At 41.0% G+C, this 57,671-nt stretch carries 50 protein-coding genes (2 of these 50 cut by a window edge); 6 read left to right on the top strand and 44 right to left on the bottom strand.

Annotation, left to right across the window (positions count from 1 at the left end; translation table 11 throughout):
- The 33 genes from QVC79_RS00740 to QVC79_RS00580 all read right to left on the bottom strand — a co-directional run.
- Positions 1 to 214, bottom strand: partial view of a 3TM-type holin gene (locus QVC79_RS00740; protein WP_087419109.1) — the 5' portion only. Its footprint begins 158 nt before the window's first position; the window shows 214 of its 372 coding nt (coding positions 1–214); the start codon lies at positions 212 to 214; its stop codon lies off the left edge, out of view.
- A gap of 289 nt (positions 215 to 503) precedes the next feature.
- Positions 504 to 1,772, bottom strand: a complete 1,269-nt coding sequence (locus QVC79_RS00735) for an ATP-binding protein (protein ID WP_124317396.1) — start codon at positions 1,770 to 1,772, stop codon at positions 504 to 506.
- Between the two features lie 184 nt (positions 1,773 to 1,956).
- Positions 1,957 to 2,340, bottom strand: coding sequence for a HepT-like ribonuclease domain-containing protein (locus tag QVC79_RS00730; RefSeq protein WP_270595619.1), 384 nt, complete (start codon positions 2,338 to 2,340; stop codon positions 1,957 to 1,959).
- Positions 2,333 to 2,626, bottom strand: a complete 294-nt coding sequence (locus QVC79_RS00725; protein ID WP_087419111.1) for a nucleotidyltransferase family protein — start codon at positions 2,624 to 2,626, stop codon at positions 2,333 to 2,335. Before QVC79_RS00725 ends, QVC79_RS00730 begins: the two co-directional genes overlap by 8 nt.
- 112 nt (positions 2,627 to 2,738) lie before the next feature.
- Positions 2,739 to 3,131: a LytR/AlgR family response regulator transcription factor gene (locus QVC79_RS00720; protein WP_118304589.1), complete on the bottom strand. Its 393-nt coding sequence runs from the start codon at positions 3,129 to 3,131 to the stop codon at positions 2,739 to 2,741.
- 157 nt (positions 3,132 to 3,288) lie between these two features.
- Positions 3,289 to 4,494: a capsular polysaccharide biosynthesis protein CapF gene (locus QVC79_RS00715; RefSeq protein WP_124317395.1), complete on the bottom strand. Its 1,206-nt coding sequence runs from the start codon at positions 4,492 to 4,494 to the stop codon at positions 3,289 to 3,291.
- Between the two features lies 1 nt (position 4,495).
- On the bottom strand, positions 4,496 to 5,656 hold the full coding sequence (gene wecB / locus QVC79_RS00710; protein WP_124317394.1) for a non-hydrolyzing UDP-N-acetylglucosamine 2-epimerase: 1,161 nt from the start codon (positions 5,654 to 5,656) through the stop codon (positions 4,496 to 4,498).
- Between the two features lies 1 nt (position 5,657).
- A complete protein-coding gene (locus QVC79_RS00705) occupies positions 5,658 to 6,701 on the bottom strand; it encodes a polysaccharide biosynthesis protein (RefSeq protein ID WP_124317393.1) in 1,044 nt (347 codons plus the stop codon).
- A gap of 88 nt (positions 6,702 to 6,789) precedes the next feature.
- Positions 6,790 to 8,031, bottom strand: a complete 1,242-nt coding sequence (locus QVC79_RS00700; RefSeq protein WP_124317392.1) for a DegT/DnrJ/EryC1/StrS family aminotransferase — start codon at positions 8,029 to 8,031, stop codon at positions 6,790 to 6,792.
- Positions 8,032 to 8,036: 5 nt separating this feature from the next.
- Positions 8,037 to 9,113 (bottom strand): ATP-binding protein, encoded by a 1,077-nt coding sequence (locus QVC79_RS00695; RefSeq protein ID WP_124317391.1) that lies wholly within the window; start codon positions 9,111 to 9,113, stop codon positions 8,037 to 8,039.
- Between the two features lie 5 nt (positions 9,114 to 9,118).
- Positions 9,119 to 10,333, bottom strand: a complete 1,215-nt coding sequence (locus tag QVC79_RS00690) for a glycosyltransferase family 4 protein (protein WP_151411991.1) — start codon at positions 10,331 to 10,333, stop codon at positions 9,119 to 9,121.
- Positions 10,330 to 11,370, bottom strand: a complete 1,041-nt coding sequence (locus QVC79_RS00685) for a CapA family protein (RefSeq protein ID WP_151411998.1) — start codon at positions 11,368 to 11,370, stop codon at positions 10,330 to 10,332. Before QVC79_RS00685 ends, QVC79_RS00690 begins: the two co-directional genes overlap by 4 nt.
- Positions 11,371 to 11,382: 12 nt before the next feature.
- Positions 11,383 to 12,702 carry a phenylacetate--CoA ligase family protein gene (locus QVC79_RS00680; RefSeq protein ID WP_151412006.1) on the bottom strand — a complete coding sequence of 440 codons (1,320 nt, stop codon included), beginning with the start codon at positions 12,700 to 12,702 and terminating at the stop codon, positions 11,383 to 11,385.
- Positions 12,703 to 12,707: 5 nt separating this feature from the next.
- Positions 12,708 to 13,829, bottom strand: a complete 1,122-nt coding sequence (locus QVC79_RS00675; RefSeq protein WP_124318400.1) for an ATP-grasp domain-containing protein — start codon at positions 13,827 to 13,829, stop codon at positions 12,708 to 12,710.
- A 16-nt stretch (positions 13,830 to 13,845) separates the two neighbouring features.
- Positions 13,846 to 14,535 (bottom strand): sugar transferase, encoded by a 690-nt coding sequence (locus tag QVC79_RS00670; RefSeq protein WP_151412020.1) that lies wholly within the window; start codon positions 14,533 to 14,535, stop codon positions 13,846 to 13,848.
- Between the two features lie 46 nt (positions 14,536 to 14,581).
- Entirely contained in the window at positions 14,582 to 15,718 is a 1,137-nt protein-coding gene (locus tag QVC79_RS00665; RefSeq protein WP_124318426.1) for a glycosyltransferase, read from the bottom strand.
- A gap of 3 nt (positions 15,719 to 15,721) precedes the next feature.
- On the bottom strand, positions 15,722 to 17,002 hold the full coding sequence (locus tag QVC79_RS00660) for a lipopolysaccharide biosynthesis protein (RefSeq protein WP_151412027.1): 1,281 nt from the start codon (positions 17,000 to 17,002) through the stop codon (positions 15,722 to 15,724).
- 2 nt (positions 17,003 to 17,004) lie between these two features.
- Entirely contained in the window at positions 17,005 to 17,562 is a 558-nt protein-coding gene (locus QVC79_RS00655) for an acyltransferase (protein ID WP_151412034.1), read from the bottom strand.
- Positions 17,563 to 17,566: 4 nt separating this feature from the next.
- The gene (locus tag QVC79_RS00650) at positions 17,567 to 18,910 is read right to left on the bottom strand and encodes an O-antigen polymerase (protein ID WP_270595623.1); all 1,344 of its coding nucleotides are present in this window, start codon (positions 18,908 to 18,910) and stop codon (positions 17,567 to 17,569) included.
- An 88-nt stretch (positions 18,911 to 18,998) separates the two neighbouring features.
- Positions 18,999 to 20,318, bottom strand: a complete 1,320-nt coding sequence (locus QVC79_RS00645) for a nucleotide sugar dehydrogenase (protein WP_124317400.1) — start codon at positions 20,316 to 20,318, stop codon at positions 18,999 to 19,001.
- Positions 20,319 to 20,371: 53 nt separating this feature from the next.
- Entirely contained in the window at positions 20,372 to 21,046 is a 675-nt protein-coding gene (locus tag QVC79_RS00640; protein ID WP_124317399.1) for a tyrosine-protein phosphatase, read from the bottom strand.
- A 17-nt stretch (positions 21,047 to 21,063) separates the two neighbouring features.
- Positions 21,064 to 22,026, bottom strand: a complete 963-nt coding sequence (locus QVC79_RS00635; RefSeq protein ID WP_287642418.1) for a polysaccharide biosynthesis tyrosine autokinase — start codon at positions 22,024 to 22,026, stop codon at positions 21,064 to 21,066.
- A gap of 6 nt (positions 22,027 to 22,032) precedes the next feature.
- The gene (locus QVC79_RS00630; protein ID WP_287642417.1) at positions 22,033 to 23,355 is read right to left on the bottom strand and encodes a GumC family protein; all 1,323 of its coding nucleotides are present in this window, start codon (positions 23,353 to 23,355) and stop codon (positions 22,033 to 22,035) included.
- A gap of 17 nt (positions 23,356 to 23,372) precedes the next feature.
- Positions 23,373 to 24,143 (bottom strand): polysaccharide biosynthesis/export family protein, encoded by a 771-nt coding sequence (locus QVC79_RS00625; protein ID WP_124317402.1) that lies wholly within the window; start codon positions 24,141 to 24,143, stop codon positions 23,373 to 23,375.
- 22 nt (positions 24,144 to 24,165) lie between these two features.
- Positions 24,166 to 26,091, bottom strand: a complete 1,926-nt coding sequence (locus QVC79_RS00620) for a polysaccharide biosynthesis protein (RefSeq protein WP_124317397.1) — start codon at positions 26,089 to 26,091, stop codon at positions 24,166 to 24,168.
- Positions 26,092 to 26,231: 140 nt separating this feature from the next.
- Positions 26,232 to 26,990, bottom strand: a complete 759-nt coding sequence (locus QVC79_RS00615) for a hypothetical protein (RefSeq protein ID WP_229782939.1) — start codon at positions 26,988 to 26,990, stop codon at positions 26,232 to 26,234.
- Positions 26,991 to 26,996: 6 nt separating this feature from the next.
- Entirely contained in the window at positions 26,997 to 27,518 is a 522-nt protein-coding gene (locus QVC79_RS00610) for a UpxY family transcription antiterminator (protein WP_118304612.1), read from the bottom strand.
- 625 nt (positions 27,519 to 28,143) lie between these two features.
- Positions 28,144 to 29,088: a FimB/Mfa2 family fimbrial subunit gene (locus QVC79_RS00605; RefSeq protein ID WP_270595625.1), complete on the bottom strand. Its 945-nt coding sequence runs from the start codon at positions 29,086 to 29,088 to the stop codon at positions 28,144 to 28,146.
- Positions 29,089 to 29,119: 31 nt separating this feature from the next.
- Entirely contained in the window at positions 29,120 to 30,622 is a 1,503-nt protein-coding gene (locus QVC79_RS00600; protein WP_124315908.1) for an Mfa1 family fimbria major subunit, read from the bottom strand.
- 16 nt (positions 30,623 to 30,638) lie between these two features.
- Positions 30,639 to 32,042 carry a DUF3868 domain-containing protein gene (locus tag QVC79_RS00595; RefSeq protein ID WP_270595627.1) on the bottom strand — a complete coding sequence of 468 codons (1,404 nt, stop codon included), beginning with the start codon at positions 32,040 to 32,042 and terminating at the stop codon, positions 30,639 to 30,641.
- A gap of 6 nt (positions 32,043 to 32,048) precedes the next feature.
- A complete protein-coding gene (locus tag QVC79_RS00590) occupies positions 32,049 to 32,621 on the bottom strand; it encodes a DUF3575 domain-containing protein (protein ID WP_124315906.1) in 573 nt (190 codons plus the stop codon).
- 11 nt (positions 32,622 to 32,632) lie between these two features.
- Entirely contained in the window at positions 32,633 to 33,658 is a 1,026-nt protein-coding gene (locus QVC79_RS00585) for a DUF3868 domain-containing protein (RefSeq protein ID WP_124315905.1), read from the bottom strand.
- 12 nt (positions 33,659 to 33,670) lie between these two features.
- Entirely contained in the window at positions 33,671 to 34,234 is a 564-nt protein-coding gene (locus QVC79_RS00580; protein ID WP_270595628.1) for a DUF3575 domain-containing protein, read from the bottom strand.
- A 697-nt stretch (positions 34,235 to 34,931) separates the two neighbouring features.
- On the opposite strand from QVC79_RS00580, the gene QVC79_RS00575 reads away from it, so the two are divergent.
- Positions 34,932 to 35,651 (top strand): pirin family protein, encoded by a 720-nt coding sequence (locus tag QVC79_RS00575; RefSeq protein WP_270595629.1) that lies wholly within the window; start codon positions 34,932 to 34,934, stop codon positions 35,649 to 35,651.
- Positions 35,652 to 35,750: 99 nt separating this feature from the next.
- Here the strand turns inward: QVC79_RS00575 and QVC79_RS00570 are convergent, their stop codons facing one another.
- The gene (locus QVC79_RS00570; protein WP_270595630.1) at positions 35,751 to 37,214 is read right to left on the bottom strand and encodes a sodium:solute symporter; all 1,464 of its coding nucleotides are present in this window, start codon (positions 37,212 to 37,214) and stop codon (positions 35,751 to 35,753) included.
- A gap of 121 nt (positions 37,215 to 37,335) precedes the next feature.
- On the opposite strand from QVC79_RS00570, the gene QVC79_RS00565 reads away from it, so the two are divergent.
- Complete coding sequence (locus QVC79_RS00565) at positions 37,336 to 40,302, top strand: N-6 DNA methylase (protein WP_270595631.1); 2,967 nt, start codon at positions 37,336 to 37,338, stop codon at positions 40,300 to 40,302.
- Complete coding sequence (locus QVC79_RS00560; RefSeq protein WP_270595632.1) at positions 40,286 to 40,957, top strand: hypothetical protein; 672 nt, start codon at positions 40,286 to 40,288, stop codon at positions 40,955 to 40,957. The genes QVC79_RS00565 and QVC79_RS00560 overlap by 17 nt, the downstream gene beginning before the upstream one ends.
- 1 nt (position 40,958) lies before the next feature.
- Here QVC79_RS00560 and QVC79_RS00555 read toward each other — a convergent pair whose 3' ends face one another.
- The 6 genes from QVC79_RS00555 to QVC79_RS00530 form a co-directional block, all read right to left on the bottom strand.
- Positions 40,959 to 41,282, bottom strand: a complete 324-nt coding sequence (locus QVC79_RS00555; protein ID WP_124315900.1) for a DUF2149 domain-containing protein — start codon at positions 41,280 to 41,282, stop codon at positions 40,959 to 40,961.
- A complete protein-coding gene (locus QVC79_RS00550) occupies positions 41,279 to 41,881 on the bottom strand; it encodes a MotA/TolQ/ExbB proton channel family protein (protein ID WP_124315899.1) in 603 nt (200 codons plus the stop codon). Before QVC79_RS00550 ends, QVC79_RS00555 begins: the two co-directional genes overlap by 4 nt.
- Complete coding sequence (gene hmuT, locus QVC79_RS00545) at positions 41,881 to 42,579, bottom strand: HmuT family protein (protein ID WP_124315898.1); 699 nt, start codon at positions 42,577 to 42,579, stop codon at positions 41,881 to 41,883. Before hmuT ends, QVC79_RS00550 begins: the two co-directional genes overlap by 1 nt.
- Positions 42,580 to 42,581: 2 nt before the next feature.
- Positions 42,582 to 46,961, bottom strand: a complete 4,380-nt coding sequence (locus QVC79_RS00540) for a cobaltochelatase subunit CobN (protein ID WP_373289729.1) — start codon at positions 46,959 to 46,961, stop codon at positions 42,582 to 42,584.
- Positions 46,962 to 46,977: 16 nt separating this feature from the next.
- Positions 46,978 to 49,215, bottom strand: coding sequence for a TonB-dependent receptor (locus tag QVC79_RS00535; RefSeq protein ID WP_124315896.1), 2,238 nt, complete (start codon positions 49,213 to 49,215; stop codon positions 46,978 to 46,980).
- Positions 49,216 to 49,289: 74 nt separating this feature from the next.
- Entirely contained in the window at positions 49,290 to 50,327 is a 1,038-nt protein-coding gene (locus QVC79_RS00530) for an HmuY family protein (RefSeq protein WP_270595633.1), read from the bottom strand.
- A 250-nt stretch (positions 50,328 to 50,577) separates the two neighbouring features.
- Between QVC79_RS00530 and leuS the strand changes: the two genes are divergently transcribed.
- Positions 50,578 to 53,349 (top strand): leucine--tRNA ligase, encoded by a 2,772-nt coding sequence (gene leuS, locus QVC79_RS00525; protein ID WP_124315894.1) that lies wholly within the window; start codon positions 50,578 to 50,580, stop codon positions 53,347 to 53,349.
- A gap of 39 nt (positions 53,350 to 53,388) precedes the next feature.
- On the opposite strand, the gene QVC79_RS00520 is transcribed toward leuS, so the two are convergent.
- Genes QVC79_RS00520 through QVC79_RS00510 form a run of 3 tightly spaced genes read right to left on the bottom strand, consistent with a single transcriptional unit; the run spans position 53,389 to position 55,934 of the window.
- Positions 53,389 to 53,760: a YbaN family protein gene (locus QVC79_RS00520; RefSeq protein ID WP_124315893.1), complete on the bottom strand. Its 372-nt coding sequence runs from the start codon at positions 53,758 to 53,760 to the stop codon at positions 53,389 to 53,391.
- Positions 53,761 to 53,766: 6 nt separating this feature from the next.
- Positions 53,767 to 54,720, bottom strand: a complete 954-nt coding sequence (locus QVC79_RS00515) for a tRNA-dihydrouridine synthase family protein (protein WP_270595634.1) — start codon at positions 54,718 to 54,720, stop codon at positions 53,767 to 53,769.
- Positions 54,721 to 54,722: 2 nt separating this feature from the next.
- Positions 54,723 to 55,934, bottom strand: coding sequence for an ATP-binding protein (locus QVC79_RS00510; RefSeq protein ID WP_270595635.1), 1,212 nt, complete (start codon positions 55,932 to 55,934; stop codon positions 54,723 to 54,725).
- 177 nt (positions 55,935 to 56,111) lie between these two features.
- Here QVC79_RS00510 and QVC79_RS00505 point away from each other — a divergent pair, with 177 nt between their 5' ends.
- Together QVC79_RS00505 and QVC79_RS00500 are read left to right on the top strand one after the other, a co-directional pair.
- On the top strand, positions 56,112 to 56,318 hold the full coding sequence (locus tag QVC79_RS00505) for a hypothetical protein (protein WP_027200712.1): 207 nt from the start codon (positions 56,112 to 56,114) through the stop codon (positions 56,316 to 56,318).
- A 17-nt stretch (positions 56,319 to 56,335) separates the two neighbouring features.
- Complete coding sequence (locus QVC79_RS00500) at positions 56,336 to 56,860, top strand: TlpA family protein disulfide reductase (protein ID WP_270544379.1); 525 nt, start codon at positions 56,336 to 56,338, stop codon at positions 56,858 to 56,860.
- A 10-nt stretch (positions 56,861 to 56,870) separates the two neighbouring features.
- On the opposite strand, the gene QVC79_RS00495 is transcribed toward QVC79_RS00500, so the two are convergent.
- A protein-coding gene (locus QVC79_RS00495) for a DNA/RNA non-specific endonuclease (protein WP_270595636.1) crosses the window boundary here: on the bottom strand, positions 56,871 to 57,671 show its 3' portion. 102 nt of this gene lie beyond the right edge of the window; the window shows 801 of its 903 coding nt (coding positions 103–903); the start codon falls outside the window, past its right edge — the gene reads right to left on this strand; the stop codon is at positions 56,871 to 56,873.

Raw genomic sequence — 57,671 nt, 5'->3', positions numbered from 1 at the left:
ACGCCAGCATCACGATAGGGCGCCAAGACCTCTGCAACCAATTTCCCCGGGCTTCTTCCCCCACCGCCGCCGACTGTTCCCGCACCAGCTCACTCTTGTAACGATACACCAAAGATTGAATCTCTTCCTGAATCTTCTGCTTTTCTTTCGAAGAAACCGACAACCGGTTCACGATGTCACCGATCTCCCTAATCACGTTCTGTAATACACCCATAATCTTTTGTTTTTAAATTTGATATACCAAAAGTACACCCCAGAACGCCCGTTACCAACCATTATATCCGAACACACTCATTTATCATCCGAATGACAGGAAAATTCATCCGAACAGACTTTTTCTTCTTCCCCCCCATGAGATGGGTAACCTCCCTACCCCCCACCTTACACAGAAATAAGAACCGCTTGATAATCAGCTCTCCCCCTGTGCAAGGGGGAGTTGGAGGAGGTAGTTTGTAGATACCGAATAAGACTTTTTAGACAGCCCCTTGTTTGCAAGTAATTGATTACAATATTTTATCAAGCTCCCATGCTTTGATATGCCTGATACCTTCATTCAAAGGCATAGTTATTTCATCAAGAGAAATTACGACTTTTTCAAAATTATCGTCAATAGCTTTGAGTGCAGAATATTCCCTTTCGACCGTAGCTTCATCTGTAAGCATATAGGTGCTTTGTAAGTATATCGTGCGATCTGCCTTTTGAGCGATGAAATCGACCTCTTTATTTCTGAGAGATCCGACATAAACATTATACCCGGTTCTTTTAAGTTCCAAGTAGACAAGATTTTCCGCTAAATATCCATAGCCGTAACCGTATCCCGGATAGAGATAGTTCTTGTATGCCAAGTCATTAATGTAATATTTGGCATTCCCCGACATAATATCTTTTCCTTTAATGTTATAACGGTCACACTTATGAATAAGAAAAGCGTCTTCGATATATCCGATGTAATTCGAAACGGCATCATAACTTGTCTTGCGTCCCTGACTTTTGAAAAAATTGACTATGTTGGCAATTGATACGAGATTGGAGGCATTGTTTACCAGAAACGCAAAGATATCCTCAAGTAACTTCGCATCTCGTACATTGTATCGCTGAATAATATCACGTAATAAAACAGTATCTTTTATTGCCGAGACATAATTACGTTTGAGTTCAGGTTTGTTCAGCATAAACAATTCAGGGAGTCCTCCGCTACTCATATAATCCGAATAACTTTGTCTGCCGCACTGTTGTTGCGTGATACCTAAATATTCTTGGTAACTGAATGGAAACACCTCCAATGATATATATCTACCTGAAAGTAAAGTTGCTAATTCTCCGGAAAGCATCTTTGAGTTAGATCCGCTGATAAACAGCTCATAGCTTTCTGAGTAATCCTGGGAATAAGAGTTGACTACTTTTTCCCAACCATCGATCATCTGAATCTCATCAATGAATATATAAATCTTTCCCACCGGATTCAACTCCTTTTTATACGCCTTTATCACTTCGTCCAAATCCTTGTAGTTTTTTAGAAATTCAAGATCTGTAAACTCTTTGTTGATAAAGAGAATGTTGTTCGGATTTATTCCACTATCAATAAGCTCTCCGGCTATTTGTCGCAGAATATAACTTTTTCCGGAACGCCGTTGTCCAACAAGCACTCGAATAAGTTTACTGCCGATATATCCGGCAATGTTATCCACGTACGTACTTCGTTTGTATCCTAAATCTATAGAATCTGAACCCCAGAAGTTATACCTCCTTAATAATGCAATTTTTTCGTTCATAACATAAATATTTGCACGAATATACTCATTTTCGTTTATAAACGAAAATAATGCACACCTTTATTTATTCTTACCCATACCAACAAAAATAAACCGATATAACTTCGATGTACCCGTCTAAACATCTCCCCCGGCAAAATCTACTATTTTTTCAGAAAAACACCTCAAATTTTAGTCACTCTCTTTACATTCTAGATAACTCCACATCACCTTGCACCTGAAGAAGCACATCCCGCAACAACGGCAAATCATCATGTATCGTTTGAAAAACAATTTCCGCATCTATCTCGAAATAATGATGAACAATGATGTCTCGCATCGCCATAACTCCTTTCCAATCCACGGAAGGGTAATTTTTCAGCAAATCTTTATTTGTCAAACGATCTAATTTCTTCACACTTTCCCCTATCGCTATTAACTTCATACAAACACTATCCAACAGGATCATCCCAGATTCCGAAAGCAAAAAATCATTTAATATCTGAACATCTTTCGTTCGCCTTAAAACAACATCGATAGTCTCTATGATTTGTCCGATTTCAGACAACACAAGTCGCTTATCACACATAAATACCCTCCTTCTCTATTCGTTCTCGCAAAAAAGCGTTCATGTGATCCCGTAAACGCACAATGTCAACCCGACATCCGAACAATTGTTCCAAAGTATTTTTCAAGCTTCCAAGACGAAACAATCCCATTGGGGGACACTCTACATACACATCCACGTCACTCTCCTCTGTTTGCTCTCCTCGTGCAACAGAACCGAAAATCCCGATACGGGATATTGCATAATGTCCCGCTTCCTTGTTTTTAAACTCCTTCAACAACTCTATGTACTCTTTTGTGGATTTCATACACGTGTTCCTTTCTTGATTACTACCAACAAAAATAAAAAAATAAACCAACAATACAAAGCGTAATGGGATAAGGTCACCCCACAAGAATGATTAACAAATTTCCTTCCCCTTACATCTCCTTATCCTCTCGCCCCTTTTTCACCCGTCCTAAATCCCAGAAATTAAAACACCCGAAGACCGCCGCTCGGTAAGGTGGACTGACTGGAAGCACGCTCTTGCCGATACAGATCGCTTTCCCGATAAAGCCATCCACTTCGCAAAGGTTCACGATATAACTCCGGTGTACCCGCCGGAACATATCCACGGGCAAAAAAGGCTCCAACATCAAGAGAGGGTAAGCAATCGACAACCGGGGCTTATCCCGACGGTGAATATAACAATAACATCCCGAAGCCTCCACGTACAATATCTCCGAGTAAAAACACCTTTCCCTACGTTCACCCTGACGCACAAAAAAACAGTCTCGCATGAGACCTTTTGTCTGATCATTCGTTTCTTTCATAACGATTATTTTTATATCCCGCAAGATGACCTTTCAACAAAAAATGCCTCACGACAAAACTGTCCGAAAACAAAAAAGGGTATAACGAAAGCGTAAAACCACTTTCGTTATACCCTTTTTAAGAATAATACTATCTCTATCGTCTTTTCAAACCAGATTATTTAATAACCGGATCCCAATAGGTATCCGGATGCGTAGGATCAAAAATTTCATTTGCCCACATCACTGTTACCAAATTTTCTGTTTCCGAAAGATTAATGATATTATGAGTGTAACCCGGAAGCATATGTACTGCCTGAATTTTATCTCCCGAGACCTCGAACTCGAACACATCGTCAGTTCCCTCCTTACGTTCTTGGATCAGTCCATGTCCTGCAACAACAATGAAAAACTCCCACTTGGAATGATGCCAATGTTGCCCTTTCGTTATTCCCGGCTTGGAAATATTGACACTAACTTGACCACACTTTGCAGTATGTAAAAGTTCCGTGAAAGACCCGCGGGCATCAATATTCATTTTAAACGGAAAAGCCACCTTAGATTCCGGCAAATAGCTTAGAAATGTCGAGTATAATTTCTTTACAAAAGAACCGGCAGGAATCTCCGGCATCATCAACGTCAAAGGTTGATCGGCAAATTCATGCAACCTATCTACAATCTCACCGAGAGTCACCTTATGAGTAATAGGGCAGTAACAATAAGTTCCCGTAACAGAAGGCACCACATCCAAGCCGTTAAACTCGCAACGATGTACCTTCCCCTTCAAGGCAGAAATCATCTCCGCCACAAGATCATCAATATAAAGTAATTCCAGTTCAACCGTTGGATCATTCACTTGAATGGGCAAATCATTCGCGATATTATTACAAAATGTCGCTACAGCGGAATTGTAGTTCGGACGACACCACTTTCCAAACAAATTGGGGAAACGATAGACCAACACTTCAGCCCCCGTATCTGTTGCATAATCAAGAAACAAATCTTCTCCAGCCTTTTTCGAACGTCCGTACTCGGAATCACCAAAACGTCCGGTCAATGAAGCCTGTTGGGAAGACGAAAGCATCACCGGACACACGTTCCCATGCCTTTTGAGAGCATCAAGCAACGTGGAAGCAAAACCGAAATTCCCTTCCATAAACTCTTTTTGATTTTGCGGACGATTGACTCCCGCCAAATTAAAGACAAAGTCACACTCCTTGCACCACTCGTCCAACTCCTCTGAAGTAGAATCTACATCATATTCAAAAACTTCGTCAACAACAAGATCTCCCCAACAACGAGATTTCCCGTCCTTGATATTTCTTAATTCGGCACAAAGATTCTTACCTACGAATCCTTTTGCACCTGTAACAAGTATTTTCATGCTAAAACTTTCTCCAAACCATCTTGTTAACAATACCGGTATAAGACTGAATGATTTTCACTACTTTCGTGGAAACATTCTCGTCCACGTAATTTGGAACAGGAATACCATGGTCTCCGTTTTCGTTCATATCAACAGCACATTCTACAGCCTGTAACAAAGAAGCGGAATCAATCCCAGCGATAAAAAAACAAGCTTTGTCTATAGCCTCCGGACGCTCGGTAGAAGTTCGAATACAAACTGCCGGGAACGGGTGTCCCACTGAAATAAAGAAAGAACTTTCCTCGGGCAATGTCCCACTATCAGAAACGACGGCATAAGCATTCATTTGCAAACAATTATAATCGTGAAATCCCAAGGGTTCATGCCGAATCACACGACGATCAAGTTGAAAACCGGAAACTTCCAACCGTTTACGACTCCTTGGGTGACAACTATAAAGAATTGGCATATCGTATTTTTCTGCCATCATGTTTATAGCCGTGAAAAGAGAAAGAAAATTTTTCTCCGTGTCAATATTTTCTTCACGGTGAGCCGAGAGAAGGATATACCTCCCTTTCTCCAATCCGAGACGTTCATGAATATCGGAAGCCTCTATTTCTGCCAAATTCTGATGCAACACCTCCGCCATCGGAGAACCCGTCACGTAAGTACGCTCCTTGGGCAGCCCACATTCCGCAAGATACCTGCGAGCATGTTCACTATAAGCCATGTTAACATCGGAAATAATATCAACAATCCGGCGATTTGTCTCTTCCGGCAAGCATTCATCCTTGCAACGATTACCCGCTTCCATGTGAAAAATCGGAATATGCAAACGTTTCGCACTAATCACACTAAGACAAGAATTCGTATCCCCAAGCACGAGAACCGCATCCGGCCGGGTTGCCACCATCAACTTGTAACTTTTATCGATAATATTACCCATTGTCTCTCCCAAATCCGCCCCCACAGCATCCATATACACGTCAAGATCGGCCAATTTCAAATCTTTGAAAAAAATCCCGTTAAGATTATAATCATAATTCTGCCCGGTATGAGCCAGCAAACAATCAAAATACAGCCTGCACTTATTAATCACGGCAGCAAGACGAATAATTTCCGGTCTTGTTCCCACGATGATAAGTAACTTCAATTTACCGTTATTCTTAAATTCTGCCATATTATTTCTTTTTTGCTAGTTCTTCTTGAATATACTCTAATGCTGCAATTTTCACTTTAGTTTCTTCCAAGCTCAACCGATAGGCGTTATCGGAATTAAATTCCTCGATCGTAACGTGCTCAACATCTCCCTCTGTAAAAAACTTGTCGTAATTCAAATCCCGGTTGTCCGCCGGAACTCGATAAAAATTCCCCATGTCCACCGCCTTAGCACATTCTTCCTTTGTGAGAAGCGTCTCGTACATTTTCTCCCCGTGGCGAATACCAATTACCTTAATATCCTCTTTCTTCCCTCCGAAAAGCTCACAAACAGCTTCCGCCTGAACCTGTACCGTACAAGCCGGTGCTTTCTGCACGAGAATATCTCCATTTGCTCCATGCTCAAAAGCAAAAAGAACAAGATCAACCGCTTCATCCAGACTCATGATAAAACGAGTCATCGATGGCTCCGTGAGAGTAATGGGAAGTCCTGCTCGAATTTGTTCGATCCAAAGCGGGATAACGGAACCGCGGGAACACATCACGTTACCGTAACGCGTACAACAAATTTTTGTTTTATCAGGATTACACAAGCGACTTTTGGCTACAGCCACCTTTTCCTCGATGGCTTTGGTGATCCCCATTGCATTTATCGGGTATGCAGCTTTATCCGTGGAAAGACAGATAACGCTCTTCACCCCACTCTCGATTGCCGCAGTCAACACGTTATCCGTACCGACCACGTTCGTACGAACAGCTTCCATCGGGAAAAACTCACACGAAGGAACCTGTTTCAAGGCCGCCGCATGAAAAATATAATCTGTACCCGGCATTGCAGCGCGCACGCTCTCCAACGAGCGAACATCTCCAATATAAAATTTAATTTTATGCGCTACCTCTGGAAACTTTGCCTGGTATTCGTGCCTCATATCATCCTGTTTCTTTTCATCCCGGGAGAAAATACGAATCTCTCCAATATCAGTACGAAGGAATCTTTTCAACACGGCATTACCAAAACTACCGGTACCACCGGTAATCAATAAAACTTTGTCTTTAAAAATGGACATGATAATATTTTATTATTAATATTTTATCTAAAAAATTTTCTTATGCCACAAATTCTTTCTCCCTTTTCCAACAACCTGAGTTATTCTATTAATCAATACTCTCCTTGATTTTCTCTACAATATACTCCACATCACTATCAGAAACATAAGGACCACTTGGAAGACAAAGTCCCCTCTTAAATAAACTTTCACTTATTCCATTCGTGTAAGATACTGCTGTTTTATAAACCGGTTGTTTGTGCATCGGTTTCCACAAAGGACGACTTTCAACATTTACGCTATCAAGCATTCTACGCATAGCTTCAACATTCGGATTTGGCTCACAATCTGTATGTAAAGTTGAAGCAATATGTGTTACACCAGCTGCTCCCCCAACAACCCCTTGAATCATATTCTTATAAGCATCTTTTTCTCCTTTCACTTGTAACTTTGGATCAAGAATAATAGTACAAAGCCAAAAATTACTATCATAACGAGGAGATGGGTTTTCATGCAAAGCAATGCCGTCCACATCTTTAAACAATTCCCGATAAAGAGATTGAATATGTTTATGATGAGCAATATGATCTGCAGCCACAAACATCTGCCCGCGACCAATTCCAGCACAAATATTACTCATGCGATAATTATAACCTATTTTTTCATGCTGATAATAAGGGTATGATTCACGTGCCTGTGTCGCATAAAACATAATTTCACGTTTATCCTCATCATTAGCACAAATTAAAGCACCTCCTCCACTGGTCGTTATCATTTTATTACCATTAAATGATAAAACTCCATATCTCCCATAGGTACTAAGCATACGGCCATCAAACTTAGAGCCAAATCCCTCTGCGGCATCTTCAATTACAGGAATATCATAACGATTCGCTATTTCCATGATTCGTTCACAATCATATGGCATACCATAAAGAGCTACAGGAATTATGGCTTTAGGTTTACGTCCTGTTTGAACTATACGGTCTTTAATAGCTATTTCCAATAACACAGGATCCATATTCCACGTATCTAATTCAGAATCCACGAAAACGGGAGAAGCTCCAAGATAAGTAATTGGGTGACTAGAAGCACAAAACGTAAACGACTGCACAATCACCTCGTCACCTTGTCCTACCTTACAAGCCAATAATGCTAAATGTAAAGCTGCAGTACCTGCTGAAAGGGCTACCACCCGCCTATCTCCTCCTATGAATCTCTCAAGATCTGCCTCAAAGCCATTAACATTAGGACCAAGAGGTACAACCCAGTTCGTATCAAACGCTTCTTTTATAAATTTCTGCTCTTCACCACTCATGTGTGCCAAACAGAGATAAATACGTTTTTCCATTTTATCTATATTTGAAAAGGATAATTGAAGACTTCTTCACTCTCTAAAACAATGGGTTCTACATCTACATCACGCAAAAAAACATATGGTTTTTCATAATGATAATAAGGAACTCTCTCAACCCTATCACAATTTCCATCTTCCATAATCTTAATTGTATCTTCAATAAGATTGAAACCTACATGAGCCATAACCCCAGTATATGCCATATGTCGAATATTCACTTCCGTAACTTTCATATTACCATCCTTGTCTTCCTTTAAATCAAAAGAAAGAATACCATGTGCAGATACTCCAAGTTTCTTTTCTAAATACTTAACACAATCATCACAAAACTTATTAATATGATCTTCATTAAGGAAACGTCCGAAATGAGTATTACCTGTAACATGGGAAGGTGCCGTATTGGCCATCACATATTCTACACATTCTAGAGCGGCACCCTTTATATATTCTCCGTTATAATAAAGCATCTCGTTAGCAAGATGACGCCCTGTAAGGAATTCACTTACCGTAAACTCTTGAATTTTAGAGTTGATAAACAACCAACTTTTATAACTACTAATATCATCGAGACGAAGAGACCCTAATCCTCCTGTTCCGTTAGTTGCACGAATCCAACAGGGAAAACCAATAACCTTTTCTACATCTTCATAGCGCGGATTATCCTGTGTAACCTTGATAGTCTTAGGAATGAATTTCGTCCCCTCAAGAAGTTCCGCCATGATAGCCTTATCTTTCAACGAAACAGAAAGCAATTTACACCCCATAAACACGGGACATGGAAATCTACCATTCTTCTCATAATAGTCTCCCCACTCAACAATTTCACTCTCAGGTTGTACAAAAGCGTAATCAATATTCTTTTCTTTAACAAGTTTCTCTATCCAAGGGAAGTATTCTAAGGTATTACAACGAGGACAGATAAAATATTCGTCCAAAAGTCCTTCCATGAAAAAACCGACAGCTTTTTTCTCTATATCACAACCGATGATTTTATAATCAGGATGGTTTTCACGAATAATACCGGCAAGAGAACGAGGTGTTAACCCACCGATACCTGTAACAAGAATTGTTTTCATATTTTTTAACTTTTAAAATGATTCATAATAATACGGTAGCCATTTTCCACAGAATAATTTTCTTTTAGAAACGTCCACCCCTTACGTCCCATCGCTTCCCTATCAGCATGAATAAAATTATCTACAATAATGGCAAATCCCTCAATATCATTACTATTGCAACAAAATCCGAAACCATTATTTTTAGCAATTATACCAATATCTGTATTTGAATCTGTTGCAAGTAAAACAGGTATTCCTGAAGCTAAATAATTCAATAGTCTCGAAGGATAATTCGGAATTGTAAAACGATGATCGAGGAATATCATGCCAACATCACTTTGGTCAGCAATATCTTGATATTCTTCTTTAGGCATATAAGCTAACAACTTTGCATTGAATAAATTTTGTGTTTTAATAAAAGTTTTTAACTTATTATATTCAGAACCCTGTCCAATTATAAGGAAAAATACTTTTTTATTGTCCTTCTCTTTTTCCAAACAACGCATCAAAAAATCAATGCCTTGAGGTCTTCCAAGATTTCCTCCATATAAAAAGAGAAGCGCTCCTTCAGGAATGCCGTATCGATGTTTTATCTTTGAATTAATTTTTTTAAATTCTGGTATTTTCGAAGGAATTGCTAAACAATTGGGACAAACTTCAATTTTATCTAGCGATATTTCTCTATTATGGCTTAAAACATAATTAACATTTGCAGGAGACATACAACCAATGAAATCTGATATCCTGTATAATTTCTTTTCTTTATTCCGGAAATGCCTATATATCAATCCCTTTACTCCTTTTGTTCCCATCATACCCAAATCCACAGCATTTTGAGGGAAAATGTCTTTCAATAAAAGATAAGTTTTAGCCTTAGTTTTCTTTTTAACAAACTTAATCGTATTAACCAAAGTTATAGGAGGAGTCGGATATAAAATAAGATCAAATTTAATATCACCATAATATTTCTTTATAGCTTTTTTAAATTTTAGATCAATTGTTAATGTTGATATCCCTTTCTCAAAAATCCCTATATTGCCCGTAATATTTCCTGTAGATATTCGCAAAACCGTAATCCCTCTAGAATCAGAAATACCTATCTCCTCTGAATTCCGTTTTTCTTTTGCACAAGCAACATATATATGATTTCCGTTTTTTTGAAAAACACGTAACAAATCCTCATAAAAACTTTTATGGAAAGGCGTACTAAATGACAATGCTAAAAATAATACATTCATCTTTTCAATATACTTAAAATAAAACGTAACACTCGTACCCTAAAAATTGCCCATCTTTCCTGAATTTGGTATTTAACTCCTGAATATTCTACATATACAGGCACTAAAAACTTTTTACTCCTATGTTTTTTAAAAAAACTAATATACTGCTCTGTTGACATCGTTTTAAATAAAGACAATTCGCTTATTTTAGGTCCTCTCATACTTTCCTCTTGAACGAAAGAAACGATTTCATCATTTTTGTCAGTATTAAACCATAAGATACGATTTTCGTCATCATTAACTTTTAAAGCATAAGTCTCTTTTGAAAAACTAGGAAATACAAGTTTACCATTAAAGTAACAATTAGATGGCAAATAAAAATTTCCTAATCCATACGCAATCGGTTTCCCCTTATAAAACTCAGCACCTTGCGGACAATGAGAATGACAACCAACTACACCTGCAACTCCTAGATCAATCAAATCTCTTGAAATATTCCGATGCATCGGCATAATCCACTTTTCAAGGTCATAATTCCAATGCATAAAACAATACACTTTAGTTAAAGGCTTGAGTAAAATATAGTTTTTAACGACTTCTATAAACTCATCATATGGCTTATCAACCACACAGGTATTATTCTCCTGATTTGAATTCGTTCTTGTATATAGCCTCCAACAATGACCAAAAAATGCATAATGTCGACCTCGATCTTCATATTCATATGGAAGAATTAAGCCATCATTTTCGCATATTCCAAAAACACCAATGTTATTTTGTTCCAAATAATGTTTTGTACGCTGAATTAACGCAGGATAATCATACATGTGATTATTTGCCAATGATACGATTACTTTCCGGGCTTTACTAAAGGCTTGAACAATTTGTGGTGAATTAAAAAGAGTAAGAGTACGTTCGATCTCTTGGGGTTCCAAAATATTAGCCTCAAGATTAAAAATAACAATCTCATTATCAAACACGTTTATTCTATTAACACAATCAACAAACGATTGTATTTTCTCTTCGGGACAAGCGATATCGCCTAAAAATATCATAATAGAATCTAGTTACGAAAACATTTCGTTTAAAATATATTTTTTCTTCCCTGATTTTGCAGTAGAAATAGTACTGAGATATTTTATACTCAAGAATGCATCTTTACCAACAATTACATGAAGTTCATCAATCATTTTTTTCTCATTAATAGAGCCATTTTCTATCACCAAACGCATTTCATAGGTTTTACAAGCAATCTGGGCAAATTGAAATTGTTTTATATTTTGATATCTCCACATTAGATTAGTAATAGAATGGGGAGACAGAGCTTTACCTTCAGAATCAAATATCATATCTACGATTCTTCCACCAAAAGACCCAATAGCTTTACGAGTTACTCCGTGTTCTTTTACTATTGTCCATGCACCAACATCCCCAGTATCATACCTTATCATAGGCATAGCATAATTATATAAATCTGTAACTACAATTCTTCCAACTTCATTAAGCTCCGCAGATTCCTCAGAATCCAATTTTAAAATTTCGATATAATAATTAGCTCTATTAGGAATAAAGATGTTGTTTTTTGTATAATCTTGACCTAAAAAACCATTTTCTTCATTGGCATAACGTGAAACACATTTACAATGGAAAGCTTGCTCTAATGACATACGTGTATTATCAAACAACATTTCAGAACCTCCCACAATCCCACTAATATTACACCCCTGCGCTTTTTCATGACCAAACTTATCAAAATATCTCCTAAAAGCATCAAGAGTAGAAGAATACCCCATCAACATAGCATCACAATTCTTCGTGTATTTTCGGATGAAGTTCAACTTTTTCTCTATTCCATCATCACTTAAGTCTTGACAATCTAATAAATAAATATTCTGAAAAATCTGTTGTATCACAGATTTATTACATTCTCCAACAATAGAGCGCAAATAAATTATTCGTTTCCCGATCTGATAATTAACTTTACCATTATAATATAAAACTTCAGCATATACATGACGTCTTTTACCTAAATCTTGGTAACAAACAAAAGGGGTGCCTGTTGATCCACTTGTCGACATTGGAAACAACTTTTCTTTTTGATAGGCAATAGAAAGATGTTTACTATAATCTTCCCGATAGTCATTCTTTTTAAGAATTGGCCAATCACAAAGTTTTAAGGAATCTATTTTTCCGTAGATAGGTACTGTATTCTGGCAATGTTTTAATAATTTTATAAGTTGTTTTTGTTGATAAGAAAAAACTTCTTCATCATTCCATTCCGAATTCTCACACTTCTCAAGAATTGTTAAAGCCTCTTTTACTGCAGAACCTTTCAAACGATCAAGAAACCAAAATGACTTATTCCGACAAAATTCTAATAGCCGCATATAACTTATTTTTTTATAATATAGTACCCTGCACGATCGGCACTCTTCAAAATAGGAGTTTCATTTATAGATCTCATTTTACTAAAACGCCAAATGATTTCTGGATTTTCTTTTTTAAGATTCTCAAACTTTATCAAATCTTCTTGACACATAATATAATGAATTTCTGCTATTTTAGGCTTACCTACTTTTGTAAAATCTGGAACTTTCCCACAACAAATATTTATTACCATCCCCATAAAATCATAACCAGAGGAAAGAGGTGTAAGATCTGTACCTATACAATCTCCCCCCATACGGGTAGCAATTTCCATAAAATAAATTTTTCCATCTGAAGCAATGCGAAATTCAGGATGAACAGCACCATATTCTATTTTCATTGCCGCAAAAGCCTTATAAAGAATCCGTTCTATCTTTTTAAACATCTCAGGCTCTAAAAGTGCGGGCTGACGATGCCCAATTTCAACAAAATGAGGAGCTCCAGTTGTATGCTTTTCTGTGATAGCTAACAACTTATACTTTCCTTCGTACGCTATACTTTCTCCACTATACTCAGGACCTTCGATAAATTCTTCAAGAATAACTTCTTTTGTTTTTGACCATCCCAAAGCATAATCAAGAGCTTTTTCTAAATCTCCTTTTTTATCAATTTTAAATACGCCACGACTTGAACTTAAATCTACTGGTTTACAAATTAGAGGATAAATAAATTCAGAAGTCGCTGCATAAATATCTTCAATAACACTTTTTTCTGTAACAAGCATAAAATTGGGACTATCAATACCTCCTTCTTTCATTACTTGACGCATGAGATACTTATTTGTAGAAATCTTCTCCGTCCACTCACTATTACAAGGAATTCCCATCTTACGTAACAGAAAATTCATTGGATGCATTGCAAGTTCTGAACAAATAGAAACTACACCACACGGATGCAATTTCTGACATTCTTTCCACAGTCTGTCATAATCTAAGATATCAACAGGATGAAAAAAATCGGCTGTAATCTCACCGATCTCTCCCCTCTGTAAACCAAAGACATGAGTCTCATATCCTAATTCTTTGGCACGAACTATAACAGGATTCTGATACTCATTCGTACCTAGAATCATCAAACGATTATTCATATTTATTGATAATGTATTATTTATTGAAATGAGGTACATTATATCCACCCCATTTTAACCGAATCTTTTCCACATATTCAATTTTCTCTGGCCGTTGAATTTTACGCACAAGATGAAGTCCTCCTTCCTCCGTCACAGAGGGAATACCAATATCATTTTGTCTTGCCACCTTGAAAAAAGTCCTCCAAAGAATTTTAACATCATTTATTAATGATATTTCTTTAACATATTTACAATCATAGGCAAAACGGTCATCCCATCTACATAATGCACGACCATTTATCTGCGCCAAACCTGTAATTCCCCCACGAACCGTATGACGTAAACTTTCTTCAGGTGTATAATATGGTAAATAAAATGGATAGAGAGGACGAGGACCTACCAAACTCATATCTCCCTTAATAACATTTATTAACTCTGGAAGTTCATCAAGACTAGAATTTCTTAAAAAATCACCAAATTTTGCAAACCGATCCGTATCTGGCAACAAATTCCCATTTTCATCTCGAGAATCCAACATGGTTCTAAATTTTATCATTTTAAAAGGCTTTTCGTCTTTACCGATTCTCACCTGTTTAAAAAAAATTGGTGACCCAAGTTTATGTTTAACAAGAAGACACAACACAAGAAAAAGTGGTGATATACAAATAAAACCAAATAATGTAATGATAAAATCTATACTACGTTTAAAATATTTTTTATACATACTAATAAATTATTGATTCTTTCTAGAAAATACAATCCTATAAAATTTATTTGTATAGTAACGTGAAATCTGGATTTTCCCCCAATATCCACTGATATAACTGCTTATTCTTCATTCCCACTTTTGAATAGTCATATTTATCATTGACATACATATGCCCTTTTTGCCCCATTTCAAAAAGTTTCTCTTCTCCTAATTGAATAGCTGTTTCTATTGTTAATACAATATTCTCAACGGAAAGCTCAACACACCAACCTATTTTATTCGTATTCAACTCTTCCCAAGGAGTTCCTGTTGTTGTTATTACGGGAATACCACATGCTAAAGCTTCGGCTATTACCATCCCAAAGTTCTCACTATATGTAGGAAGCACAAATAAAGAAGATTCACAATACAATTTTCGTTTCATTTCACCAAAAACAGGAGGAATAATCGAAACACTTGAATCAAGATAATTATTTTTAATTAATTCTTTAAGATAACTTATGTAATTCTCTTCACCATTACCCGCAATAACAACATTCCAATCTTTATATTTTCCAGTTAATCTCTTCCACGATTCGATAAGTATTTCAATCCCTTTTTTAGGATGAATTCTAGACAAAAAAAGAATTTGTTTCTTTATCTCATCTCTATCCTCAAAAGTCCTACATTTGTATTCAGAAATATCAATTCCATTAGGGATAACTGCAATAGGATTTGTAAAACCAAGTGCCCGTAAATGAACTGCTTCTAAATTTGCTGTTGCTAAAATTGCATTCGCATTCTGAATATCAAAACGTTGATACAATAACATTGCCAGTTTCTTTTTCCACTTTTTTTGTGATAAACTCCATGGTTCTAATGCCCCCCTTGGAGTTATTATATATGGAATACCATATTTTCTCGCTATAGATGCAACATAATGATAAATTGGAATCCAAATACCTTGTATATGAACAATATCATATTTATCTATTAATATTTCTTGTTCCAATTGCTTATAAGTAATATTGTAGGGTAGTATTTTTAACCTTACAGCTGGAAATCCTTCCAATGCATGAAAATTCATATCAATTGTTTCTCTTGTCATTAAAAATGTATCACATCCAACTTTTGATACACCCTTAGCTAAAATAGGGACACTACGAGAAGGCCCCCCTTCACTTTTATCGTTTGTTGACGTAAATATGCAAACTCTCATATTTTATATTCCACTATTAACAATCAATGAGTTATCATGTCTTTTACACAAAAGAAAATATCCAAACCAAATAAAAGAATACAGAAAAGAATAAGCTACAGATATTGACCATAAAAATGTCGTCACGGGAAATTTAAAAAATTTACAACATAAATAAATCCCAATAGCAGCTATAACTAAAAAAAGTACCATATAAAATTCTATCTTTTGTTTTCCAAAAATGGTGAACAAACCAGCAAAAGAAGTAACAACCAACCTAATTGCATACATTAAACATAAACACCTAATGTATTCTCCAGCAACTTCATAGCCAGGGCCAAAGATAAAACGTGCAAAAATGGGTGCGATAATATACAATATCCCAAAACCCACCAAAGATATTCCTAGTAACCCTGCAGAAATTTTTAATAAAGTTTTTATTGTGGGTTTTCTTAAAGAGACATCTTCACTTATTTGCCTGTAACATACTTTACTGACATTAGCTGCTATAAAAATAAGAGGAATTTCTAACAATCGAACTCCAGCAGAATAATACCCCAAAGTTTCTGATGCATACAAAGATGTTATAAAAATAATTACTAACGCAGACGAGAAATTATTTAGGAATTGGGCGGGAACTAGATATAATATCTGATTTTTTCCTTTACCAAGTATTTCTTTCATTTTTTTGGGTGAAAGAAAAGATCGTTTTTTCAATTTTCCCCTATAGTCTTTCGTTTGTCTAAATATACCAAAAACAGGAGCACAAGCATAACCTAAAATTTGACCAATAATCCCCCATTGAAATAACCCTGAAATTACTTGAATAACAGCTCTTGAAACCTCTCGAACAATTCCTATCACACCTATTAACTTATATTGACAGTATCTATTATTATAACTAACAAGTAAATAACGGACTCCGTTCGTAAATACCATAACAGGTACCATGAAAATAATAGGACCATATTTATTGAAAATATTAGGACCTATAAAATAAGCACAAAAAATGACAAGAAAATAAATGATAGATACTCCCAACGCAATAACTATACTTAAATCTGTAACATATTGAGCCTCATCATCGGAATCCTCTGAAACAATTAACATATCAAGTTTTAAAGAAGCTACCGGTATCGCCATATTAGCTAAACTCACCAAAAACGTGTATATACCTAAAGTCTCAGCAGAAATCAAACGAGTGAGGATAGGCTGAGCTATAATATTTATTGATTGGGCCACAACCGTGGTCGCACTCATCAAAAAAATATTATGAAAAACTTTGTTTTGGCGCAATATACTCATTGCTATTCTATAATTTTCAACAACTTAGCAGGATTCCCTGCTATAACACAATGCCCAGCAGGAAAAGATTTAGTTACAACAGAACCCGCTCCAACTATTGTGTTAGGCCCCAAAGATACACCCGGTAAAATCACACTATTCATTCCAATCCATGTATTATCACCAATATAAACAGGTTTTCCTATTTCATGTTGTTCTGGATCTAACAAATTATGATTAGCTGTAATTATTCCTGTATTTTGCCCAATCCATACATTATTCCCAATATTAATCGTAGCAAACGCTTGGAAATAGCACCCAGGCTGTTGGAAAACATTGATGGAATTAACATGAAACAAAATTTTATCCCCCCCTAGTATCATGGTATTTTTACCAACAGGCCAATTTACATTTTGACGATGTAAAAAATACAAACGTGGGATAGCCCTAATTGCCCACCAATATCCCATCCGGTGTTTTTCGAAAAATTTTCCTTTTAGATATTTGGGATTATAAAACAAAGAACAAAATAGTTTCAAGAAAAAAGTCGTTATTCTATGATATATAAGTTGTTTGATCATATTATTAATGCAATTTATTAACTGTAAATTGTATCACTGAAAGTATAACAAAAGCCATTACTAATTGTACTATACGAAGAGATGAAAGTTCAAAAGTAAAAAGCATTAACGTATAGAATATTACAAATAAAAAACTATAATTTGTTTTGATCATTTTATTATAAACACTTCCAATAATGATTCCCACCAACCACATTCCAATCAAAACACCTAAAGATCCAAAATTTGCATACATTGCCCCTACGGTTTCCAATGGCCATGATGATCCATCTAATTCATGTACAGGCATTGGAGGCAATAATCCATCTCGACCATTAGCTATAGAATATAAATACATTCCATCATCCACAGGAGGTTTATCAGAATAAAAAGATGAAGGAATAAACGCCGTAAATAAACCTTTGAATGAAGTTCCATACCACTTTTGATGAGTTTCAAAATAATTAATTATTGCTACGTAAAAAGGAACATAAGATTCACCTGCTATTGCTCTAGCTAATCCTCCATCTACATTTTCCGTATAAAATGCAACAGGGCTGTTTATGAATTGCATATACGCTCCCTCTTGCCTAAATTTTGAATATGTCGTAAAAAACAAATACACAAATAATATTCCAATAATATATTTAGGACGCAAAATTTTTTTTATTCTTATTCTTTTTACAACAAAGTGATAAATAACTATACTCTCTACTACAAGCATCAACAAGGCCTTTCTTCCCCCTAATCCTACCATTAATCCTGCAAAAATGATCAATATGATATCAATAAATCGTATTTTACCTTTCGTCCATCTTTTAGAATAGATAATTAAAAGCGGTGCATAATTTAACAATGAAAGAAGATAAGATTCAAAATCTAAATCTCTTACTAAGTAAGTTCTATATTGTAAATTTGAAAAAAAATAAGCAACACCTCCTGTTTTAGACATAATCAGAAAAAATCCCAATATCCCCAATAAATAAAAAATAATTCCCCAAGTTTTATAAATCCGAATATTTTCATGATCAAGTCGACCAATCTCATTTTGAGACATTTGAATATCTGCAATTTTCAAATATCGATTTGCAACCACCTTGATACCAAGTAATACTAATACATATCCCAAAGACTGCAAAATGATATAACAAAAAAACGAGGTATCTGAATATAAAGCATTCTTTAAAAAAATATCATCAACTATTGAAATATTCGTCGGTATAGCATATATAATCGTTGGTAAAACTATCTTAACTATATATAATAACGTATATGCATTAAGTGGAGAAAAAACATCATGTTTTCTATTTCTTATTAAATAAAATAATAATACAGGAAATATTATAATTATAACTGCAAATAATCTCATCATTTTATTAAAAATCAGTGCATACAGAATTTATAAATTAAAGTACAATATCTTGCAATCATAATTCCTCTCTATTTCTTTCTTATATTTAATCACAATGGAATATATCCCGAGTATAAACTTTATCTTCAACATCCCTAAGAGTGTCATCAAAACGGTTAGCAATGATAGCTTTGCTCATCGCTTTGAATTTGGTAAAATCATTAATAATCTTGCTACCAAAGAAAGTTTCGCCATCTGCAAGAGTTGGCTCATAAATGATTACGTTTGCCCCCTTTGCCTTTATTCGCTTCATGATGCCTTGGATAGCGGATTGACGAAAATTATCAGAGTTCGCTTTCATTGTCAAGCGATAAACCCCAATAATGCAAGCATGCTCTTTACTCGAATCCCATTGTCCGTTTTCACCGTAATAACCTGCCTTTCGTAATACAGCATCAGCAATATAATCTTTGCGAGTTTTATTTGACTCCACGATAGCAGACATCATGTTCTGTGGTACATCTTGGTAGTTAGCTAACAATTGCTTGGTATCCTTCGGCAAGCAATATCCCCCGTAACCAAAGGAGGGATTATTGTAATGTGTACCGATACGGGGATCTAACCCCACTCCCTCAATGATAGCCTTAGAATCAAGTTCCTTCATCTCAGCATACGTGTCAAGCTCATTGAAATAACTCACTCGCAAGGCAAGATAGGTATTGGCGAAGAGTTTCACGGCCTCAGCCTCTTTCATGCCCATGAAGAGCGTGTCAATATTCTCTTTAATAGCACCTTCCTGTAAAAGCCCTGCAAACGTTTGGGCCGCTTCTCTTAGCATCTCGACATCAGTCACGGCCTTTATCGCCTCGTTCTCTTTGACAAATTCAGGTTTGTCTATAATTTTGGGATAACCTACAATGATTCTGCTTGGATAAAGATTATCATACAAAGCCATACTTTCACGCAAAAATTCTGGAGAAAAGAGTAAATTAAACTTTTTTACCCCCTTTTGAGCGTACTTGACATAGAGATTACGAGTGTAACCCACGGGAATAGTACTCTTGATAACCATCACCGCATCGGGATTCACCTCCAACACCAAGTCAATCACATCTTCTACGCGAGAGGTATCGAAATAGTTTTTCTCCGGATCATAATTGGTCGGAGTAGCTATTACTACGAAATCTGCATCCTTATAAGCGTCCTTACCATCGAGGGTTGCCACAAAGTTCAAGGGTTTCTCTGACAAATATTTCTCGATATAATCATCTTGAATCGGGGAGATTCTGTTGTTTAGTTTTTCCACCTTTTCAGGTATCACGTCTACCGCCTTCACTTGATGATGTTGGGACAACAATGTCGCTATACTTAAGCCAACGTAACCGGTTCCGGCCACGGCAATTTTTATATCTTTAAACTTGTTCATGACGTGAATATTCATTATTTCTATTTATATTCATTTTAATCAAACAATTACTATCAACCTTTTAAAAATTCTCCAATAGCCTCTACATGCCTCATCCCGTGCACATCCCCCGCATAATAATCGATCATCCCCGCATCATGTAACCTTTCCGCACCCCGTTGTGCCTCCTTCCCGTAATACCCTGCGAACGACAGAATATTCACCTGTAACCGACAATTCTTGTTCTTCAACTCCTCCCCGTGTCGAACGATATCATCCGCCCAGAAAACGTACCGCTCTGGATGAGCCAACACCACTTCATACCCCCTGGTCTGTAATTCGAACACTACCTGATCAAAAAAAGGTGAGGGAGATAAAAAGTTATGTTCCACCAGTACCCGTTTCTCGTCCCCGGACAGGATCTCTCCCCGTTCGATCAAACTCAACATGTACTCCCCGACACGATACTCGGCTCCCAAATCCAATTCTATCTCTATTCCCTCCTTTTGCAAACCAGCTCGAAGATCTTCCAACAAGGGATAAAGATTTTCCCGTCCATTCATCAAGGCAGGAAAATAAACGTGGGAGGTGCATGTCACTCGTTTCACGCCCAAACTAGATAAGCCTTTCAACACTATGATTGACTCCCCATAAGTCCTAACCCCGTCATCTACTCCGGGTAGAACATGCGAATGAATATCATGGGTATAATCAAAATGTACCTTCTCCCGTTTTCGAAACCACCACATGACTATAACTTACCCTCTTATCTATTTTGCTTGTTGTAATAATTACCGTAACCGTACTTGTAATAGTGTATTCTCCTAGACACACCGTTAACCAGCACCCCGCAATTCGTCACGTGATGCTCGCTTTCCAGTACTCGCAAGGAAGATAACACCCCTCGCGGCAACACGTTCAAGCGAACGACACACAAACAAGCGTCCGCTTGCTTGACCATCGTCAAGGCATCCGCTAGAATTCCCACCGGGGGAGTATCTAGGATAACGCAATCATATTCCCCCTTCATCTCCTCCAACAATGTCTTGAACCTATCACTTGAAAGCAAAGCTACCGGGTTCGGCGGGACATCTCCCCCAAACAACACGCTTAAATTTTCTCCTAGCGAATGTACCAGCCGTCTCCATTCCGGTTCCATTCCTGCCAGATAAGCCGACAAGCCACGGGAGTAATCCTTATGAAGATACGAGTGTAACTGCGGATTTCGCAGATCACAACCGACCAATAACGTCTTTTTACCCGCCCTCGCATAAGCCTTCGCCAAGTGAGCAGCCACCAGTGTCTTCCCCTCCCCGGGTACCCCGGAAGTCACCAACAATACGGGACAGGCTTTCTCACCCAGCATATAGTTCAATTTCTCCCGGATCACTTGCATCGATTCCGACACGGAAAAATTTTCCCGTAACAGGGTAACCTCTTCTTGAGGTAGCTCAGGTATATCTCCCAGCACAGGGAACGGTAGTGCCCGTTTCACCTCGTCGATAGAACGAACTTTATCGTTCAGCATATCCAGCAAGAGGATAATCCCGACCGGGATGCCCACGCCCAGAAACAACCCCACGAGCATGATCAACGCCTTTTTAGGCTCTACAGGAGCACTACCCGCAGACGGATCCTCTATAATTTTAGCCGTCGCCACGTAGATCAATTTAGCGATCTCCGCCTCCTCCCGTTTTTGCATCAAGAAGAGGAAAAGGTTCTCCTTCAATTCCTGTTACCGGGCGATATCTCGATACTGTTTCTCCTGCGTGGGAACGGAAGTTAACATCTCGTTCACCGACGCATTCTCTTTCTCCACGCTCTTCAACTTGATCAACAGACCACTCTCCACGTTGGTAATTGTCTCTTGTATGTTCTTTTTTAATCCTTGCAACTGGGAGTTTAGCCCGATCACGATCGGATTGCTCTCGCTAGCACTCTGCAGCAACTTGCCCCGACGCAACACCATCTCGTTATAACGAGTGATCCCCGCATTCAAACCCTCGTCCGAGAGACCCAAGTTTTCCGGCAACAGCGAGAACTCTTCCGCCCGTTTCTGCGTGATCGCCGCCCGGATGCTTCGCAACACGTCCAGCTCCGTTTGCAATTTCATCAACTCCGCCTCCGACTGTTTCTTGCGTTCCATCACGAAAGCGGCATCCGAGGTGATATCCGTTAATTTATTCGTCTTCTTGAAGTCTTCCGCCCGTCGTTCGATCGTTCCCAACTCTTGGTTGATCACGTCCAGCCGCTCGTTGATGAACTCCACCGTCGCCTCTGACACGATCCTCTTGTTATCGATACCGTTCTGGTTATACCGCTTGACAAGAGCATTAATCACCGCAATTCCTCTCGCCGGTACGGCGTCTTTCAAGGAGACCAATACGGAGTTCGTGTTCTTTACCAAGATTTGCACGTTCAAGTTTTTTGAAAAAACATCTGTCGTTTTTCGAAAACTAGACAGGTCCACCCGGATTTTTTCCTTGGAAGTAACTTTCCTATTAGGCTCGATCGAGAGGTTATAGTCTCCCATAGGAACACTCTCCGAGTAGTGACCGCTCCACATTTTCTCCCCGTCAAGGTTCATCAATATCACGAGGTTCGCCGTGTCCAACAACACGTGAAAAGACGTGTCCCGGATCTCCCCGGGATTATCCACAAGAACTTTCACCGGCGAATCGTTATAAAGTTCTCGGTCACGCAAGAAACCTTCACGGACGTAACGGACGTTCAAGTCCAGTTCCTCCACGACCTCCCGCATCAGGTTCTTCGACTGTAGCTCCACGATCTCGTTCTCCACAAACATATCCGCCGCCGCCAAGCCCAGCTCTTTCATCATCACGTTCGTTCCCAGTTCCCCCTTTTTCGAGTCGCTGATCATCACCTTACCCGTCACGTTGTAAATAGGCACTCGGCTCTGGCATATCAACAAAGCGATGACCAAACACAAAGGCACCGACACCGCAAACCAACGCCAACGGGTGATAAACTTTTCAACTAATACTTTTATATCTATACTTTCGGACTCACGTTCCCTGTTCAAGTTATTCTCTTCCATGTAATTCCGGTTCTAGGTTAACGAATTGCGATGGCAAGGATTGCCACCAACGTGGAAATACTCGATAAAACGTAAGGCAGAAATGCCCCGGCATTTCCTCCCACAATCCGAGCCTTATTGGGTTCGACATAGACCACGTCATTCTGTTGCAAGTAGAAAAAAGGCGAATGAATGATATTTTCCGATGTCAAATCCAGTTGGGCGAAAACTTTCTCGTCCCCGTCTTCTCGCATCACCAGCACGTTCTTACGCTTTGCATTAATTTGTAAATCTCCAGCCATTCCCAAAGCATCAAAAATGGAGACCCGTTCACTATTCACCTTGTAACTCCCGGGAGCTTTCACTTCTCCCAACACGGTTACCTTGAAATTCAAGTACTGGATAGTCACGATCGGGTTCTTCAGGTAGTTACTCAACTCCTTCTTCAATTTAGCTGCCAGTTCCGTCCGGGATAAACCTTCCACTTTAATCTTTCCCAACACCGGGAAATCGATCGTCCCGTCCGTGTCCACCAGATACCCGTAAAGTTGATCGTTACCTGTTCTCGTGTTGTTCTGTCCCAACCCGATCATCGGCGTGTTAAAAGGCAGGGCCGTCTCAATATCATCACAGGAAACCACGATTGATAATAGATCATCCACATGGATCACCGTACGATACTGCAAAGCTGCTTTCACTCTAGAATTTATCTTCACATCTTGCAGGTACACCACGTCCTTCGGGGAAGCGCAAGCCCCCAACAAGCAAACCAGCATACCGATAAAAAACAATCTTCCAGTTCCCGTCATCACTTGTAAGTCTTTATTTTAGTTAATTATTTATTTTATCCAGTATTTCGAACCGGGAGTTCTTCGATTTAAACTCCGGCACCACCTGTTTCATCAACCGCACGGTATCCTCAATCCGTACCGCCAATGCTAATTCCGCAAGTTGATCATAAGCTCTCAACACCTCGTCCCGCTTGTACTTCCGGACTCTTGCTACCCGAATTTTAGCATTCCCCGTCGGGATCGTGTTCTCTTCGTTACTTAAAACCTCCTCGTACAATTTCTCTCCCGGCCGCAAGCCGATAAACTTGATCTTGATATCCTCGTTCGGGACGTACCCCGCCAAACGAATCATCCGTTCCGCCAGATCGACGATCTTCACGGGTTCTCCCATGTCAAAAACGTAGATTTGATTGCCCGTACTCATCGTGGCCGCCTCCATCACCAACCGGCAAGCCTCCGGGATAGTCATGAAAAAGCGGGTGATTCCCGGGTCAGTAACCGTCACCGGACCACCCCGCTCGATCTGTTTCCGGAAATAGGGAATCACGCTGCCGTTACTTCCCAGTACATTTCCGAAACGAGTCGTGACAAAACGAGTTTTACCTTTCACTTCCCCACGCTCTATTGCTAATCCTAAACTTTGCACGTATATCTCCGCCAGTCGTTTGGAAGCCCCCATCACATTGGTCGGATTCACGGCCTTGTCCGTGGAAATCATCACCATCATGTCCACATTATACTCCACGCAAAAATCCGCCACCAGCCTTGAACCGACCACATTCACCCGAACCGCCTCGCAAGGGTTCTCTTCCATCAAGGGAACATGCTTATAGGCAGCCGCATGGAACACTACACGGGGACGATATTTTTCAAAAACCATCCGTAACCGTTCTTTCTGACGAACATCACCGACAAAAGGGGTGAACTTCAAGTTCGGGAAATTCCGTTCCAATTCCAAGCGCAACTCGTGCATCGGGGTTTCCGCATTATCAAATAACACCAGATACCCCACGCCAAAGGCAGCTAACTGGCGGCATAGCTCGCTACCGATACTACCTGCCGCACCAGTCACCATCACCACCTTACCCGCAAAATACGCCTCAATCTCCCTCGTGTTCACCTTGATCTCCTCCCGTCCCAACAAGTCCTCTATACGGATCTCCCGGATAATCGTCTTTTTCAAACCATCTCCCAGCACGTCTATTGGCGGGGAAAACAAGTTCTTTACTCCAATCCCCTGACAAAAACGAACCAACCGATCCGCCTCCCGACGAGCCTCCTCACGTGAGGGATATAACACACCGTTTATATTATATTTTTTCACAAAACGGGAGAAATGCTGTTCATCCTCAAAATAGTAAACCGGCAATTCCGAAAGCACGCAAGATTTCAGGTACCTATCCGGATTCACGAATCCCACCACGTGATAGTGCTTACTAGTGTGCATTCTCGTCTTCAGAGCCACGCTTTTATCACCGGTTCCGTAGACCAGTACCCTCGTCTTCCCTGAACCATACAGAGAGATCGTAAAATCATAAACCAGCACGAGCGTTACCCGAAAACCCACCAGAATCACCGATGTCACGAGAAAATCAATCACGGCACAGGCAAAAAGGTGTTGCCCGAACAGTCGAGAACCGGACACGAGGATCATTCCTGCCAACAGGAGTTCTTTTAGGAAAATTGCAAATCCCATTTTCCCAATGCTCTTTATCGTGGCGTGCCGGATGATATTCCGGTTCACCCTCAGTCCCCAGAAAACCAACAAACTAACCACGCAAGAACCGCCAATAATCACGCCATAGGTTAATCGGGAGAGATCGATGATAAAACTATCGGCAAAAAGAAGCGTGATAAACGAACTCATGACGGACAAAAAAATATCCACCAAGAGAATCGTGTAAGCATTCACATACTTCTTATTCTCGTGCAAACGATTACATACCGAGTGAAACGAGTATTTCATTTATTATTGGTATTTTGTAAAAGAAGCGCCTCCTCCAGTATTTAATAGCTTGATCCGGCGTATGAAGTACCGTTTAAAGGAGACGCTGTTACCGAGAGTTGCATGTCCCGGTATCGCATTTTTAGTGTGAATTGGTATATTTATTCTTTCTTTTCATACTTCGTGTTGCAAGCTACAAACTCCCGTTTCGCCAAAATATAAAACACCAGCCCCACATCAACAGAGGAGACCTCTCCCATCCGCACAAATTGTTCAATCATATCATCCTCCACTTGTCGTACCCGTACGGCCAACCGGACCCGCTCTTCTTTCAATCGCTCCTGTTCTTCAACGGGTAATTCCATCAAGCCTACCACGTTATCATACAAACAAATCGCATCCCACCATCCCAACAAATCGTCCCGGTGGTTTCCCCGCATATATCCCAAAGCTTCTGTCACCAATTTACCTGCCAATTCGCCACATTCCGCATCTCCCGTAAAATAATAACAATTACACAATAACCGGCAAATATTAGAAGTACGGCACGGTAACACCAGTTTTTGACTTCCCCAAGGTGTCAGTATATCGTAGGCAGCATCCACTCCTTTTTCCAAAAAATCCAAATCCGAGTACAACTGGTAAACGTCCATCAAGTCCGCAGCGTAACCGGCACGAAAATTTGCCGGAAGTTCTTTCTTCTGCACCAATACCTCATACCAACGGGCAATTTCTTTTGCCCTTTCGTGAATATCGTAAAGAACTCCAAACTCGGCCTCTAACCACGGATATATCCGCACCATCGTGTAAACCGTAAGATAACCGTGAAGATAAGCGGACAACTTGTCGGGAGAGTACGAACGGAAATTAACTTCACGTAACCGATCGTACAAATCATAAAATAAACCTTTCTCCATCATCTTTTTCTACTCTATTCGTTCCAAAAAGGAACCCGGAATATAGGAAGTTGCAATTGACACAACTCCTTCCAAACGGATGACTACACGTTTGTGTCCCATCAAACGAACCAACTCTCCTTCCAATCCTTGCAAGGGGCCTTTAATCACTCGTACCCGGTCTCCCCGTTTCAGATTTTTGTTTAACACCTCTACCCCGCTCGGGGAAAAATCCAACAAAAACATGAAATCATGCATTTGTTTATCGGGAACAATCAACGAGTGACGTCCCTCAATATCTTTCAAATAAACAATATTAAGCCCATGGTCATTTATTAATGAAAAACTTGTTGCTTTATCCGTGTGAATAAAAATCATCCCGTGAATCAAGAGCACCCGGATCGTCTTACGACCCAAAGGTGTTTCCCGCACTTGTTCTTCCTGAGGTAGAAAATTCTCGATACCCAACTCATCAAGCTTCTTCTTTATCCACAACTCCTGATTCACTCGAGTGTGAGCCACGTACCAATTTATATTCTTATTATCAACCATGTACCCTTTTGATTTCCCCTGTCAAGGTATTAAATCGAATTTTGAACAGCTTTCTCCGCTTTTCCTGACCGGACGCGCTTCGCGCATTAACCCTCGTACCGGCCCTGATTTATTTCCACGTGTCTCTATCGTCTCACTATAATACAGCGATTCAACGAAAGAAAGCTGTCCGCATTAAAAGTTTCAAAAAACGATCGATTAATGATATGATACTTAATAATAAATTGTCTAATCTTGTAAAATTGTAATCGTCTGATTGCTAAAAAGAAAAAAATTTTTGTTTTGATTTGCGCAATTCGAAAATTTACTATATTTGCAGAGCATTAAATGATCCTATAATAATCCTCTAAATTTTTCATAAACAATTGATTTTATTTTATTTATGAAAAGCAACAAATCCCTTATACATATCTGCAATTTAACCCTTATCCATACTTACATAAACGTTGCCCTACCCCCTCTCTAGCCCATACCCCAAACACAGGCACAACAAAAACCCAGCATCAACACTATTTCATGTTCATGCTATGTCTATGCTATGTTCATGTTTTGTACTTGAGGTAGAGCAACCATAGTCCACCCTTAAACCAAAGATTTCCTTACCTTGGTGTAAGCTTGGTATTATTTAAGACTCCAAATCCACGTCATTTATCCGTACCATCCAGTTATTGACTTTCATCAGGGGACAGATATAAGGTTTTAATTTATCCTCTGTGGCATCTAAAAAAAATATTAAAGTATATTGATCCTGCCTATCCAAGTATTCCTGCGGGGTCATTCCCGAGTAAGCCTCACGAGAGAGAAGCAAGTATTTCGTGAGAGGGATATCCAATACGCGTTGCCCCGTGAAACGATGGGTCAGAATCAAACGGGTATCATCATTTTCAAGCAGACGTAATGTATTTAATTCCGAATGCACGACCTGCAACCCGGACAAGTCGGCTACCGTCTGATAAAAAGGCAAGTAACACGTTTCAACCGAATCAAACGGCTGGCTTCGATGGTCAATCATCCCATTAAATGCCCTAATTTCCAGCAGAAATTCATCATCTGCAAATGGTGTCGGATTCTGGCCTTGCAAAACACACGTGAAACGGTGGGTTAACTTTATCAACGGGACTTCCCGAACCGTGTACTCTTCCGGAACTTCCACCCCTTCCAAACGGCCATGGAACAAAGCGGGTAATTGTTTGGATGACGTTCCCGACGCATCACATAACAGTCTTACCCCCGAGGCAGAACATTCGTAACAAGAATCCGTCAACCCGGACCAAACTAAAAAATTATACTTGCCCGGGGATAAGGATTCCAACTTCACCTGACAATTATTTTGATGAAGAGTAAGACTGTCGACATGCCGGGTTTCAATGTAATTTCCGGTCTCATCGAATATGAATATTGACGCATTTTTTAATTGGGTAAAAGCCGCATCTACGTTTAATATGTTATATCTATAAGACAATTTTAACCAAAAACCCGAAGGACAATCGGAGAGATCGTCATCTACCCATGAACAAGCAAAGCAAAGACAAGAAAATATTGCCAACCAGCATGCGCCAATCTTACTCATCATTATTACAGCTAAAAATTATTGTATCATTCTATTCCAACTCACCTTCTTGGTAACGGATATTCCAAGGTAAAACAGAGAAATCAACACTTAGGTAAGCATCGGATTCAATATCTCCCGGATCCACGTCAGGGATTCCTGTTCCCAGATCATTCACATTCGTGATCAATATCCGGTAAATATTATTACGCACGATACCAAATTCCATCACTCCCATCATTGCCGAATGATTATCCACGTGGCGAATGAAATAATTGTAATAACAGTGGAAACTGCCTTCTTCACTCTTGTTAAACACCTTGATATTGTATTTTTTCTGATCTTCGAGGCTTAATGAACCATCCGTTGGGACATTCGCCTTACCGATATCATGCACGGCTTTCAACGAGGTATAAAAATTATAGTTAAAATAATAGATCGTACTTTGCCCGTAAGGATCTACCGTGTGCCCTTCTTCATTAAAAGTTCTCTCTTCCGGTATGGAAACACTTGCCTTAAACACGATTCCCGTGGCGTAGGCTTTATTCTGTGCCGGACGATACATGCAGTTTTCCAAACAATACGTTGTCGTGTACGTGTTTTCAGCATTCAACACACTCGTGATATTATTACTTGCATTTTCACAATATGGTTGGGCATAATAATTGTCTTGATTCGTGAAATTCTCTGCCCCGGCCACCGTTTTATTGAAAAAATAAGGGTCTACGGCATAGCCGTTCGTGGCAGGAATAACCCCAAAATAATCATTCGTACAGGTGAAATCGGGCTTAACCAGATTCGTATCATCCGATCCGTCCGCTAAAGTAACCACGTGACGGAAAGTATAGAAATTCCGGCTCAAGTTGAAATAACGGTAATTACTTAAATTTATCGTGGCATATTGCCGGCCTTCCTTGTCCTTCATAACATATTCGTTCCGGTTTCTTGCCAAGCACAATTTGGCTACTACTCGTTCCAAGGTGATGGGTACCACCGTAATCTCTTCTTCCGCTTTCGGAGTATTCACCACCACGTTCAAATTGGCCACGGCACGATTGGCCATAATCAACGGACGAGAAGCATCTGTTGTTCCATTCTCGTAAGAATCCTTATCGACATGGCTTAAAAAATTATCCACGGAAGTGGCATTAATCATACTAGTCCGGTTAGCCACGGCAAATACATCATAACTCCCCGGATCAACCTTGATTTTTTGGTTGGAACGGTAAGTTACGGTTTGGTCAGATACCACCCGCTCTACCCCGATCTCGAAAGACTCTATGAAATTTTTAGTTTCCGAATGAAATAAATAGAGTTGCACTTTTTCAATTCTTGACTCGTTTTCGCTTCCCGGCACGGTCTCATCCGAACTTTCAGCGGAAGCCCGTCCAAGAGAAGAGGAGGTTTCCGGCACGGTAAATGAAAACATCACATTCCCATCCGTCACAACAACAGAAGGATTGCCCGACGGATCATCAACAGGATCTGCATCATTGATGCAACCTCCCAATGTTACTAGCGAAAATAGTAAAATACAATAATAAAATAACCTCATAACATTAAATTTTAAGTTAATATATAGTGTTCAATAATTTCAAGTTATAGCTTGCTTGCGGAAGTCCGAAAGATTCAGCCTCCTTGAATTTACTCTTCGCTTCCCCGTACTGACCTTTCAACATATAGGCAACACCCGTTGCCAGTGTTTTTTCTTTGCTATCCGGAGCCCGGAGCAAATACTTTTCCGCCGACACGACATCCCCTTGCATTAATGCTATACACGCCGCATTGAGGTTAGCCACCGGATTTTCAGGATGATATAAAACAGCAGTTTTAAACACGTTCATATATTGTTGACTCCCCTCGGGTAAAGTTTGTGCAATCTGGAACATCTCCTCGATACTCAGGTTCTTCGGCTGGGAGTGAAACACGATTCGCGCTTCTTCCAACGTAAAAGGTCTCACAACATACTTGATCGTGCATTCCGAACGTCTTAGTGCCGGAAACCACTTGCTCACCACGACATTAAACTGTCGGGAATAACGTTTCCTCAGCCGTTGTTCCTTTTGGTCGGGAGCAAGATCACTTTCAACGATACGTAACCACTCGTTGCTATTTTTTAACACGGAATCTCTCAACAAACGTCCTACTCCTTCCCAATCTTCCGGAGTATAATTTGTCGTGAAAAGAGAATCCGGAAAATCATACTGATCGGAAATATAATCTTTCAAGGCGGCCGTTCTCCCTTCCGCAAGCCGCTTGTTATTCATATACGGCCCCTCCGGTGATGCAAATCCATGAATATGAATACCGGAAATCGTGACAAAAGAATCCCGCTTTAATACATCAATACCCTCTTTGATTTTATACAATTCGGCAGCATTGTTTCTGAAATCTTCCAGAATATCTGTTTTGTTCAGGGGAAAATCCAGATAGGCACAAATCTTCTCATTCCGGTTTTTCACGTCTTCAACTTGGGGCGTCATAAATGCCAGTTGCGGGTGTAACTCCGACAACGTATTCAATCGTGCCACATCTTGGGAAAACCCATCCTCCGGCTCCCCGCAATGACACGAGTTCTCTTCAAGAGAAAGAACAGAATGGTTCATCCACTCCTCGAAGGGGACGGAACGTAAATATGCTATTGTCTGAACAGAATCATCTTGCCGACGGACCTCCAGATGACCCGCTTGAACAAATTGTTTGGAATTACGCAAGTAGACGAAATGTTGTCTACGTCCGTTAATATAGACTCGGGGAAATTCCATAAAATTCTTCAAACTATCACGTAGTTGCGGTATCAACACGAAAGATTCGTTCGACGCTAGTTTTCGCGATACATTTATTTGCATGGAGACAACTAGCTGTTTTCCCATACGGTAAAGTTGCGCCTCATTCACCGTAACGGTACTATCCTTCTGCCCGTGTGCAAGAAAAGAGAAGAGAAAGAAACATCCGCAAAGAAAAATGTGTCTCATAACCCTTTAATTAAAAACATAAACTATACTTAAAGAAAACTTATCCGGTCCGAAATAGTGGTAACTTTCTCTCTCCTTCCACGCTGCACACAAATCCGGACACGCATATTTATCGTAGCGGATATACTCGTAACCAATCCCTAAAGAAACCTCCAAATTCCAATGTCGATTCAAAATGAGGTGGTACCCGTAAGAGATACCGCCTCCTGTCAACCAGCCGGAGTAACGGTGATTTTTCAACCACTTGAATTTTCCCAATAACATATCTTTCCCACCAATATTGAATTGAGCCCCGTTAAGGAATACCCCGAAAAAACTCCCGTTAAATTTTTGGCACGTCCAGTAACGGTACTCTGCCTGTAACAACCAATAACGCTCCACGTATCTTTCCGTTCGCTTCCATGGACGTAAACTCCCGGAGAAATCAACTGTCGATCTCATCCCGAAAGCATACTCAATCCCTCCGTTCAGGGCCCCGTTGGCTAGAGAGAGCAAATTACTTTTTACCGCAAAATTCTGACTCCGGACCGTAATACTTCCGAAAAGGATGAGGAAGAAAAGGATCGATTTGATTTTCATGTTCGTTTTAATTATTGATTTAACTCAAAAAACAATTTCAAGTTATGATCTGCCTCCTCGCACCCCTCAGCCTTCGCTGACTTCAGAAGACGTATTCCCTCGTATGTGTTATCACACAGTAATTCGTACACCCCTCGGCAATTTTTGTAAGCAATGGTGTCGTACAAAGCCATCTGCAAGTACATACCCGCCATCCGTATATTCCCCCGTTCAATGGCCGCATTGGCCGCATTCAAATTAGCAACCGGGTTGGTGGGATATATCTTCACGCTCGTCTCTATAATCTTGTAGAATTTCTCCGGTTCATCCTTATAGCTTAAAGCAACCATGTAAAGTTCCCGCAAGGATAATAGATGCGGCTTTAAATTCGCGATCACTTTCGCCTCTTCCAGACTAAAATCCAGTTCCTTCTGGTTCCGCTCGTCGGTAGCATCACGTTCCGGTTCCAAATAACACCCCTTGAAACTTTTCTTACCCGATTTTATTGGCAAGTCGGCAACCTTTGTCGTGTCACGCAATACGTTTGGCAGATTTGAGGCATACCCGCCCATCCGTTCGATCTCTATTTCCCGCGAGGATAAAATCGTTGACTTGACTTTATGACCGTTTTCATCAAAAATTTCCGCCCGAATTGAAAGAAGTGAGGTTGACAAGATTCCTTCCCGGACAGGAATTACCGTTCTATAATCGATATATTGATTTTCAGGATTTATAGCCGCATACACTCCGGTAACCCCTGCCGACTTTTTGCGCTTCTGTAACATCTGTTCGCGTTTGTACATCAAATGAGCCCTTTTCCCATTGACCAGTATACAAGGCAATTCCGTTTGCCGTCCCTGCCCGGAAAGGATAGGGGTAAGCGTCACGTGTCCCCGGGTTTCCAGATCAGGAACACTCACTAACATATGCCAAGAAATAACCAGAGAATCCTGACGCACGTTGACTACAGGGGACTGTATTTCGCAATTAATCTCTTGGGCTGAAATTCTGCCTGTCACCCATAACAGGATAATTAGAACAAATACTTGGATCTTCATAAGACAATATTTTTACTGAATAAAATACACAAATGATACCCCGACATGCGTGACTCCCCAATAATTCTCTTTACGCTTATCTTGTAACAAATCTCCTTTTGCCGGACCGTATTGCTTAAAATTCAATCGAACATATCCTGCCGCCAGAGAGGTTTCGATACTCCAGCTTGCACTGATCGGCCACTGGTAACCACAGGAAAAACCACCCCCAACCACACTCCCTTGATAACGGTGCTTTTTCAACACGTTAAAGAGTGGCATTCCCCCGATATTAAACCGGCTATAATACATTTGCACCCCCACGAAACCACCGTCATACACGCCCCGAAACCATCTCTTGAACGAGGGGCGAATCAAGACGTGTTTCATCTTTTTATTATCCCCCCAAGTCCATGGGTTATAATTCAAATTCATTTCCAAACTGTACCATTCACCACATCGCATTTCACCACCAAGATTTAAAGTTCCCGTCATCCAAGGCAAGACGTTTGTCTTCACGGCAATCGTCTGAGCATTAACCCGGCAAAACGGCAGGCACAAGAATAATATTATAATAACAATCCATTCTTTTTTCATTCCTACATTTCATTTAAATTGACTGGTTAATACAAAACTTCGAATTATATTTCTGTTTCTCAGCTCTAACAGCACCAAATAAGAATTCATTTTTAATTTGACCTTTTTGCCATGTACCAGCTTGTAGACATGTTTTACAGGAACATTATATTTCTTGGACAGTTCATAATAGATCGATTTATTCTCTGATTGCCATATTTTTAACAACACGATACTCATATGATAACTATTTTGAAAGATGCGAAACATTTAGAACAAACAAGCCGCAAAACGGACATAAAATCATAGATAATCATTCTGTTTTTATATCATTAAACGAAGGTTTAATGATATCGTCTTTTTAGCGATATGTTAAGCCTGAGAACAGAAAGTACAAATAAATAACTAACTGAATAATCGAATTTTAAATGAAATATGAATTTTGGGGAAATAAAAAATTAGGATTAATCAATAATCCTTCGATTTTAGACACACAAAAATATTTATTTTTAAAACAAAAAGCAAACAAAACTTATATATATTTTATATTACCTCGCAGATTGTAAGCGCAAATAACTTATCAGAGCCTTTTATCACTCGTCTTCCAATAGAATAACACGTATTTTTGATAAACAAAAAATTGAAAGATCCCATTTATAACCTTTATATCATTTTTCCCGTATATAATAATAATTATGCACACAAAATAAAAAAGACTATGAAAACAATACTACATAAAGCCGAGAGTCGCGGTTTCTTCGACCACGGATGGTTAAAAACCCATCACACCTTTAGTTTCGCAGACTATTACAATCCACAACGCATTCATTTCGGGGCATTACGCGTACTTAACGATGACCGGATAGAAGGAGGTACCGGATTTGACCTACATCCTCATAAAAACATGGAAGTCATTTCCATCCCCCTGAAAGGCGACTTGGAACATCAGGACAGTCTAAAACACAAGGACACGATCAAAGAAGGTGAAATTCAAGTGATGAGTGCCGGAACAGGTATCATGCATAGTGAATACAATCGAAATGACGATCGGCCTAGTGAATTCCTGCAAATCTGGGTATTCCCGAACAAGCAAAACGTTCCGCCACGGTACGAGAACGCCGTGATTTCCGATTTAATCCGCAAAAACGAGATTAGTGAAATCGTATCTCCTTATCCCGGTAACGGCAAAGGATTATGGATTTATCAACAGGCATGGTTCTCGATCGCCGACTTGGACAAGGATTCTTTACAGCTCTACAAGATGAAATCAAAGGAGAGTTTGGGCGTGTATATCTTTATTATTGAAGGAAGTATCACGTTAAAAGACTTGACCTTGAATCGCCGTGATGGAGTAGGAGTGTACGATACCGATGAAGTCGAATTCAAGGTGACCGAAAAATCACGGGTACTACTCATTGAAGTTCCACCACATCAATAAAAATTTACAATTTGTGATTTTAGAGAGTCCGTCTAACAAGTCTTATCCAGTGTTTAAAACTACCCCCACCAGCTCCCCCTTACACAGGGGGAGAGCTGATTACCAAGCGGTATTTATTATTCTACCAGATGACTTGTCTCGAATAAGTAACAACCCAAGATAACAAAGCAGCCCGTTAAACAGGAGAATCTCGAAACCAAATTTATACCCGAAAAGAAGTTGTTCCGAGTAACAATTCACCACGTAAGAGATCACCGGTGAAAGCAAACATACCCAAGGAAGATATTTCTCCCGTACCTGATACTTTGTCGTTAAACCAAACGTGAAAAGCCCCAGAAGAGGCCCGTACGTGTAACCCACCGCTTTAAAAAGAGACGATATGACACTCGAATTATTCAATTCCCGGAAGAGTACAACCACGAAAATCATTAATAACGAAAATACGATATGCACTCCCATACGCTTTTTCTTCTCCTCCTTATTTCCCGGATCTATTTTCAGGAAATCAATACAGAAAGAGGTCGTTAAAGCAGTCAATGAGGAATCAACCGAAGAATAGGCCGCGGCAGTTATTCCCAACAGGAAAAACAAACCGGCCGTAGCCCCGAAATAATTCAGGGAAAGGAAGGGAAACACGTCATCAGATTTACCGGGTAACACGATACCTTCCCTTTCTGCATATATGTAAAGCAAGGCTCCCAGCATCAAAAACAACACGTTCGTCACCAAGAATAAAAAAGAAAATGAAAACATATTTGTCTTACAATCTCGTAAGGAACGACAAGTCAGATTCTTCTGCATCATATTCTGATCCAACCCATTCAGGCAAACTGTGATCGCCACTCCTGCCAAAAACTGTTTCACCGTATTCTGTCCCGACCGCCAGTCAAAGTCAAACACTCTGGAAAGAGAGCTCTCTTTTATAGCTGCAATAGCCGAAGAAAAATTGAAATCCAGCGCCTTGTTTACCACCACGATTGTCAAACCGACAGAGATCAGAATAAACACGGTTTGTAACGTATCGGTCCAAACGATCGTCTTGATCCCGCCTCGCACGGTATAAATCCACACGAAAGCAATCGTGATAAACACGGTCAGCCAGAAAGGCACACCTATGGCATCAAAGAAAGCCAGTTGTAACACACCGACGACCAAGAATAACCGGAAAGACGCACCCACCAATTGTGACACGATAAAAAAGAAAGAACCCGTCAACCGGGCCTTCTCCCCGAAACGAGTTCCCAACCAAGAATAAATAGAAACCAGATTCTGCCTGTAAAACAAAGGCAAAAGCACGAGTGCAATCACGATATACCCCACGCAATTACCGAAAACCAAGGTCAGATAAGTCCAATGCGTGTTACCGACCTCCCCGGGGATCGAGATAAAAGTCACCCCGGAAAGCGTTGTCCCGATCATCCCGAAAGCCACCAAATACCAAGGCGAATTCCGATTCGCAGTAAAAAACATCTCACTATTGACTTTCCTAGTTGTCACGAAGCCAACCAAGATCAACAATAAAAAATAAGCCAGTAAAACCGTTAAAACTAAACTCGTGGACACAGGCACTTTCTTTTAATTCCACGACAAATATAGTAAAATTTATATAAATTTGCTTTACCCACATTGAGTTATTTACGGAATTATTTGTTGACGATATTTTTTGTTCGTATATTTGCATATTATGGGAGTATTATCTGAAAAAATATCTCAACTAGGGTTTTCCGAGGAAGCAGGATTGCTGTTTTATGAAAAAAAAGAAATGTGGCTACAGTTAGCCCCTCGAGTAAAACATATTATTGATACAATAAAACCATTTGCTTTTTATTGTATTAATGGTTCTCCATTTATCTTATTTTTCGAACAACCGAAAAACGATGAGGAAGAGAAAATTATTCATCGTCAAATCTGGAACTCTCAAACTCCTATCATTATCATTGAGAGCGTAAACTCCGTAAAAATTTTCAATGGTTATGCATTCAACCAACACAAATTACTATTACAAGAGCTAACAGACGTAAAGAATATAGATAAATTCTCTTTTTGGAATATTGTGTCTGGAAATACATGGTATTTCTTTGAACGCGAATTTAAGAAAAAACGCTTGGATGAGTATTTATTGGAAAATATACAACATGTAACAGAGAAGTTGTGTTACAGTATCCCTCGACCTCTTGCCACATTACTTGTTCTTAGATTGATATTCATTCGTTATTTGATTGATCGGGGAGTTGACTTGAATTTCAAACATATTTCATATACCAAGGAACAAGCCAAGAGAGACCTCAATATAATTGCTGGAAATAAAGAACTCCTATATCGTTTATTCGGTCACCTTAAAAATCGTTTTAACGGTAATTTATTCGAACTCTATTTGGATGAAACAACAGGGTGCGAGGAAATAGATCTTATCGATAATAACACCTTACATACGTTACAGTTATTTATTGGGGGGAACAATATCAAGACAAATGAACTTGTGTTATTTGATATATACGATTTTAACATCATACCTATCGAACTGATAAGCAACATTTACGAAAGGTTTCTGGGAAACAAACAACGAAGAAAAGACGGTGCGTTTTATACCCCATCATTTTTAGTCGACTATATACTTAAATTCACTATAGATCCATATCTTAAAGATCATAATACATGTACGGTATTGGATCCGGCTTGCGGATCGGGAATTTTTCTCGTGGAAACTCTTCGCCGGATAATTGAACGCAATTTATCAAATAGACAGTTTATCGAATCAAATGCAGAGTTATCTTCTTATTTGACAAACCACATATATGGTATTGATAAGAACAATGAAGCCATTAACGTCGCAATATTTTCCTTGTATATAACTTTGCTCGATTATAAAAACCCGAAACAACTTGAAGGATTTACTTTTCCTCTTTTACGGGGAAGGAATTTCATTGTGGACGATTTCTTTAACAATGCGATAACTGACAACCTTAAAAATATAGACATTCAGTTCATAATAGGAAATCCACCATGGGGAAGCCAGCCGGGAAAAGACAATACGAATAACTACCATTCGAATTACGTAAGAAAAATCAACAAGGAAAGTAGGTGCAATCTAATTAGCGACTATCAAATTGCACAATCCTTTTTAATCCGCTCCAAGGAGTTTGCTTCCGAACGGACCCAATGCAGCTTAATCGTAACAAGCAAACTCCTGTATAATAGCAGCGCATTTGAGTTCCGGAATAAATTTCTCGTGGGAAACTGTAGCCTAAATCGAGTGCTTGAGCTTTCTCCTGTCAGATTTCACTTGTTCAATGGTGCTAATGCCCCAACTGCGATCATATTTTATTCGTACAACAAACCCGAAAAGGATCAAAAGCTTATTCACCAATCCTTAAAGCCGAATGCTTTTCTACAATATTTTCAAATCATTGTTTCTGAAAAATACGATACAAAAGAAATTCATCAAAGTCTGCTTAATGATTATGACTGGCTATGGAAAGTGTTAGTTTATGGAAATGTCTTGGATTTTCATTTAATAAAAAGCTATCGTTGTAACAAGGAAAAATTTGTTTCTCTTAACGATTGGATGCAGAAAGAGAGCATTTTTTCCGGTGCAGGATTTAAGATCGGAGAGAAAGATCGTAAAAAAGACATATCGGAAATAAAGAATAAACTTGTTGTCAAAGGGGCTAACTTTAAGTCCTTATACATTAACAAAGAGAACCTAAAGACATTCAACTTCGAATATCCTAATATAGAAAAGATTAATGGAGTTGGAAAATTAAAAGTATACAAAGCTCCTCATTTACTTGTCAAAAGAGGTGCTAAAGATATTCCGGTTGTGGCATATTGTGATATTGAATGTTGTTTTCCCAATACAGTTTTCGGGTTCGTATCCAACAGCAACAATATTGACAAATTGAAATCACTGGGGGCATTTCTTTCCAGTAATATCATATCATATTTTACATTCTGTCTTTCCACCCAATGGGGAATAGAACGAGATGAAGTAATTCTTCAAGATTATAAATCGATTCCGATTCCGATATTATCTGAATCCGAAAATAAAAAAATTGCACATAAATTCACTCAGGCTACCACTGAAAGAGAAAATTATTTCAACCAAATATTACGTGACTCGGAAGAACGAATACCGAATTTTGATCATGTCGTATCTGAGTTTTACGACTTAGATGATCAGGAAAAATGTTTAATCGATTATAATAAAACGGTATCCATTCCTCTGTTTCGAAATCAGATTTCACCTTATAAAAAATTAAAGAGGCTTGAATTTATTCCATATGTAAATGTTTTCATTGAACATTTCGAAGAGATTTTCAATGAGGATGGCAATTTTTTTGAAATAACGATTCATCCCGAAGTGGCAAATAGTCATTTTGCCGCAATTGAATTTAAGATCGTCAAAGATAAACCCCAATCACTCATAAACAATAGTAAACCAAATGAATCCATGGATTTCTGGACTAGATTTTCGATCACCAAACATACCCAGTATTTTTATGAGCAAAAAGACATTATCAACTTCGAAAAAGACTCATTTTACATCATAAAACCCAATGAATATAAAAACTGGCATCCTGCAATTGCTTACCTCGATTTAGGAGAAATTATTGAATCGTTCTTAAACTTTAATGATGAAGAATATGATTGATGTAAGTAATTTCTCCCGTGTTCATTTTGTGAAACACAAAGAATTCAAAAATATATTAACCAAAATTGTCATGTGCTATGAGATGATGTGTAATGATTGTGTTACACAAAAGAGAACTTTACCGAATAACGAAAATCAACTTCGAGATATATTACATTATGAATATCTTAATCTCAACCAAATTAGAGCGAAAATTAAATTAAATCAATATTTATTCGTTCCTGAAGTTCCCGAAGATCACAGGAAAGATAACACCAGGGGAAGAGCTGATTTAAGAGTAATCATTAAATCGAGGTCATTCGAGAACCCTCAAGAACACTTTACGATTGAATGCAAACGTTTAGATGGAAATACGTCTTTAAATGAAGCCTATATTGTTAATGGGATTCTACGGTTTGTAAATGAGAATCCATTATACTCATCTTATTATGGAACGAATGGAATGCTGGGATTTGTTGTAAAAGATATAAATGTAGCCAATAATATGCATGAAATAGATAATCTACTTTCTAATAAACACACAGAAGCTCATGTCATAGACAATATCGTATGCGAAGATTCAGTTCCATGCTGTTATAAGTCTACACATATATCTCAAAACAAACCTTTACGATTATACCACTTGATGTTAGACATCTCTCATGTTGTTGAGTAATTCACTCCGGAACATAAATAATTTCACCATTTTCAAGTTCATACGCGATACCCACCTTCTTCCCTCGTTTCCCCGATTGGTTCTGATCTTCGGAAGGAGTGTACCGGTTGATCTTTTCGCCTTCCTTGGTAATAATCTCCATGTTCTCCTTTCCCGGATTCTTCACCATCGTGAAATCCTCTGTCGAAAGCATCTCCGTCATATTATACCTTGTCACCAAAGCCACCATCAGGGCCACAGCAAACACCATCGCCACGTCAAAAAGATTCGACACCGCACTAATCGGATCCGTCTCATCCTCCTTTTTCAATAAATTGCGTTTCATTTCTGATCATTTTTCTCGTTCAACACCTCCACCAGACACTCCAAGTTAGTCATATCCTGTAAATACCAGCGTTGTTTCACCTGTTGGGTCAAGAAACCGATCGCACCAGCCACCAACCCGATAACCGTCGTGGCAAAAGCCACTTGCATATTATAAGCCATAGAAGCAATATCCCCCGTCGACAAACCGACCAGCGCAGGTCCCATCGGGATCAAAGTTCCCATCAACCCGAGGATAGGTCCTAGCTTTCCCAATGTTTTAGACGTGGCCAAATCCTTATCGGCAGCAATTTCAAAATTAGCCAAAAGACGTTGTAATTGGGCTTTATTCTTCTGTTCCTCCAAAATCCGTTTCATAAACATCACAACTAAAGAATGATTCTTCTCCGGCAACCGATTGGCAAAATCATCCACATTATTCACATGCAATTTATCCATTTGCTCCCGAATCAATTTATCCGTCTTACGAATAGAAACATACTGGCCAAAGAAATTTCCCACCAATAACAAAGAACGGAAAAACAATAAAATCAACAATACAACAACCGGGACCAGTAACCCGTTTGAGATCCAGAACATAATATCAGAAATCGTATTCATTATCTTTTCAATTTAAAAATTAGTTTCCTTTTAATTACAGATATAATCCATCCCGCAACAGCTCCCACTAAAAATAAAATAGTAGATCCGGCCAATGCCGACCAGTCCACGTCACTCACACCCTCTACCGCCGTTCTCCCATTTACCGTGGCAATAATTCCTAAAATAGCAACCAAAGCATTCGTCAGGAAAAACAACTCCAAACGCAAATCCTCTTCCGGCAACAGCCATTTGATTAACCATCTTCCCAAAGGGATAATCACGAAAACAAATGCCCCGAAAAACCAAGCAATTAATTTAAACGAAACCCCGGGAAAAGAGAAAACAGCTTGCGTCAGACCGAAAAACAAGACCGGAATAATCAACACCCCCGGGAACCAGTACAACAGGCGATATGCCAGCATCATACGTTTCTTCACCGGAGAATAGTTGGCCACGTGAACTGCCAACAGGCAGAATGCCATTTGCAAAACAATCTCCAAGGTTAACACGACGGAAGTATCCAACATCAATTGATTGTCAGACAGCCAATCGGCAATTTGAGTTTTTGACTGTTCAATCGCGTAAGGCCACATCAGGATCACGAAGATCGCGGCAATACCGGCAGCGGCCCCCACCGCCACCGGTTTCCAGAAGGTCTGTTTCAACAAAAAATTAAAAGCAGTCAATAGAATCAGAATCCAAACAATTGTATCCATGATTATATATTTTTACGTCTTCTTCTCATCAATACAGCCAAACCGACCAACACGACAATCACCCCTCCCACAATCAAAGGCGTGTTCACCTTATTCGTATGTTTTTGCGTCTCAGAAGCAATTTCATCCTTCTTCATCACAACACCTTTGGACTGATCTGCCGCCACTTCCCGCACATTCTTTATGCTATTCTGATATTGCTTGGCAGCTTCGGGAGTCGCTTTAGACGCGATAAAATCACGTAATTTGGCATTATCGCATACAAACCCGGAACAAGCCGGTTTATATTTCTGAATCAAATCCGTATGTAAATTCGATAAATCAGCCAATTGCTGATCTGTCGCCTTCCACATTCCCTTACGCGCTGTCTCCATCATCACGGCCGTGATTTCCTGTAAGGCTGCCGGGCTCTGTTTCTCGAAGAAATCCTGTACCCCCAGATTAAATTTATCCCTCACATACACGTTGTAAATCTCATCCCACATCTCGTTATCGATCACCGAAGGTTTCATCACGTTCCAACCGTATGTATTACGGACAATTTCAGCAAAACCGGCTGCAGAAGTCGCTTCTCCCTTCATCTTCTCCTTGATATAAGAAGGGTTGAAAATCGTGGTTCTCGACTCCACGCCGATAGCCTCTTTCACCTCCTGCATCTTATTGTTATTCCGGTTCCGGTAGTCACTGAGATAAGCATCCGGATCTTTCCCCGTCACGTTGCGAACCGTCAGGTTCAAGCCTCCCATAAACTCGTACACGTGATCCAAACTTAACGCTCCCCACGTGTTACTCTGCCGGGGTTGAACCACCACGTCCGTACGGGTCAAGGCCGCCTCGAAAGCAAACTGCTGGAATTTCTCCCAGTTCTTCTCGCTACCGTAATAAGCACCCATGTTATTCAAGTAGGTGGCTGCAATTTCCGATTCATCTTCCCAACGGTCTCCGGCATCAACCATCCCCTGTATTCCGGTTCCGTAACCACCATTCGCACCCCCGAAGACCCGGAAAGTTGAAATCTCACGGGCATCTTTCGGGGAAATACCTTTATCAATCAACGTCTTTTCCGCTTCCAGTACCCCGGCCGCCACTTGATTCTCGTATTGGTCATTCTTGGCTGCTGCAGCCATCTCCACGGCCCGGTTCACCAAGAAAAGACGAGAGGCAGCAATATCCCGTAATTGTCCGGAAGTCTGTACAACCACGTCTATACGCGGACGCCCCAAATCAGCCGACGGGATTAATTTCAAATCACTCACCCGCCCGAAAGCATCCCGCACAGGTTCCACTCCAAGCATATACAACACTTGGGCAATCGTGGCCCCGCCCGTTTCAATAAACTCTCCGGACCAAAGCGTGTAACTGACCTTTTTCGGGAACTCCCCGTTATGTCGTTTCTGATACATCTCGATTGTACTCTTTGCCAACTGCATTCCTTTTTCCCAAGCTGATTCCGTCGGCGTTTCCTCTGCATTTATAGCAAAAAGATTCCGTCCCGTCGGCAAAGTATTCGGGTTCACGATAGGATCTCCCCCGGGAGAAGGAGCCGTGTAACCGCCATTCAAGGCGTTCATCAACGACTCCAACTCACCATCCGGACTTTCCTGTAATGCCCGCTTATAATTATTCACGTTTTTCAACGTCCGTTCCACTTCCATAATAGCCAACGCCTTATTCACCTCTTCTTTGGAATATTCCTTGGCTTTCTTTCCCATCATCGCCTTCATCATGGCACTCATATCCGGGTTTCCTCCAGTCCCCTTGTTCCCCGGCATCTCTCCCATCTTCGCATTCGGGCCTTTTTCACCATTCTCCCTTCCCATAGCCGCTTTCATTTTTTCCAAAGCCTCTTCGGGCGCTCCCATCTTTTTTGCCATCTCCAAACGCTCTTCGGGAGTCTTCCCCTCACCCATCTGTTTCATCATATTCTTCATCATTCCGGACATAGGATGTCCTCCCTCTTCCTTCTTCACAGGCATAACTTCCGGTTGTTTCGCCGCGGCAGCCATCATCATCGCCATCATCCCCTTAGGAGCATTCCGGTCTTGATCGATTTCACGAGCCTGCGCCAACTCTTCTTTCGTGATACCCGCCACCCGACAAATGAAACCATCATCCACTTTCTCCTGACCATTCAGCAGTCTCCCCACCAATCGCTTGGCCGGATCGAGATAACGCTCGGTAAAAATAGTTTTCCGTTTCAACACATCAGCATCCGCCTTACCTCTCAACCGATCTAACCCGAACAACCCGTAAGCTATCGGATCGGTTGCCATCGAGTAAACAGACGATTCAATGCGGGCAGCCTCGTATGGAACCCCCATCGTGTACAATTGTCCGGTAACCTTCTCCGCCGCCAACTCATCCGCAAAATTCTCGATCTTCAATATTTCCTCTTCCGTGTAGGGAACATTCAACACGCTATCCAACCCCAACTCCCGATGCATTCCCAAAGAAACAGCTAACTCCTTCACCGACAAGGCAGCCTTCTCCACCTCCTTCAGGTCAGCCGTACCTTTCTCCGGGTAGGCTTTCTGATTATATATCTTTATTCTTTCCGTCAGATTCCGATAAATGCCCCTCACGTTACTCTCCATAAACGGGGGAGTCAAATAAGATTGCAACACGCCATACCCGCGACGTTTGGCAATCATCCCCTCACCCACATCACCGATAGAATAGATGTAAAGATGAGGCACGCTGCCCACCAATCGATCGGGCCAATCCAAATCACACAACGCAGCTTGTTTTTTGGGTGTAAACTCCAAACTACCATGCGTTCCGAAATGAATCATGGCATCCGCCTTGAACCCGTACTGCATCCACAAATAAGCGGCCACGTAGGAATGAGGAGGTGCGACATCCGTCCCGTGTACAATCTGGAAAGCATTATCCCCACCTCCGGCTGCCGGCTGTGGCATAATGACCACGTTCCCGAACTGTATGCGGGATACCCCTAACTTACCATCGGCAGTACTCATGTATTCCCCGGGAAACTCCCCGAAAGCAGCTACCACCTCGGCATATTTTTCCGGCCGTAAAGCCTGTTTCACCCAACTCTCGTACTCCTCTTTTGAAATCAGCAGAGGGTGACTCTCTTTCAGAAAACGATCCATCACCCCGTTCGCGTAAGTACCGAACACGGCTCCTTCCGCCATGATCATCTTCTCCAATTCCTTGGAATTTGCCGGAAGATTCTCGACCCTATATCCCTCTTCCTTCATCTTTTTCAAAAGATTATACAACGAGGGGACCACTTCCATTCCGGCAGCACTCATGGCACTTTGTCCCGGACCTTTATAATAGTAAATAACAACTCGTTTCTCGCTATTCGGCTTTTCCTTCAAAGCCAACGTCTTCTGAATATTTTCCACGTATGTCTTCAACCGTGAAGGAACTGCAAAAGAATGACGCAATCCCTCTTTATCCTCGTACTGGGCAAAGAGTGCCGACGTCCGGATGGCCCCGTCAATTTCAGGGGTAACGATACTCTGTGACATAAATCCCCCGGACATCCCCATCGGATCTTGTTCCCATTCTTCTACCAGACTATTTACGGTCAACGGGGCAAACAACAGGATATTACGTTCCTCCAGATATTTCACGACCTCATCTCCCAGCCTGCCATGAGCCATATTGATAATAGCATCCGGGCTAATTTCACGCACAAAATCAAGCAGACGCCGTAAAGACAAAACCGGGTAAACATTATACCCCACTCGCTCCAATGTATCAATCAATCCCGTAGCATCTGCCATCTGCCCGGTCACCACGATCTTTTTCGCCCCCTCCTTATATAATTGCTTACTCTTCAAATACTTCTCGTACTCTTCCACGGAAATAAAATCAAGCTCGTCTCCCGGCTTATCCATATCGACATGATATAACACATCCGAAGACCTCTCGATCGGGACTCCCGGTTCTTCCACGGAAATCAACTTCTTATCCATATTCTTCCGGATATAGTTCAGCATATTCTTGTAATTCCGTCTTCCACCGCTTCCCAGATAACCCCGCAAAGCGACTTGGTCAACAGAATCAATCGTGCATATATTATTCGCCGGATTCGTCGCCATTGTCGTGTACACGAGTACACCTTTATCTGCCGCTTTCTGTATCTGCTGCCGCTGTTCCTCCACGACACGCAGCCCCATGCCATTCACAAACACCATATCAAAACCGGACAACCGATCCAGTTCCTCCACGGGTACCTCCTGCAATTTAATAAATGAATTGTCATTCGCCTTCGCGATACCTCCCATCGTAATCGTCTGGAAATTCACGAAAGCAATCTTGGTGGTTCCGAACCAGACGTTGTACGCCCAGATCCCCAACAAGACGATAATTAAAAGACACCCCAACGCAAGCCACTTTTTTCTCATCAGTATTCTCTTTTATGGATTATAATTTTAATAAATCTGCTATATTCACCGACAACGTCCCGATAAAACCGATCCCCCTCTGCGGGGTCACCGATTGATCGGCTGTCACATTTTTATCCTTGAAATCAAACAGGTTATCAATACCTGCCGTAAAACGGAAACCTCTTGGGAAACGGGCGCCGAGATTCAAAGAACAGAAAGTCCGGCTCTCATATTCATTTTTCACGTAACCACCCGCACTATTCTTGTACCATGTCTCCACCGAAGACATCCACCGCCCGTTCAAGGCTGCCGACAAAGCAACCTTCCCGAACGTCTTGGAATAATTTGCCGTAAAAGTCAAACTATGCGGACGATCACTCGCCATATTATACCCATCCACTTCGGAATGTACATCAATATAAGCATAAGCACCTTTTAGGGTCAATCCATTTTTAAAACGGAACTGCGCCATCACGTCAACACCCGTTCTTGTTGCATCATCTGCATTATAATATTGCTGATCTTTCCCGTCCGAGGTCAAGCCCAAAGCGATCTCGTCAAAAAATCTCGTATAATAACCGGAGACGGAACCATTAAAAATTCCTTTCGTCACCTCGGCCGAAAACGTTCCTTGATGACTGATCTCAGGCTCCAAATCTTCGTTACCGTATATCATGAAAAATCCCTGCCCGCCCATATCATATTCACTATGCAATTCTTTCAAAGATGGTATACGAAATCCCATCCCGTAGCCACCGCGCAGCGTCAAAACACCATATTTATACATCAACGAAATTTTCGGGCTGGCGTGGAAACCGTATTTTGAATGACAATCCGAACGAACCCCAGCCAACACGCTAAACGAATCACTCACCTCATAATCTTCCTGCAAATACAAAACATACGTCTGGGCATCAAATTTCTTCCCCGAACCGTTATCAAACCAATAATGTTGCAATTTCTGCGTATTCACTTCTATCCCGGCCGTCAAGGTATGTTTTTCATGGATATACCCGGTATAATTCAACCGAACGGTATTGGTTAAATCTCCAAAAACCTTTTTAGAAGGCAATGAAGTGGTATAAACGTAACGCTTTTCGTAATTCTCAAACACATACGAGAAATCCAGTATATGAGAATCATTAATAGCATAATAAACCCGAGGATTTATACTGTAATTGGAAAAGCGATCCTTCTCTTTCTGCTCCACGTACTCCAACACGTCATTATTATAATATGTCCCATTCAATGAGATCCGAAAATTCTCGTTAAACGTGTAACTCAACTTCTGATTTGCTTGCCAAATCTCGAAACCATTTACACTGGACATCCCTTTCTCCGAAGTATCCGCAACCACGGAATCTCTCCCGTATATATCCTTATAATACGAATACTCGATTTGCCCTTCTTCATCTTTTAAAGCATAAGCATCCCGTTTACGGTAGGAAAGAGATGTCAATGCAGAAAAACGTCCTTGTTTAGTCCCCAAAGACAGGGAATATTTACTCTCATCATTATTTCCATAACGCACAGAAACGTTTCCCGTAAAAGGACGATTCGCATCTTTCGTAATAATATTCACCACTCCCCCCATTGCCTGAGAACCGTAAAGAGTAGACATCGGTCCCTTGACAATCTCAATACGTTCCACATTATCCATATCAATCAAACTATAATCAATATTATTACTGGACCCCTCTCCGGCAACACGTTCTCCATCAATCATAAATAACACGTATCCTCCGGCAGATCCTTGGAATTTCAACTCCGGCAATCCGGAACCATGGGCCAGCCCGAACTGCAAACCCGGCATTTCATATTCCAGTAAACTTTGCAAATCCAATGGATTCACCTGTGCTATATCTTCCGATGAAATCACGCGGGTAAGCACCGGAACATCCTTCAACGGTTTCAGCGTACGGGTTCCCGTGATCACTACCTCATTCAACGCGTTATTACTCGACTCCAACACGAAACGATACAAACTGTCAACCCCGGGGGTCACTTCCCGCTCTTGCGGTTCATAGCCCGTGAAACTCACCCGTAACACACACTTATTCTTCGATGACAACTTAAAAGAAAACTCCCCTTTAGCATTTGTCCCGGCCCCGACCACCGTTCCTTTTACCCACACGGATGCTCCCGGCAATCCCTCGCCCTTCTCATCGGTAACAATTCCCTGCACTTTAAAAGAAGGAGCCTCATTGGTACGCTCATCAGCCATCAATGCTGATGACAAAAGAATAAAAAACAATATCAACAAATCACGCCTCATAAAATTCTTTTTTTACGGAAAAAACCGTAAGAGAAAGACTGTTCCTCTTACGGTTGATAAATCATGAACAAAAATTATTTTAGAGGAAACTCGTAATCAAATGTAGCCGCCTCATTCTTACCCGTGGCATCAGACATATCCGTGAAACGCAATTTTGCATATTCGCCGCCGGCAGTCTTCACAACAAACACTTTACCATTAATTTCATAAGAATACGGGGGCATTGATCCGGTAGGAGTTGCCGTTACCCATTTAGCCAGCACTTCGTTAACCTTCGTGGGTTGATACCCAACAAAACCACTCATCATTCCCGACATATCCACCATGACTTCCCCATCCACATCTGAAGTGAAACTTTCTCCGGTAACACTGGCAGAAGTAACACTTTCCAAATCCGTGGTCTGTAACATGACGGCTGCCCCACCATTCGTTTTTATATCATACCGATGGAAAGCAATATCCCAATCGAAAGAAGTTTCATCACCATCCACTCCATAAGTCTTTCCGGTAGATTCCCCTGCAAAGGTTCCTCCCATATTCATCTGCATACCTCCATCTTCCATGGCCTTTACATTCATATACAGAGCAAGACTAAAGTCTGCATCTTTCGTCGCACCGATTGTTCCGTTTATCGACATATAATAATCCGTCGTGGTTTCATCTTCCTTTTCCATCGTAACAACCGACTTCTCACTTGAGATATTCCATACATTCCCCTCTTTCTTTGCAATGGCTTTTAAAGAAAAACTAGCACCCGTTGTTTCTGTTCCACTCATTCCACCAATTTCACAAGCCGGGAAGGAAATAACCACGGTATCACCAACGCCTTCATTAATCACCATCAACAAAGAATCGGTATTCTTTATAAGAGTACTAGAACTCAAATCTCCGTAATACACTCCCGTCACAGCCCCTTCCATACTCTTCACTTTCAACGTTTTCACCGTCTTCCCCTCTTTGAAACTAAAATATGACCAAGCATCATATGGATCACAATCTACGGTAACGGACTCTCCATCCCAAGAACCACCGTTATCATCATCATCCGTACAAGCCGCAAAACACGCACCGAACAACATGATAACCACAAGAAACCAATTCATCTTTTTCATTATATTTAAAAATTTAGTTTAACAACGATTTAGTGTCGCAAAAATAAAGTAGCCCACTCCCCCTCACAATCCCTTAAAATGGGTAAAAAACGCCCTTTACATACTTGATTATAGGGATAAGATCAAGACTTGTTTCTTTGGTTCTTACCGACAAAATTTAAAATTAGCATCGTACATTATTCTCCAACATTAATATCGTATGATTTTTATTACCTTTGCGATTCATTACGAGAACTAAAAAAGGATTAACATGGAATACAATTTCAAGGAAGTCGAAAAAAAGTGGCAAAGCTACTGGCAAGAAAACAAAACTTACCGGGTGGAAGTCGATCCTTCTAAGCCCAAATATTACGTGTTGGATATGTTTCCTTACCCATCCGGGGCAGGGTTGCACGTGGGACACCCGCTAGGCTACATCGCTTCCGACATCTATTCCCGTTACAAACATCTGAAAGGATTCAATGTCCTGCATCCCATGGGATATGACGCGTATGGTCTGCCCGCGGAGCAATATGCCATCCAAACCGGACAACATCCGGCCATCACCACGGAGAAAAACATCCGTCGCTACCGGGAACAAATGGATAAAATCGGATTCTCCTTCGACTGGGACCGTGAAATCCGGACCTGCGACCCGGAATACTACAAATGGACCCAATGGACTTTTATCCAGATGTTCAACAGTTTCTATTGCTACGACGAGCAAAAAGCCATGCCAATTACCGAACTGGTAAAAGCATTCGAGGCCGTCGGAACCCAAGGATTAAACGTCGCTTGCGGTGAGGAGATGGACTTTACCGCCGAGGAATGGAAAAACAAGAGTACGAAAGAACAACAAGAAATATTACTGAACTACCGTCTTGCCTATCTGGCTGACACCATGGTAAACTGGTGTCCCCAACTGGGAACTGTGCTGGCAAATGACGAGGTAAAGGAAGGATTATCTCTTCGCGGAGGTTATCCCGTGGTACAAAAGAAAATGCGTCAATGGTCATTGCGGGTTTCCGCGTACGCCCAAAGATTGCTTGACGGGCTTGACAACATTGATTGGTCCGACTCCTTGAAAGACATCCAACGTAACTGGATCGGTCGTTCACAAGGAGCAGATGTGAGGTTCGACGTGAAAGACTCCGATCTGAAATTAGAGATTTTCACCACCCGCCCCGACACCATCTTCGGGGTTAGTTTCATGGTTTTGGCTCCCGAATCAGACTACGTAAAACCGTTAACAACTCCCGAACAGGCTGACGCCGTTGCCGAATATTTGGATTACGTGTCCAAACGCACGGAACGGGAACGCCAAACCGAAGTGAAAAAGGTTACAGGTGTCTTCACCGGATCTTATGCCATCAACCCGTTCACCAACGAGGCCATCCCCATTTGGATCAGTGAATACGTTCTTTCCGGCTACGGAACCGGAGCCATCATGGCTGTTCCGGGACACGATAGCCGTGACTACGCCTTCGCTAAACACTTCAACCTGCCCATCGTACCCGTTGTCGATGACGGGGAAGGACACGATATGTCGGAAGGCTCCTACGATGCAAAAGCAGGTAAAATGATCAATAGCGGCATTATCAACGGCATGGAAGTCAAAGAGGCCATCGCCTACATTGCCGGAGAAGTAGAAAAACGAGGCATCGGTAAAAGCAAAATCAACTACCGCCTGCGTGATGCCATCTTCAGCCGCCAACGTTACTGGGGAGAACCGTTCCCCGTGTACTACAAGGACGACCTTCCTTACATGCTGGATGAATCCAAACTTCCGCTGGAACTGCCGGAAGTCGATAAATACCTGCCCACCGAGAGCGGGGAACCACCCCTCGGACGGGCTAAAAACTGGAAAACAGAAGATGGTTATCCATTAGAATTAAACACGATGCCCGGTTTCGCCGGTTCATCCGCTTATTTCTTACGTTACATGGATCCCCACAACAATAAGGCATTAGTTGATCACGAAATATGCAACTATTGGAAAAATGTTGATCTTTACCTCGGTGGTTCCGAACATGCCACAGGTCACTTGATCTACGCCCGTTTCTGGAATATGTTTCTGTATGACCTCGGCGTGGCTTGTGAAGAAGAACCCTTTAAAAAACTGATCAATCAAGGAATGATCCAAGGACGTTCAAACTTCGTGTACAGAATACAAGGCACAAACACCTTTGTTTCCGTCGGACTGAAAGATCAATATAAAACCACGGAAATCCACGTGGATGTCAACATCGTCAAGAACGACGTGCTGGATCAAGACGCCTTCCGGGCTTGGATGCCGGAGTACGCCAATGCCGAGTTCATCTTGGAAAACGGGAAATACATCTGTGGATGGGCTATTGAAAAGATGTCAAAATCCATGTTCAACGTGGTAAATCCCGACACGATCATCGAAGAATACGGGGCCGACACGTTACGCCTGTACGAGATGTTCCTCGGACCGCTGGAATTCAGCAAACCTTGGGACACGCAAGGGATTGACGGGGTGTACAAATTCTTACGCAAATTCTGGCGCCTGTTCCAAGTCGGTGAAGACTTCAGCGTAAGCGACGAAACTCCTTCCAGAGAAGAGTTAAAAGTGCTGCACAAAACCATCAAGAAAGTGGAATACGACATCGAGAACTTCTCTTTCAACACGTCCATTCCGGCATTCATGATTTGCACGAACGAATTGACCGCCTTGAAATGTAACAAACGGGCTGTCCTAGAACCCCTCGTAATCGCTCTCGCACCTTTCGCCCCACACATGGCGGAAGAACTATGGAGCTTGTTGGGACACACTCAAAGTATCACGAAAGAGTCATTCCCCAAATGGGAAGAAAAATTTCTAGTGGAGGACGCTTTTGAATACCCGGTATCTTTCAACGGCAAAGTTCGTTTCAAACTATCCATGCCCTTAACGGCAACCAATGCTGATATTGAGGCCGCAGTCAAAGCCGCACCCGAATCAACGAAATGGTTAGAAGGAAAAGAGATCAAAAAGATGATCATTGTCCCGAAGAAAATCGTGAACATCGTTATCGGGTAAATCAAAGTAAAAAAGAGGAGAAATCTCCTCTTTTTTACTCTAATTATTTTTGGCATTAGGGACAATGAACAACACGCTACACGTCCCGATCACCCCCAAACCCAAAAGCAACAAACGCACATGCCAGTTCTCGAAAACCACGAAAGCCGAAATAGAAATCATCGTCCACATACACACTATCGACACCGCTTTTGTCTTCCACCCGACACCCTTACGTTCTTGAAAACGCCTTAAGTAAGGCCCCAACCATTTCGAACGGTGTAAAGCATTATGTAATCGTTTCGAACTATTATAGAACAACCACGAACTCAACAACAAAAAGGGTGTAGTCGGTAACCCGGGAACAAAAATGCCAATAATCCCCAAAACCACGGAAATACAACCGATGATGATATATATCGTTCTCTTCATTCGCACTTACTCTTCCTCGTCACCCGGCATAAAAGCCTTTACCACCGCCTCGTTATACTGCGTCAACTTATTGCTCTTGTGAATTTTCTTCAAAACCTTCCGGTCTGTCGAAGGCATGAAATACTCCCAGAACGTTTTCATCTTCATCAACAACTGATGATCCCCCTGCAATCGCTCGGCATAAGCCGCGAGTAATTCGGCATGAAACGCCTTGAACCTCCTTAATCGTTCCTCCCCGGCAAGCACCTCATCTTCCACGTACTCTTGTGCCAAGGCCGGGTTCGCCAACAAACCTCTCCCGATCATCACTCCCTCCAAACGAGGGAAACGCTCCGTCACAGTTTGAACATCCTCCAAGGTCAAAATGTCCCCGTTATAATACAACGGGTGTTCACACCCCTCGTAAAAAGCCTCAAAAGCCTCCTTGTCCGTCTCCCCCTTGTACTCCTGCACGCCAACCCGGGCATGGAGAAATATAGCTGCCAACGGGGCTGCGTTCAACAAAGGCAATAACTTCAGACATTCCCCCGGATCTTCCCATCCTAACCGCATCTTCACGGAACATTGTATCTCCGGAAAATCCTTCACCACCTCCATCAAAGCCTCCACCCTCTCCGGGTGAGGTAACAATCCGGCTCCCTTTCCCCGTCGGGAGATCATCGTGAACGGACATCCCATGTTAATATCCACCTGCTTGTATCCCCTTCCTTCCAACATCTGCAAGCAAACATCCAACTCCGCAGGTTCTCCTCCCAACACTTGGGGAACTAGCAACTCCACACTATTTAACTCCGGATCGCAATCCTTCATATCCCTTGAACGAAACGAATCCTCCTTCTCCACCCGGATAAACGGCGTGTAGTAAGCATCCACTCCCCCGAAAAACTTCGCATGTATATTCCGGAACGTCCAATCGGTAAGCCCCTGTACCGGGGCAAAATGTATCTTATACTTTTTCATACTTAATCATTCATTAAAAGAAAACGCCGCACGGGAATTTGCCGGATTCCTTGGAAAGAGGCCCCCTCAAGCGGGTCTAAAGTAACTACAATTTTCGGATAATTATCTCTAATCTCCAGTAAATTTCCATATTCACGCTCCCAAGTCTTTTGTTCCATCACGGAAACGGCGACTTGAATATACAACTTTTCACCATCACGCTCCGCCACGAAATCGACCTCCCGGTCCCCGTCGCGCCCGACATGAACCGTGTATCCACGAACCATCAAATGATGATGGACAACATTTTCCAACACTTGACCAATATCATTCGGACGGAAAGGTCGAATCACGTGGCGGATACCCAAATCTTCAAAATAATATTTCTCCCCTACCCGAAATTGTTTCTTACCTTGAATATCCACGGGACGCACCCGACGAACAAAAAAAGCATTCTCCAGATACCCTAAATACTCCAAAATCATCTTAGGGGTCAAATCAATCCTTTGAGACTTCAGATATTCACTAATGCTACTCGCCGAAAACATATTACCGATCGTGTCAGCCAGATACACGGTAAGGTCTTGTAATTGTCTAACATTACGAATACCATACCGATCAACAATATCTTTCAGAAGAATCGTGTTATAGATACCTCTTAAATATTCCGACACGATCCCCTCGTCAAAAGGTAAGTTTACCAAATAAGGAAGTCCCCCGAATTTATAATACCGGGAAAATGTTTCATCACTATCCTCCAGCTGGTGGAATTGCATAAATTCCGAATAACTCAACCCCCAAATTCTAAATTCCACGTAACGTCCACTCAAAAAAGTGGCCAATTCCCCCGATAGCATCCGGGCATTACTTCCCGTGCAGTAAATATCATATCCCCCGTCAGCCAACAATCCGCGCAAGGCCTTTTCAAATGACGTTATATCCTGCACCTCATCAATAAAAAGGTAGCATTTCCCTGTCTTTCCTTCCCTGTGTTTCTGTATATAATACATTAAATCCGTGTAATCCCGGAGAGAATCAAATTCAAATAATTCCTTATTGATATATAGTATATCAGCGTTCGCATTTTTCCCCCGGATATAATCCATTAACTGAAAAAGCATAAAACTTTTCCCGACACGCCTTTGTCCCACTAAAACTTTTATAATCTGCGTGTCAATAAATGGTTTTATTCGATCTAGATAGATCATTCTAGCATAATAATGCGGTATTTCCATGTTTCATAATTAATTGTTATCCAAAATTACAAATTTCTTTTCTCATACGAAAAGAAATGGTTTCTTTTGTCTCATTTTTTTCGTACACGAAAAATGCCAACCTTTTGGAACACATTTATTCCAAACTCACGTACAACTATCAAGAATAATCATTAACTATGCCTCAAAATTTGTGATATGAAATTTTTACTCTGCCCCAAATGCGGAATACGCCGCTTTTACGTGAAAGACGAGAAGGGAAATAATTGTCTCGTACAAGTCACGACCGACTACGTTGTTGTCCCCGTCCACGAGGGAGATTCCCTAGAAGGATTCGACACGGAAACCCTTTATTGTCTCGGATGCTCGTGGAGTGGTAGTCCTAAAAGCTTGAAACGTTATTAATACAAATACATCATCCTATGAAACATCTGACATTTATACTATTACTGGTCATGACCTGTTCGCTGGCAAAGGCCCAGCAAGACGACAGGGGGTATATCGTGAAAGTAGGCGAGAAAGCCCCGAACATCGAGTTATTGTTTCCCGACGGAACCAAGAAACAACTAAAAGACTTGAAAGGAAAAGTTATCATGATACAATTCACCGCCAGCTGGTGCGGTGTATGCCGCAAGGAAATGCCTTTTATCGAAAAAGACATCTGGCTGAAATACAAGAACAACCCAGAGTTCGCACTCTTCGGTATCGACTTCAAGGAGAGCAAAGAAACCACCGAAAAGTTCGCCAAGGACATCAAGATCACCTATCCTCTACTCCTTGACCCGGAAGGTAAAGCATTCTACACCTACGCCGCGCAGGGAGCCGGAGTCACCCGTAACATCATCATCGACAAGAAAGGCAACATCGCCTTCCTCACCCGTCTCTACGACCCGAAAGAATTTGAGGAAATGGTGAAAGTCATTGATAAACTTTTAAAAGAGAAATAAGCCGTTTGGCTTATTTCTTTTTCTTTGCTGGTTTGCGTGCCGGTTTCTTTTTCTTCTTCTTACCTCCACGGTGTTTTATCAAGAAATGCACAGCAAGAAAGATCACAACTACGGCGACAACCGCTATCACCTGTTGATTTCTTGTCGGACGATACGAACCTCCCGAAGCCTGTCCCCCATCCCGTGACACGTGCGAAAGCGTGTCCGCCTCCAACTCCCGCTCCAAATCATCGGGTAATTGAGAAAAGAAATCAATCCCCGTCATCTTCTCCACTTTATCCACGGGAACGGCAAAACTATTCAAGGGACGCTTGCTCTCCTCGTTAGGCAACACGTAAGCGATCATTTGCTGCTTGGAAGGCGAATAAAACAGCTTGTAGTAATACCCCGGAACCGTCACTTTCCCCTTGCCAATCGAACCCTTATTACTCTTGAAAATCGGGCCTGTCACCACGTAAAGTTTCTCCTTCCGGGCCCGGTTACGCACGTGTTCCTCCAGCTCTTTCCAGATCCCCCGGTTAAACATCGGCACTTGGGGAGACATATTCGACATGTAGAACGTCTCGCTCATCGCCTTTGCGTTAAACGACATATCCGCAGCGGGACACAAATGCCCCCGGTCGTAACCGCTCCGCTTGTAATCGTCAGGCGTGGCGCTCCAACGACTGATCTTCGGGTCCACCCGAAAATCATTCTTCCGGCTCGCTTTCCCTGTCAAGTTTGCGGAACCCAACTCATAGTACACCCAATTCGCTTGTTTATGCTCCTTGTTGAATCCCAAGCAATAATGCTTGTAATCCACCCGTATCCC

It is taken from the genome of Butyricimonas sp. (genome assembly GCF_019423355.1).
GTDB classification, from domain to species: domain Bacteria; phylum Bacteroidota; class Bacteroidia; order Bacteroidales; family Marinifilaceae; genus Butyricimonas; species Butyricimonas faecihominis.
Note: the sequence above shows the minus strand (reverse complement) of the source record. Positions and strands in the feature narration are given on the sequence as shown.

Coding starts and splice junctions, on each gene's coding strand:
- QVC79_RS00530 (WP_270595633.1), bottom strand. CDS start 50,327: ATGAAAAAGATGAATTGGTTTCTTGTGGTTATCATGTTGTTCGGTGCG.
- QVC79_RS00725 (WP_087419111.1), bottom strand. CDS start 2,626: ATGAAATCCACAAAAGAGTACATAGAGTTGTTGAAGGAGTTTAAAAAC.
- QVC79_RS00520 (WP_124315893.1), bottom strand. CDS start 53,760: ATGAAGAGAACGATATATATCATCATCGGTTGTATTTCCGTGGTTTTG.
- QVC79_RS00620 (WP_124317397.1), bottom strand. CDS start 26,091: ATGAAATACTCGTTTCACTCGGTATGTAATCGTTTGCACGAGAATAAG.
- QVC79_RS00640 (WP_124317399.1), bottom strand. CDS start 21,046: ATGTGGTGGTTTCGAAAACGGGAGAAGGTACATTTTGATTATACCCAT.
- QVC79_RS00595 (WP_270595627.1), bottom strand. CDS start 32,042: ATGAGACACATTTTTCTTTGCGGATGTTTCTTTCTCTTCTCTTTTCTT.
- QVC79_RS00600 (WP_124315908.1), bottom strand. CDS start 30,622: ATGAGGTTATTTTATTATTGTATTTTACTATTTTCGCTAGTAACATTG.
- QVC79_RS00505 (WP_027200712.1), top strand. CDS start 56,112: ATGAAATTTTTACTCTGCCCCAAATGCGGAATACGCCGCTTTTACGTG.
- QVC79_RS00685 (WP_151411998.1), bottom strand. CDS start 11,370: ATGATATTTTTAGGCGATATCGCTTGTCCCGAAGAGAAAATACAATCG.
- QVC79_RS00675 (WP_124318400.1), bottom strand. CDS start 13,829: ATGAATAATCGTTTGATGATTCTAGGTACGAATGAGTATCAGAATCCT.
- leuS (WP_124315894.1), top strand. CDS start 50,578: ATGGAATACAATTTCAAGGAAGTCGAAAAAAAGTGGCAAAGCTACTGG.
- QVC79_RS00515 (WP_270595634.1), bottom strand. CDS start 54,720: ATGAAAAAGTATAAGATACATTTTGCCCCGGTACAGGGGCTTACCGAT.
- QVC79_RS00660 (WP_151412027.1), bottom strand. CDS start 17,002: ATGAGTATATTGCGCCAAAACAAAGTTTTTCATAATATTTTTTTGATG.
- QVC79_RS00535 (WP_124315896.1), bottom strand. CDS start 49,215: ATGAGGCGTGATTTGTTGATATTGTTTTTTATTCTTTTGTCATCAGCA.
- QVC79_RS00665 (WP_124318426.1), bottom strand. CDS start 15,718: ATGAGAGTTTGCATATTTACGTCAACAAACGATAAAAGTGAAGGGGGG.
- QVC79_RS00565 (WP_270595631.1), top strand. CDS start 37,336: ATGGGAGTATTATCTGAAAAAATATCTCAACTAGGGTTTTCCGAGGAA.
- QVC79_RS00500 (WP_270544379.1), top strand. CDS start 56,336: ATGAAACATCTGACATTTATACTATTACTGGTCATGACCTGTTCGCTG.
- hmuT (WP_124315898.1), bottom strand. CDS start 42,579: ATGGATACAATTGTTTGGATTCTGATTCTATTGACTGCTTTTAATTTT.
- QVC79_RS00645 (WP_124317400.1), bottom strand. CDS start 20,318: ATGAACAAGTTTAAAGATATAAAAATTGCCGTGGCCGGAACCGGTTAC.
- QVC79_RS00715 (WP_124317395.1), bottom strand. CDS start 4,494: ATGAAAATACTTGTTACAGGTGCAAAAGGATTCGTAGGTAAGAATCTT.
- QVC79_RS00680 (WP_151412006.1), bottom strand. CDS start 12,702: ATGCGGCTATTAGAATTTTGTCGGAATAAGTCATTTTGGTTTCTTGAT.
- QVC79_RS00630 (WP_287642417.1), bottom strand. CDS start 23,355: ATGGAAGAGAATAACTTGAACAGGGAACGTGAGTCCGAAAGTATAGAT.
- QVC79_RS00690 (WP_151411991.1), bottom strand. CDS start 10,333: ATGAATGTATTATTTTTAGCATTGTCATTTAGTACGCCTTTCCATAAA.
- QVC79_RS00705 (WP_124317393.1), bottom strand. CDS start 6,701: ATGTCCATTTTTAAAGACAAAGTTTTATTGATTACCGGTGGTACCGGT.
- QVC79_RS00730 (WP_270595619.1), bottom strand. CDS start 2,340: ATGTGTGATAAGCGACTTGTGTTGTCTGAAATCGGACAAATCATAGAG.
- QVC79_RS00670 (WP_151412020.1), bottom strand. CDS start 14,535: ATGTATAAAAAATATTTTAAACGTAGTATAGATTTTATCATTACATTA.
- QVC79_RS00610 (WP_118304612.1), bottom strand. CDS start 27,518: ATGGTTGATAATAAGAATATAAATTGGTACGTGGCTCACACTCGAGTG.
- QVC79_RS00720 (WP_118304589.1), bottom strand. CDS start 3,131: ATGAAAGAAACGAATGATCAGACAAAAGGTCTCATGCGAGACTGTTTT.
- QVC79_RS00735 (WP_124317396.1), bottom strand. CDS start 1,772: ATGAACGAAAAAATTGCATTATTAAGGAGGTATAACTTCTGGGGTTCA.
- QVC79_RS00585 (WP_124315905.1), bottom strand. CDS start 33,658: ATGAAGATCCAAGTATTTGTTCTAATTATCCTGTTATGGGTGACAGGC.
- QVC79_RS00510 (WP_270595635.1), bottom strand. CDS start 55,934: ATGGAAATACCGCATTATTATGCTAGAATGATCTATCTAGATCGAATA.
- QVC79_RS00625 (WP_124317402.1), bottom strand. CDS start 24,143: ATGACGGGAACTGGAAGATTGTTTTTTATCGGTATGCTGGTTTGCTTG.
- wecB (WP_124317394.1), bottom strand. CDS start 5,656: ATGGCAGAATTTAAGAATAACGGTAAATTGAAGTTACTTATCATCGTG.
- QVC79_RS00580 (WP_270595628.1), bottom strand. CDS start 34,234: ATGAAAAAAGAATGGATTGTTATTATAATATTATTCTTGTGCCTGCCG.
- QVC79_RS00550 (WP_124315899.1), bottom strand. CDS start 41,881: ATGAATACGATTTCTGATATTATGTTCTGGATCTCAAACGGGTTACTG.
- QVC79_RS00695 (WP_124317391.1), bottom strand. CDS start 9,113: ATGAAAACAATTCTTGTTACAGGTATCGGTGGGTTAACACCTCGTTCT.
- QVC79_RS00650 (WP_270595623.1), bottom strand. CDS start 18,910: ATGAGATTATTTGCAGTTATAATTATAATATTTCCTGTATTATTATTT.
- QVC79_RS00590 (WP_124315906.1), bottom strand. CDS start 32,621: ATGAAAATCAAATCGATCCTTTTCTTCCTCATCCTTTTCGGAAGTATT.
- QVC79_RS00605 (WP_270595625.1), bottom strand. CDS start 29,088: ATGAGTAAGATTGGCGCATGCTGGTTGGCAATATTTTCTTGTCTTTGC.
- QVC79_RS00575 (WP_270595629.1), top strand. CDS start 34,932: ATGAAAACAATACTACATAAAGCCGAGAGTCGCGGTTTCTTCGACCAC.
- QVC79_RS00700 (WP_124317392.1), bottom strand. CDS start 8,031: ATGGAAAAACGTATTTATCTCTGTTTGGCACACATGAGTGGTGAAGAG.
- QVC79_RS00560 (WP_270595632.1), top strand. CDS start 40,286: ATGAAGAATATGATTGATGTAAGTAATTTCTCCCGTGTTCATTTTGTG.
- QVC79_RS00555 (WP_124315900.1), bottom strand. CDS start 41,282: ATGAAACGCAATTTATTGAAAAAGGAGGATGAGACGGATCCGATTAGT.
- QVC79_RS00615 (WP_229782939.1), bottom strand. CDS start 26,990: ATGATGGAGAAAGGTTTATTTTATGATTTGTACGATCGGTTACGTGAA.
- QVC79_RS00655 (WP_151412034.1), bottom strand. CDS start 17,562: ATGATCAAACAACTTATATATCATAGAATAACGACTTTTTTCTTGAAA.